This window comes from Flavobacterium humi (assembly GCF_004745595.1).
Classification (GTDB): domain Bacteria; phylum Bacteroidota; class Bacteroidia; order Flavobacteriales; family Flavobacteriaceae; genus Flavobacterium; species Flavobacterium humi.
The window spans coordinates 288358-346028 of the sequence record NZ_SRLH01000003.1 but is presented as its reverse complement, the minus strand read 5'-3'; the positions used below and the strand labels follow the sequence as shown (position 1 = coordinate 346028).

At 41.4% G+C, this 57671-nt stretch carries 48 protein-coding genes (2 of these 48 only partly in view); 18 read left to right on the top strand and 30 right to left on the bottom strand.

Going from position 1 to position 57671, the window contains the following annotated elements; translation table 11 throughout:
- The 5 genes from E4635_RS06860 to E4635_RS06840 all read left to right on the top strand — a co-directional run.
- Positions 1-4818 carry the 3' end of a T9SS type B sorting domain-containing protein gene (locus E4635_RS06860; protein WP_135525888.1) on the top strand. The gene continues 9171 nt to the left of window position 1, outside the view, so 4818 of the gene's 13989 nt are visible here — the last part of the coding sequence; its start codon lies off the left edge, out of view; it ends in the stop codon at positions 4816-4818.
- Between the two features lie 15 nt (positions 4819-4833).
- Positions 4834-5820 (top strand): PorP/SprF family type IX secretion system membrane protein, encoded by a 987-nt coding sequence (locus E4635_RS06855; RefSeq protein WP_135525887.1) that lies wholly within the window; start codon positions 4834-4836, stop codon positions 5818-5820.
- 23 nt (positions 5821-5843) lie between these two features.
- A complete protein-coding gene (locus tag E4635_RS06850) occupies positions 5844-7031 on the top strand; it encodes a phosphoglycerate kinase (RefSeq protein ID WP_135525886.1) in 1188 nt (395 codons plus the stop codon).
- 104 nt (positions 7032-7135) lie between these two features.
- A complete protein-coding gene (locus E4635_RS06845; RefSeq protein ID WP_135525885.1) occupies positions 7136-9145 on the top strand; it encodes a LysM peptidoglycan-binding domain-containing protein in 2010 nt (669 codons plus the stop codon).
- A gap of 55 nt (positions 9146-9200) precedes the next feature.
- Positions 9201-9647, top strand: coding sequence for a GNAT family N-acetyltransferase (locus E4635_RS06840; protein ID WP_135525884.1), 447 nt, complete (start codon positions 9201-9203; stop codon positions 9645-9647).
- Here E4635_RS06840 and E4635_RS06835 read toward each other — a convergent pair.
- The 5 genes from E4635_RS06835 to E4635_RS06815 all read right to left on the bottom strand — a co-directional run bounded on the left by E4635_RS06835 (position 9644) and on the right by E4635_RS06815 (position 15167).
- A complete protein-coding gene (locus E4635_RS06835) occupies positions 9644-10462 on the bottom strand; it encodes an OmpA family protein (protein ID WP_135525883.1) in 819 nt (272 codons plus the stop codon). The two genes, E4635_RS06840 and E4635_RS06835, sit on opposite strands and share 4 nt — an antisense overlap.
- Positions 10462-12099 (bottom strand): S41 family peptidase, encoded by a 1638-nt coding sequence (locus tag E4635_RS06830; RefSeq protein ID WP_135525882.1) that lies wholly within the window; start codon positions 12097-12099, stop codon positions 10462-10464. Before E4635_RS06830 ends, E4635_RS06835 begins: the two co-directional genes overlap by 1 nt.
- Before the next feature lie 64 nt (positions 12100-12163).
- Complete coding sequence (gene mtgA, locus E4635_RS06825; protein WP_135525881.1) at positions 12164-12913, bottom strand: monofunctional biosynthetic peptidoglycan transglycosylase; 750 nt, start codon at positions 12911-12913, stop codon at positions 12164-12166.
- Complete coding sequence (locus tag E4635_RS06820; protein ID WP_135525880.1) at positions 12913-14025, bottom strand: NAD(P)/FAD-dependent oxidoreductase; 1113 nt, start codon at positions 14023-14025, stop codon at positions 12913-12915. The genes mtgA and E4635_RS06820 overlap by 1 nt, the downstream gene beginning before the upstream one ends.
- Entirely contained in the window at positions 14022-15167 is a 1146-nt protein-coding gene (locus tag E4635_RS06815) for a sensor histidine kinase (RefSeq protein ID WP_135525879.1), read from the bottom strand. Before E4635_RS06815 ends, E4635_RS06820 begins: the two co-directional genes overlap by 4 nt.
- 174 nt (positions 15168-15341) lie before the next feature.
- Here E4635_RS06815 and E4635_RS06810 point away from each other — a divergent pair, with 174 nt between their 5' ends.
- The 4 genes from E4635_RS06810 to aat all read left to right on the top strand — a co-directional run bounded on the left by E4635_RS06810 (position 15342) and on the right by aat (position 18265).
- Entirely contained in the window at positions 15342-16220 is an 879-nt protein-coding gene (locus E4635_RS06810; RefSeq protein ID WP_135525878.1) for an SH3 domain-containing protein, read from the top strand.
- A 54-nt stretch (positions 16221-16274) separates the two neighbouring features.
- Positions 16275-17147 (top strand): flavin reductase family protein, encoded by an 873-nt coding sequence (locus E4635_RS06805; RefSeq protein WP_135525877.1) that lies wholly within the window; start codon positions 16275-16277, stop codon positions 17145-17147.
- Between the two features lie 7 nt (positions 17148-17154).
- Positions 17155-17526: a DUF3127 domain-containing protein gene (locus E4635_RS06800; protein WP_135525876.1), complete on the top strand. Its 372-nt coding sequence runs from the start codon at positions 17155-17157 to the stop codon at positions 17524-17526.
- Positions 17527-17629: 103 nt separating this feature from the next.
- Complete coding sequence (gene aat / locus E4635_RS06795) at positions 17630-18265, top strand: leucyl/phenylalanyl-tRNA--protein transferase (RefSeq protein ID WP_135525875.1); 636 nt, start codon at positions 17630-17632, stop codon at positions 18263-18265.
- A gap of 14 nt (positions 18266-18279) precedes the next feature.
- Here aat and E4635_RS06790 read toward each other — a convergent pair whose 3' ends face one another.
- A complete protein-coding gene (locus E4635_RS06790) occupies positions 18280-18834 on the bottom strand; it encodes a DNA-3-methyladenine glycosylase I (RefSeq protein ID WP_135525874.1) in 555 nt (184 codons plus the stop codon).
- Between the two features lie 92 nt (positions 18835-18926).
- Between E4635_RS06790 and E4635_RS06785 the strand changes: the two genes are divergently transcribed.
- Positions 18927-19556: a thioredoxin family protein gene (locus tag E4635_RS06785; protein ID WP_135525873.1), complete on the top strand. Its 630-nt coding sequence runs from the start codon at positions 18927-18929 to the stop codon at positions 19554-19556.
- On the opposite strand, the gene truB is transcribed toward E4635_RS06785, so the two are convergent.
- Genes truB through E4635_RS06765 form a run of 4 tightly spaced genes read right to left on the bottom strand, consistent with a single transcriptional unit; the run spans position 19507 to position 22230 of the window.
- A complete protein-coding gene (gene truB / locus E4635_RS06780) occupies positions 19507-20220 on the bottom strand; it encodes a tRNA pseudouridine(55) synthase TruB (protein WP_135525872.1) in 714 nt (237 codons plus the stop codon). The genes E4635_RS06785 and truB overlap by 50 nt on opposite strands.
- A gap of 6 nt (positions 20221-20226) precedes the next feature.
- On the bottom strand, positions 20227-21036 hold the full coding sequence (locus tag E4635_RS06775; protein WP_135525871.1) for an undecaprenyl-diphosphate phosphatase: 810 nt from the start codon (positions 21034-21036) through the stop codon (positions 20227-20229).
- 23 nt (positions 21037-21059) lie between these two features.
- On the bottom strand, positions 21060-21302 hold the full coding sequence (locus E4635_RS06770) for a DUF3098 domain-containing protein (protein WP_135525870.1): 243 nt from the start codon (positions 21300-21302) through the stop codon (positions 21060-21062).
- Positions 21303-21354: 52 nt separating this feature from the next.
- Complete coding sequence (locus E4635_RS06765; protein ID WP_135525869.1) at positions 21355-22230, bottom strand: cell division protein FtsX; 876 nt, start codon at positions 22228-22230, stop codon at positions 21355-21357.
- A gap of 196 nt (positions 22231-22426) precedes the next feature.
- Between E4635_RS06765 and leuS the strand changes: the two genes are divergently transcribed.
- Entirely contained in the window at positions 22427-25285 is a 2859-nt protein-coding gene (gene leuS, locus E4635_RS06760) for a leucine--tRNA ligase (protein ID WP_135525868.1), read from the top strand.
- 164 nt (positions 25286-25449) lie between these two features.
- On the top strand, positions 25450-26130 hold the full coding sequence (locus E4635_RS06755; protein WP_135525867.1) for a zinc metallopeptidase: 681 nt from the start codon (positions 25450-25452) through the stop codon (positions 26128-26130).
- Between the two features lie 186 nt (positions 26131-26316).
- On the opposite strand, the gene E4635_RS06750 is transcribed toward E4635_RS06755, so the two are convergent.
- Positions 26317-26787, bottom strand: coding sequence for an Lrp/AsnC family transcriptional regulator (locus E4635_RS06750; protein WP_135525866.1), 471 nt, complete (start codon positions 26785-26787; stop codon positions 26317-26319).
- Between the two features lie 158 nt (positions 26788-26945).
- Between E4635_RS06750 and E4635_RS06745 the strand changes: the two genes are divergently transcribed.
- Positions 26946-27560, top strand: a complete 615-nt coding sequence (locus tag E4635_RS06745; protein WP_135525865.1) for a hypothetical protein — start codon at positions 26946-26948, stop codon at positions 27558-27560.
- Between the two features lie 57 nt (positions 27561-27617).
- Here the strand turns inward: E4635_RS06745 and E4635_RS06740 are convergent, their stop codons facing one another.
- Entirely contained in the window at positions 27618-28970 is a 1353-nt protein-coding gene (locus E4635_RS06740) for a saccharopine dehydrogenase family protein (RefSeq protein WP_135525864.1), read from the bottom strand.
- Between the two features lie 112 nt (positions 28971-29082).
- Here E4635_RS06740 and E4635_RS06735 point away from each other — a divergent pair, with 112 nt between their 5' ends.
- Positions 29083-29469: a DUF423 domain-containing protein gene (locus E4635_RS06735; RefSeq protein WP_135525863.1), complete on the top strand. Its 387-nt coding sequence runs from the start codon at positions 29083-29085 to the stop codon at positions 29467-29469.
- 70 nt (positions 29470-29539) lie between these two features.
- Positions 29540-31165 (top strand): phosphoenolpyruvate carboxykinase (ATP), encoded by a 1626-nt coding sequence (gene pckA / locus E4635_RS06730; protein WP_135525862.1) that lies wholly within the window; start codon positions 29540-29542, stop codon positions 31163-31165.
- A gap of 48 nt (positions 31166-31213) precedes the next feature.
- Here pckA and rnpA read toward each other — a convergent pair whose 3' ends face one another.
- Complete coding sequence (gene rnpA, locus E4635_RS06725; RefSeq protein ID WP_135525861.1) at positions 31214-31594, bottom strand: ribonuclease P protein component; 381 nt, start codon at positions 31592-31594, stop codon at positions 31214-31216.
- A 520-nt stretch (positions 31595-32114) separates the two neighbouring features.
- On the opposite strand from rnpA, the gene E4635_RS06720 reads away from it, so the two are divergent.
- Positions 32115-34136, top strand: a complete 2022-nt coding sequence (locus tag E4635_RS06720; protein WP_135525860.1) for a M1 family aminopeptidase — start codon at positions 32115-32117, stop codon at positions 34134-34136.
- 169 nt (positions 34137-34305) lie between these two features.
- Positions 34306-34764, top strand: coding sequence for a hypothetical protein (locus E4635_RS06715; RefSeq protein ID WP_135525859.1), 459 nt, complete (start codon positions 34306-34308; stop codon positions 34762-34764).
- A gap of 77 nt (positions 34765-34841) precedes the next feature.
- Here E4635_RS06715 and E4635_RS06710 read toward each other — a convergent pair whose 3' ends face one another.
- The 6 genes from E4635_RS06710 to E4635_RS06685 form a co-directional block, all read right to left on the bottom strand.
- On the bottom strand, positions 34842-35879 hold the full coding sequence (locus E4635_RS06710) for a patatin-like phospholipase family protein (RefSeq protein WP_135525858.1): 1038 nt from the start codon (positions 35877-35879) through the stop codon (positions 34842-34844).
- Positions 35872-36366: a M15 family metallopeptidase gene (locus E4635_RS06705; RefSeq protein ID WP_135526021.1), complete on the bottom strand. Its 495-nt coding sequence runs from the start codon at positions 36364-36366 to the stop codon at positions 35872-35874. The genes E4635_RS06710 and E4635_RS06705 overlap by 8 nt, the downstream gene beginning before the upstream one ends.
- A gap of 175 nt (positions 36367-36541) precedes the next feature.
- Entirely contained in the window at positions 36542-36820 is a 279-nt protein-coding gene (locus tag E4635_RS06700; RefSeq protein ID WP_135525857.1) for a hypothetical protein, read from the bottom strand.
- 1 nt (position 36821) lies between these two features.
- The gene (locus tag E4635_RS06695) at positions 36822-38975 is read right to left on the bottom strand and encodes a zincin-like metallopeptidase toxin domain-containing protein (protein WP_135525856.1); all 2154 of its coding nucleotides are present in this window, start codon (positions 38973-38975) and stop codon (positions 36822-36824) included.
- 64 nt (positions 38976-39039) lie between these two features.
- A complete protein-coding gene (locus tag E4635_RS06690; protein ID WP_135525855.1) occupies positions 39040-42678 on the bottom strand; it encodes a hypothetical protein in 3639 nt (1212 codons plus the stop codon).
- Positions 42679-42771: 93 nt separating this feature from the next.
- Positions 42772-46386: a hypothetical protein gene (locus E4635_RS06685; protein WP_135525854.1), complete on the bottom strand. Its 3615-nt coding sequence runs from the start codon at positions 46384-46386 to the stop codon at positions 42772-42774.
- Positions 46387-46820: 434 nt separating this feature from the next.
- On the opposite strand from E4635_RS06685, the gene E4635_RS06680 reads away from it, so the two are divergent.
- A complete protein-coding gene (locus E4635_RS06680) occupies positions 46821-47519 on the top strand; it encodes a S24 family peptidase (protein ID WP_135525853.1) in 699 nt (232 codons plus the stop codon).
- A gap of 53 nt (positions 47520-47572) precedes the next feature.
- On the opposite strand, the gene E4635_RS06675 is transcribed toward E4635_RS06680, so the two are convergent.
- From E4635_RS06675 to E4635_RS06625, 11 genes are all read right to left on the bottom strand, one after another.
- Positions 47573-48028, bottom strand: coding sequence for a DUF1440 domain-containing protein (locus E4635_RS06675; RefSeq protein ID WP_135525852.1), 456 nt, complete (start codon positions 48026-48028; stop codon positions 47573-47575).
- Between the two features lie 114 nt (positions 48029-48142).
- Positions 48143-48769 carry a HEAT repeat domain-containing protein gene (locus E4635_RS06670; RefSeq protein ID WP_135525851.1) on the bottom strand — a complete coding sequence of 209 codons (627 nt, stop codon included), beginning with the start codon at positions 48767-48769 and terminating at the stop codon, positions 48143-48145.
- Between the two features lie 88 nt (positions 48770-48857).
- The gene (locus E4635_RS06665) at positions 48858-49160 is read right to left on the bottom strand and encodes a Dabb family protein (protein ID WP_135525850.1); all 303 of its coding nucleotides are present in this window, start codon (positions 49158-49160) and stop codon (positions 48858-48860) included.
- The gene (locus tag E4635_RS06660) at positions 49157-49663 is read right to left on the bottom strand and encodes a hypothetical protein (RefSeq protein ID WP_135525849.1); all 507 of its coding nucleotides are present in this window, start codon (positions 49661-49663) and stop codon (positions 49157-49159) included. Before E4635_RS06660 ends, E4635_RS06665 begins: the two co-directional genes overlap by 4 nt.
- A gap of 13 nt (positions 49664-49676) precedes the next feature.
- Entirely contained in the window at positions 49677-51140 is a 1464-nt protein-coding gene (locus tag E4635_RS06655) for a T6SS effector amidase Tae4 family protein (protein WP_135525848.1), read from the bottom strand.
- A 548-nt stretch (positions 51141-51688) separates the two neighbouring features.
- Entirely contained in the window at positions 51689-52246 is a 558-nt protein-coding gene (locus tag E4635_RS06650; RefSeq protein WP_135525847.1) for a hypothetical protein, read from the bottom strand.
- An 82-nt stretch (positions 52247-52328) separates the two neighbouring features.
- Positions 52329-53420, bottom strand: a complete 1092-nt coding sequence (locus E4635_RS06645; protein WP_135525846.1) for a hypothetical protein — start codon at positions 53418-53420, stop codon at positions 52329-52331.
- A gap of 54 nt (positions 53421-53474) precedes the next feature.
- Positions 53475-54278 carry an AraC family transcriptional regulator gene (locus tag E4635_RS06640; RefSeq protein WP_135525845.1) on the bottom strand — a complete coding sequence of 268 codons (804 nt, stop codon included), beginning with the start codon at positions 54276-54278 and terminating at the stop codon, positions 53475-53477.
- A gap of 48 nt (positions 54279-54326) precedes the next feature.
- Positions 54327-55067: a transglutaminase domain-containing protein gene (locus tag E4635_RS06635; RefSeq protein WP_169630213.1), complete on the bottom strand. Its 741-nt coding sequence runs from the start codon at positions 55065-55067 to the stop codon at positions 54327-54329.
- Between the two features lie 202 nt (positions 55068-55269).
- Positions 55270-57147 carry a M1 family metallopeptidase gene (locus tag E4635_RS06630; protein ID WP_135525843.1) on the bottom strand — a complete coding sequence of 626 codons (1878 nt, stop codon included), beginning with the start codon at positions 57145-57147 and terminating at the stop codon, positions 55270-55272.
- 81 nt (positions 57148-57228) lie between these two features.
- A protein-coding gene (locus E4635_RS06625) for a S8 family peptidase (protein WP_135525842.1) crosses the window boundary here: on the bottom strand, positions 57229-57671 show its end. 1165 nt of this gene lie beyond the right edge of the window; the window shows 443 of its 1608 coding nt (coding positions 1166-1608); its start codon lies off the right edge, out of view; it ends in the stop codon at positions 57229-57231.

Below are 57671 nucleotides of genomic sequence, written 5' to 3'. Positions count from 1 at the left end.
GGTGCTGGCGGAACACCAGGTTACACGTACAGTATTGATAATACGAATTATTTTGCTTCCAATACTTTTAACGTGATTGATACTGGAGCAATTCAGAATATCACAGTTTATGTTCAGGATGCTAACGGATGTAAGGATACGGAAGTAGTGGTTGTGAATCCATTGCCAGCATTTGTTTCGGCAACTGTAGTTCAGGATGTTGCAATGACTTGTAACAACCCAGAACAGGTTCATATTGACGTTGTGGGCGGTTCCGGAAACTTCACATACCAACAATTGCCTTCAGGAGCACCACAAGTATCTAATGTATTTTCTTTAGCCACTCCGGGAACGTATTTCTTCCAGGTGAATGATGTGACTACAGGATGTTATATTGCAACTGCAGGGTATGTTGTAGCGCCTGTTAATACTATTGATGTTGTAGCATCGCCTTCAGCGGCAGTTACGTGTTCAGGTTTGAGCAACGGAGCGATCAGCATTGATGTGACAGGTTATAACGGAACGTATTCTTACAATGTGATTAATAGCGCAAATGTTATTGTTCTTTCAGGCATTGGAAACACACCAGTTAACCCAATGATAATTTCAGGATTGCCTGCAGGTGACTATACAATTGAAGTGACTGAAACTATGCCGCCTTTCTGTGTTAAAGTATCGAATGTGGTAAGTGTTAGTTCTCCAAGCGCGGTTGCTTTGGCTATAATTTCAAATGTCAATGCAAACTGTAATACAGGAGCTCAGGTTACCGTATTGGGTTCAGGAGGAACACCAGCGTATACGTATGCTTTTGTTCAGGATGGAGCATTGCCAGTATTAGCGGATTATACAGCTTCGAATTCAGCGGTATTAAACCCAGCTACCAATACACAATGGGATGTATATGTTAAGGATGCGAATGGTTGTTTCACTTTCATAGATGTAACAATCGCGACCGATCCTACACCTACGGTAACACTTCCGACTTTTGCAACGGATCAGTGTACATCAGCTGGAACAAGTTTTACATTTACAGCTACCGGTACAGGAGTTGCACCATTAACGTATTCTATCGGAGGTGTGTTCCAATCAAGCCCAACGTTTGTTGTGAGCGCTTCAGGAACATACACGGTAACTATAAAAGACGGCAATGGTTGTACGGCTACGGCAAGTATCGTAATCTACCAGCCGATAGGAATTACTCCGGCGATTACAGCTTTGACAAGTTGTGCTAACAATGACGGACAAATTACGGTTACAGCCAATGGTGGTTCAGGTACTTATTCTTATGCGATCAATCCTAATCTTGGAACGTTGGCAGGAAATGTATTTAGCAACCTTCCTTCAGGAATGTATACTATCACAGTGACAGATGTAACAACAACGTGTACCAAAGATGTATCTGTGACACTTGATGCGGCTACCCCGGTAACGTTTAGTTCAGCTGCTACGCCTGTAACTTGCTTTGGCGGAAGCGATGGAACGATTACTGTAAGCCTATTGGCCGGAAATAATAATCCGAACTATACTTACCAAATTAGCGGACCTGTAAATGCAGGACCTCAATCATCGAATGTCTTCTCAGGATTGCCTACAGGATCTTATACTATCCAGGTTAATTCAGGAAGAGGATGTTCTGCGACTGATCTTGTAACAGTTAACCAGCCAGCAGTTGTTACTGTTCCGGCGGCTACTGTTGCCCAGTTTGGTTGTAATGCTGGAACTAACGCTACTAATTTCGCAACCATTACGGTTTCAGGAGTTACAGGCGGTTCCGGAACTTATACTAATTATGAATTCATTTTAGGTGGTACGACAGTTCAATCCGGAGCTAGTAACGTTTATACGGCTACTAACTTGGCAGGCGGTACTTATACCATCAATGTATACGACAATAACGGATGCGTCGGATCAACAACTGCGGTTATCAATCCTTTTGTTTCAATTTCGAATCCGGTTATCAATGTAACGAGCCCTATCACTTGTACTACTCCTGAAAACATTACAGTGAGTGTTACAACAACAGGAGGTGCTGCAGTGCTAACATATACTATCAATTCAATACCAGCAGGTGCGTTCACTCAAACGAATAACACAGGGGTATTCAACGGATTGCCAATCGGGGATTATTCTATCACGGTGACGAATCCAATAACGAATTGTAGTGTTGAAGTGATCCATTATGTTTTCGATCCGAATACATTCATTTTAAATGTTAGCCCAAAAACTGATGTGACTTGTGTTGGAGGTAACGATGGAAGTGTAAATCTTACCATTGTAGACAGCGACCTGACCCCAACTAATGATGCAGGACCGTTTACTTACGTTCTTACAAATACTACTACCGGACAGATAATCAACGGTACCAGCGCAACGGCCGGGCCGCAACTGATTTCCGGATTAGCAGCAGGAGTATATACAGCGACAGTTACATTAACCAACAGCCCTAATTGTACGGTTAGCAATAACTTTACAATTGACGAACCAGCTGTGGCATTAGCTTTGGCAATTACATCTACTCCAATTACTTGTATTGCAGGTAATAATGATGGTAGTATCACAGCACTTGGTAGTGACGGTTGGGGAGGCCCTTATCAGTACCAATTGGTAGGGCCAGTAAATGTTGCTTATTCAGCAAATAATGTATTCAATAACTTGACTCCAGGTAATTATGTTGTGAATGTTAGGGATATAAGAGGATGTGTGGCTACAGGAAATGTGGTATTGGCTATCCCAACACCAATTAACGCCGTAGTGGCGGCAGGAGCAACTCCTATCGCATGTTTCGGTGATCATACGGCAACTATTTCCATCTCATATCCTACGGGTGGCCAGGGAAGTAATTATACTTACATCCTCAATACGACAAATCCACCAAGCGCTTCAGGACCTAACATTATTCCTGTTGGAGGTGTGGTTATCACTGGATTGGGAGCAGGAACATACAGTGTGACCATTAGAGATGGCTTCGACTGTAGTTTTACTTCAGCGAATGTTGTAATCAATCAGCCGGCAATCGTGGGCGCTACGTTATCAGTTACTACAACTCCAACATGTACCGGAGATACTGTATTAACGTTAACGGCTACTGGCGGAACGGCACCTTACACGTATAGTGCTGATAATGTAACGTACAGTGTGGCCACATTCAATCCATCGGTTGCGATTAATTTACCGGCAGGAACAACAGGTGTTTTCCATTATTATATTAAAGATGCTAACGGATGTTTAAGCGCTGTTTCTAATGACGTTCAAATCAATCCTTTAACACCTCTGAATATTACAGTGGTTACGGAAACGGATATCCTTTGCGGAGGTAGCAATACAGGTTCTATTTCTGTTACGGCTCAAGGAGGATTAGGCAACTATATCTTTACATTGCTTGACGGATCAGGAAATCCTGTGGCGGGAGCTGCACAACCAACTCCAGGTAATTTCATCAACCTTGCGGCAGGTAATTATCTGATAAGAGTGAACAGCGGGGATTGCGTTTACACGACACCAGCTGTGATAAGCATCACTGAGCCAACACCATTTACAGTAGTACCGACAACGATACCTGTTAAATGTAACGGTGGAAACGATGGTGGTGTGAACTTGGTTATCGCTGGTGGAACAGGAACTATCCAATATGCCATTTCACCGAATTTAGATCAGTTCATCACGATCCAGAATCCTTATGCGGCAGGCGGATTTAATGTTCCGAACTTGACGGCAGGTAATTATACAGTGATTGTTCAGGACCAAAACGGATGCTTTATCCAATTTAACAACTTAGGAATTGTTGAACCTCCTATCTTGACATCTGCAATTACTGCTCCTATCGATGAGGATTGTGCGGAAGACGATAACGGATCACTTACAGTAAGTAACATCGGTGGCGGAACCGCTCCGTATACAATCACTTACAGCGTGATGTATCCTGGAGCAACAACACCAGTTGCAGGTCCTGTTATCCCATTGGCAGCTGGAGTAACCGCTTATACATTCACAGGCCTTAACGGTGGGGTTTATACCACTATCGTTACAGATGCCAACGGATGTAAATCAGAGCAACAGGAAGTTATCGGTAGCGGAGTTTCTTACGATCCTCATGCAGAAGTGACTTTCCCATGTGTGAATAACCTACCGGCTGTAAATGTTGTAGTATACAACTTGAGCAACCCTCCATCAAATGCATTTAATCCGTTAACAGATTACCTGTTCTCGCTTGATGTGGATGATGTAAATGTTGCTCAGGCAAGTAATGTGTTTACTTCAGCGGCATATCCAACCTTGCTGACTCCTGGTAACCATATTATTTATGTGTACCATCCGACAGCTTGTAATAAAGAGACCCAACAGTTTACCATTACTGCTTCTGATGTTGATCCGTTGACATTAGTCTTGACTCAAGGAGGCCTTAATGAAATTGTGGCTACAGCGACAGGTGGTTCAGGAGGATATACGTATACCTTTAACGGTTACAACAACGGAACGGATAATACCTTCGTGTACGAGCAAACAGGAAACTATACCGTTACTGTTACTGACAGCACAGGTTGTAGTGTGACACTAACCCAGCCGTTTACATTCATTCCGATTTTCATCCCGAATGTGTTTACACCGAACGGAAATGGCGGAAATGATGTTTGGGGCCCAACCAATACTTCAAACTACAAAAACCTAGTAACCCAAATCTATGACAGATATGGAAGAAAAGTAGCAGAGTTGAAAGAAGGCTATTTCTGGGATGGTAAATATGAAGGTAAGGAATTGCCATCAGGAGATTACTGGTATGTTGTTAAAGTGGACGGTAATAATGATAAAGAGTATGTGGGTCACTTCACATTGTATAGATAATTTAATTCAAAGAGTATGATTTCTTCCCCAAATAGAATAGTAAATAAAGGAAAACTCCTTATTGCGGTACTTTTGTTATCGTTTACAAAGAATGTTGCACAGGAACTTAATGTTCCTGTTGCGACCCAGTACTTGGCTGACAACCCATTTGTTTTATCGCCTACTTATGCAGGTATCGGTGATAATTTCAGGATCAGGGCCAACGGATTTGCACAATGGGTCGGTATTAAAGACTCTCCAAGGAACCAGGCTTTGTACGCTGATTTCAGGATCGCGGACCAATCTGGTGTAGGAGCATCTTTCTATAATGATAAAAACGGATTTACAAGGCAAACAGGAGCTAAACTATCCTTTGCGCACCATATCATTTTAGATTATTATTCCAAACAGTATTTGTCTTTCGGTATCTCTTTCAATATCAATAATTTCAGGATTGATACCGAAAACTTCAATATTGTCGATCCAAGTATAACAAACGACCGGTTTACATCCAACAATAACTTCGATGTGGGTCTTTTGTACCGTAGGAAAGCCTTTTTCTTCAGTGTAAATGCTAGCAACATCCTGAACAAGGACACGAAGAAGTTTTATATGGCGGAACCGAATTTGCTTAGGAACTACCAGATTTTTACCGGTTATACGTACAAAAGCGACCGAGATAGCAGGGTAGAAATCGAACCTTCTGCCTACTTCCAGTATTTTCAGAGTGACGGCCGTTCCAGTACAGATTTGAATGCCAAAATACGATATTATGACAATCAGAGAACCGGATATTTCTGGTTAGGAGCGACTTACAGGTTCTTGAATGACCAGCCTTTGAAACCCCTTACCTTAGGGCCAATGATCGGTATCAAAAAGCAAGGGTTTTATGTAGGGTATTCGTATCAGCTGACACTTAACGAATTGGCCAATTATAACTCAGGGACACACATGATTACCATAGGGCTTGATTTCTTACAGAAAGCCAGTAACTGTCCTTGTACACAAAAAGAAGTAGATTAAAAAAGAATAAAGATATAAGCCGGATGAAAACAGTTTCAGATTTTAATTTCAATACCAAAAAAGCTTTAATCAGGGTTGATTTCAATGTACCGTTAGACGAACAGTTTAATGTAACCGATGCCACTCGTATCGAAGCGGCAAAACCTACCATCGATAAAATCCTTGCCGATGGCGGAAGCGTTATCCTGATGTCGCACCTGGGAAGGCCGAAAGGATTCCAGGACGAATTCTCGCTGCGCCATATTGTAGCTAAATGCTCTGAAGTTTTGGGCGTTCCTGTTCAGTTTGCTGCAGATTGCATTGGAGAGGTTGCCGAGAAAGCAGCTGCAAACCTTCAACCGGGCCAGGTATTGTTATTGGAGAACCTTCGTTTTTATAAAGAAGAGGAAGCTGGTGATGCTGATTTTGCCAAAAAATTAGCCGGATTGGGAGATATTTATGTGAACGATGCCTTCGGTACGGCGCATAGAGCCCATGCTTCAACAACGATTATTGCCCAGTTTTTTGATGGGAACAAATGTTTTGGCACCCTTTTGGCAAAAGAAATCGAAAGCCTGAACAAAGTCTTGAATAATAGTGAAAAACCTGTTACGGCTGTTTTGGGCGGAAGCAAAGTATCTTCAAAAATTACGGTTATCGAAAATATCCTCGATAAAGTGGACCACATGATTATTGGCGGCGGTATGACGTTTACTTTTATAAAGGCACTGGGCGGTACAATTGGCAATTCCATTTGTGAAGACGACAAACTTGAACTGGCCCTTGAGATTTTGCGTGCTGCCAAAGAGAAGAACGTACAGATCCATTTGCCTGTTGATGTGGTAGCAGCCAATGCTTTTTCCAATGACGCGCAAACACAGGTAATTGATGTGGATAAAATACCAGACGGCTGGCAAGGCCTTGATGTGGGGCCAAAATCCCTCGAAACGATACAAAAGGTTATTTTGGAATCCAAAACGATTCTTTGGAATGGCCCGCTAGGTGTTTTTGAGATGTCAAATTTTGCCAACGGAACAATTGAATTAGGAAACTTTATTGCCGAAGCGACCCGTAACGGGGCATTTTCACTTGTTGGCGGAGGCGATAGTGTAGCCGCCGTAAAACAGTTTGGTTTTGAACCGAAAATGAGCTACGTTTCTACTGGTGGCGGGGCAATGCTGGAGATGTTAGAAGGAAGGACCTTACCTGGTATAGCAGCGGTAATAAGTTAAAAATCAAAAAATTAACAATTTTTTTTGTTTTTTTACGTTGTAACCTTTTATGTTTGCAAAAATTTTCAACTAGTTGAATTTTAATAAGTTACAAAATATACAGTATGATAAAAAAGTTTTTTGCCCTAAACCTACTCCTACTTTTACCTACTTTTACTGCCCTTGCACAGGATAGCTTTCAAGCTGAAGCCACTGCAAAACCTACGGTAAAACTATCATTTCTTGATTCGCTTAAAAGCACTTATGTAGCTGACGAAATGACTTCTTGCGTTGACAGCCTTGCTTTAAAGGAACTAACAAACCAGGAAGTTTTTGATGAGCTTTATGCAGACATCAAAAATATTGACCTAGACCAAAAGGTGGATTACGAATTGCCAACCGACCTTTTTAAGGAAAGATTGCGATTACTTGACGAAAAATCACCGTTTAATATTGAGTATAACCCTGGGTTGGAAAACTTGGTGAAAGCCTTTTTGAAGAACCGCAAACACTCCATGGAAAGGCTTATGGGAATTTCCCAATACTATTTCCCGATGTTTGAAGAGGCAATGGCAAAATACAATGTGCCTTTGGAAATCAAATACCTTGCCTTGGTGGAATCTGCCTTAAACCCAAAAGCGGTTTCAAGAGTTGGGGCAACCGGACTATGGCAGTTTATGTACGAAACGGGCAAACAATACAAACTGAATATCAATTCTTACGTAGACGAACGCAGCGATGTGCTCAAAGCATCGGATGCCGCTGCAAGGTACATGATGAATATGTACAAGATCTTCGGTGACTGGGAGCTTGTCCTGGCGTCTTATAATTCCGGTGCCGGAAATGTTGCCAAAGCGATCCGCCGTTCCGGAGGCCAGCAAAATTACTGGAACATCAAAAAGAACCTTCCACGTGAAACACAAGGCTACGTTCCTGCTTTTTATGCTTATATGTATATTTTCGAATACCACAAAGAGCACGGGATTGTTCCTGAAAAAGCCATCGTAAACCATTTCGCTACCGATACGATTGCCATTAAAAAGAAAATGTCGTTCAAACAGATTTCGGATTTATTGAATATTTCCGAGGAGCAACTGGAATTTTTGAATCCTTCCTACAAAATGAAAGTGGTTCCTTATGTGACCAACCAGACACATTTCCTACGCCTGCCAAAAGACAAAGTGGCCATCTTTACTTCAAATGAAGATAAAATGTATGCTTATATCAATTATGAGGAAAGCAGAAGGGAAAAACCGTTTACACCGAAAGCAAAAGCAAGAATCATAAAGGATACTATTTCAGGCAATACTGCGGAAGAAGCCATAGCCGAAGGAAATACGGTTATGAAAAAGGTTTCGAAAACAAAATTCCACACGGTTAGGCGTGGTGATAACTTAAGCGACATCGCCGAAAAATATGACGTTGCCCTTTCCGACATCAAAAAATGGAACAAGTTAAGAGGGAACAATGTGCAGGCAGGGAAGCGATTAAAAATTATGACTTCGGAAAGAATTGCAGTTGTTGAAAAAACCAAAAAACAGCCGGCAACCGAAATCGCAAAAGCGGACAAACCGGAAACAGCGGCTGAAAAAGAAAGCGCACTTACCGAATATACCGTTAAAAGCGGCGACAACCTGATCAAAATTGCGAAAGAGAACAAATTGTATGTTGCAGACCTGAAAAAGTGGAACAACCTGAAAGACAACAATGTTAAATTAGGCGATAAGATCCGATTGACTGCTCCGGAAGAACCGGTTGCCAATGAAGCCGTAGCTTCTACGGAAGATAAAAACCAGACTATTTTCTACAAAGTGAAAAGCGGTGATAACCTGTCGCTGATTGCAGATAAGAATAACGTGAGCATTGCCGACCTGAAAGAATGGAACAACCTTTCCAATTCTAAAGTTAAAGTAGGAGAGAAGCTGAAAATCCAAAAAACGACTGAAACTCCTGTTGCTGAAGTTTCCAAAAAGAAAAGCAAATACCAGGAACAGAAATCATACATTGTTCAAAAAGGAGATTCCTTGTACAGTATTTCACAAATGCACCACACGACCGTTGCCGATATCAAAAAACTGAATGATATCAATGATGAGAATATCAAACCGGGAATGGAATTAAAGATTAAAGGATAAAGAAAGGGAATCATTTGATTCCCTTTTTTGTTACTTTTGTATAAATGATTCAATTATGCCGTTAGAATTCAAAATAAGGCCTTTTACGGAACTTTCAGGACAAGAAGTATATGATATACTAAAATTGCGCAGCGAAGTCTTTATCGTGGAGCAAAACTGCATTTATCAGGATATTGACAGCAAAGACCAAAAAGCATTGCATGTCCTGGCGTATTATGAAAATGAATTGGCAGCCTACTGCCGGTTGTTCGATGCCGGGTACTATTTTGAGGAAGCTTCCATCGGAAGGGTAATCGTAGCGGCCAAATTCCGGGAAAACAAATGGGGCCATGACCTGATGCGGGAAGCGATCAAAGGCATCCTGGAGCATTTCGGCAAGAGCCAAATCACTATTTCGGCACAATTATACCTTAAGAAATTCTACGAAAGCCATGGTTTTGTAGCCACTTCCGAAACCTATCTGGAAGATGACATACCGCACATCCGGATGAAACGCGGCTAAATACTAGTGATCACAAGTTCCACCCGCCGGTCGTATTCGGGTTCTTTCCCCAAAGGCTGGCTGTTCCCATACCCTTTGTAAGTCATGCGCAGCTTGTCTATTTTTTTGGTAACGAAAAATTTATAAACGGCCTGGGCACGATTGGAGGAAAGCTGCCTTTTTTTGGTATCGCGGTCTATGGCTTCTTTTTGATATGGCGGCGTGCAACAAACATGGCCCTGGATTTCAAATTTCAGGTTTTTATACTTCAGAAGGGCTTTAGCCATTTTTTCCAGATCGTTTTTAGCCTTGATATTGATTTTGCTGCTCCCTTTTTCAAAAAGGACATCTGCCAGGAATATCCGGTCCCCGACGATATGCTTTTTCTGGATTTCGTTAAACATGCCCGGAAGCACTATTTTGGGTAAGGGTTTCATGTTGACCACAACATCGACCCTGCGGTTTTTAGAACGGACTTCAGGTAGGTTTTCCAGTATATCGTCGTCTATAAGTACACGGCCCTTGCCTTCAATGGTAACAATAATCTTGCTTTTGATACCGCTTGAAACCAATTTGTTCTTAATGGTATTGGCCCTGTTGTTAGAGAGTTTGAAGTTGTAAGCGTCTTTTCCCCTGTCATCGCAATAACCGAAAATCTGTATTGATTCTACCCTTGTGGAATCCACATTTTTAATAAACGAGACAACAGCATTGCCTTGTTTTTCATCCAGATGGTATTTGTCAAACTCGAAATACACCGAATTGACGACTTCTTCCTGGGCCGAAACTGCTGAGAAAGAGAAAAGTAAGAATAAGATTTTCCAATACTTATTCATTATTTTTTAAGTATTTGGTTGTATTCTGTTGTGTTGGACAATAATTGCGAAGCTTTTTTTATTTCCGAATTGTTTTTGGTGTAAAAAAGGTACAATCCTTCTTTGTATTGAAAGCGTTTGATGATCTCATCCCGCAGTAAATTAAGGATTTCCGTTTTGTTTTTATCCATTTCCAATTCTTCCGCTTTTTGCAAAGAAGCTAATAAGTTGTCATACTGTACTTTTATCGTGGCGTCTATTTTTTCCTTTTTGGCCTGTTGCATGGTTTCTTTAAGGGCCAATTCCGTTTTCGTGTCAAACGAGAAATTCTGAGTTTTTAGAAAATTCTTGAAAGCAGCGAATTCTGCATCGCCCAATACCGGTATCTTATCTCCTAATGACGGGTTTTTGTAATAATAAGCCGTCGCGTAATTGAAGATGGCATCGTTTTTCTCCAAGGCTTCTATAATGCTGGTGGTTTTGGTTTCTTCCAGTTCAATATCCGGCTGGATCCCGCCTCCGTCATACACAGTACGGCCTTTTCTGGTTTTGAAAGCATTGTAATTTTTAGATTCGGTACGGATAGCTTTCCCGTTTGCATCTTTTTTGGAATAATCCAAAGCCTGTATACATCTTCCCGAAGGTGTATAATACCTCGATATGGTCACCTTCAGCTGTGTCCCGTACGAAAGGTCCAACGGGCGCTGCACCAATCCTTTTCCGAAACTCCTGCTGCCGATAATTACCGCACGGTCCAAGTCCTGTAAGGCTCCTGCTACGATCTCACTCGCGGAAGCACTTTTTCCGTCTACTATAATTGCCAATGGAATTTCAGTATCTATAGGATTCCTGGACGTTTTGTAAGTGTTGTTGTGCTTGGCGATATGTGATTTTGTAGTTACGATGGTTTCGTTATTCGGGACAAAAAGGTTGCAGATATTGACCGCTTCTCCTAAAAGCCCGCCGGGATTGCCCCGAAGGTCCAAAATAATCTGTGTGGCACCTTGTTCTTTTAATTTTTCCAAAGCCTGTTTGGTTTCTGTTGACGCTTTGGCATTGAACTGGGACAAAACAATATAACCGGTTTTATCGTCTATTTTCCCGAAATAAGGAACAGCGTTCAATTCGACCTCATCCAAAATAAGCTGTGTCGATTTCAATTCGCCCTGGCGCTTGTATTTAATATCGATTTTAGCATTTTTGCTTCCTTTCAGAAGCTGTGAGGCATCTTCTTTAAAATCAATCAGGTTGACATCGCCAATCTGGATAATTTCATCACCAGCCTTAAGCCCTGCCTTGTCTGCAGGATAATTTTTGTAGGCTTCACGGACAATGAGTTTCCCTTCTTTACGGTTGATCATGGCACCAATTCCAGTGTATTCGCCGGTATTGTTGATCTTGAATTTTGCCACATCCTGTTCGTTAAAATAAACCGTGTAAGGATCCAGGTCCGCGAGCATGCTTTTAATGGATTTGTCCATCAATTCCGCCGGATTGGTTTCGTCTACATAATTCATATTGACGGTTTTGAATAACGTGGTGAAAATTTCGATCTGTTTGGCTATTTCGAAAAAATCTTCCTTAAAACTGACACCTGCAAAGAGGAAGGCACTTGCTAAAAAGGTGAGTATATATTTTTTTTGGATGAAACGTTTCATGATTTCCCTAATTAAGAATGAGTCTCTAAATTACTGCGTATTTTACTAACTCTGTGTTAAATTTTTAATATTCTAATTTTCCTACCTGCCGCATGACACGCAAGGTTTTGCTTTTCCTTCTTTCTACATACGAAGAAGAGTTGGTTGCTTTGTATTTCCTCGGATTGGGCAAAATGGCCGCTATAGAAGCCGCTTCGTATTTGGTCAGGTTTTTGGCGCTTTTATGGAACCAATATTTCGATGCTGCTTCCGCACCGTATACGCCATCTCCCATTTCGATGCTGTTCAGGTAGACTTCCATGATGCGTTCCTTTCCCCAGATCAATTCGATCAGGACGGTAAAATAGGCCTCAAGCCCTTTCCTGACGTAACTTCTTCCCTGCCACAAGAAAACATTTTTGGCGGTTTGTTGCGAAATGGTACTGCCTCCTTTGAGTTTTTTCCCTTTCTGATTGCTGCTGAAGGCTTTTTGCATTGCCCCGAAATCGAAGCCGTTATGTTTGAGGAAATTACCGTCTTCACTGGCTACGACCGCTTTTTGGAGGTTCATCGAAATATCTTCCAGCGGCACCCAGTCATGGCTGCAGACCATGTCTTTCCCATCGGAATTATGCTCAAAAGCCCGAACCGCCATAAGTGGGGTGAAAGGGACCGGGACAAATTTGAACAATACCACAAAAAACAGGGAAAGCCCGAGAAACCAAAGCATGGTTTTGAGGAGGAAACGTTTTACTTTGCTCCCAAAACTGGTATTTTCTTTTTTTGCAGCCGTTTTTGCAGCCGGCTTCGCTTTTGTTGTCTTTTTCGTTGCCATTATACTAAATCCGCTAATTCCTGTCCGATTAAACTTCCTATTGCCACACCCATTCCACCGAGCCTTACGCCGCAATATACATTTTCAGACAATTGTTCTACGATGGGTTTTTTATGGGAACCCAAGCCCATGATACCACTCCACCTGTGGGCGATGGTGTATTCCTGATTTGGTAAGATTACGGTGGAAAGCAATTCTTCCAATTTGTTTTGAATGCGTTGCGTTTGTCCAAATTCAGTGGTGGTTTCCCCTTCAAAATCCAAGTTCCGGCCTCCGCCAAAGAGTATCCTGTCCCCAATATTCCGGAAATAATAATATCCCTTGTCCAAATGGAAAGTACCCTTGATGTCCAGGTTTGGGATCGGTTCGGTAATCAAAACCTGTGCCCTGGCCGGTTTTACAGCATGTTTGGTTAGTTCGCCGGCAAATCCGTTGGTGGCAAAAAGCAGTTTTTGGGTCGTAAAACCATAATCGTTTACGGAAATTTCAACACCGTTAGGACCGTCATGGAATCCGTTTACCGTTTGGTTGTTCAGGATCAGGATATTTTGGGCATGCACTTCTTTTAGCAATGCCTGCATCATGTTCCCGGTATCGATCTGGGCTTCAAAAGGATTGAAAATAGTATACTCCTGGATGTTGCCAAAACCAAAGCGGTCTACATTTTTCTCAAACACCTCTGTTTTGAATAAGGGTTTTAGGATATCATTGATGAAAGGCATTTTTTGCAGGCATTCGTTATACGTGCTTTCGTCTTCTTTCAAAAATAATTCATATCCGCCGTAAGGCTTGAAATCTATGGCCTGGTCGCCCAGGTTTTTGCGCAGCAGCTGCAATCCCTGCCAACGCTTTTGGATAAGCTGTATCACTTCTTCCTCCGAATGGGATTTGAGGTCATCGATAATTTCGGATAAACTTCCAAAACAGGCAAAACCTGCGTTTTTCGTACTGGCACCTTCGGGCAACATGCCTTTTTCGAGTACCAGGATTTTGCTTTGCGGAAAACGTTCGCGTAGGCGCAGGGCTGTGTGAAGGCCAACGATTCCGCTTCCTACAACAGTATAGTCTACATTTGTAAACCAGTTTTTGAGCTCCCAGTAGCTTAAATTCATCTCTTAAAAGTTATTTGAATGGTCGTTCCTTTGTTGATTTCGGAGTGTAAGACTTTGATGCGTCCTTTGTGGTATTCTTCCACGATTCTTTTGGTTAACGAAAGCCCTAGTCCCCAACCCCTTTTTTTGGTAGTGAAACCAGGCTCAAAGATAGTCCTAAATTGGTTTTTGGGAATTCCTTTTCCGTTATCGGTGATGTTTATTTTGGCAATTCTCCCGTCATCTTCAATAGTGATGGCAATTGTCCCTCTTCCGCGCATGGCGTCGATGGCATTTTTAATGAGGTTCTCGACCGCCCAGCCGTGTAGTGTCGGATTGATCAAAATGGGAATGTTGTGTTTGGGCGCTTTGAAGGTAAAAATCACTTGTTTCGAAAAACGGGACTGTAGGTATTCGTAAGCACTTTGTGTTTCGCTAATCAGGTCCCGCAATTCCAGGCTGGGTTCGGAACCTATTTTTGAAAAACGGTCGGTAATGTTTTGCAGTCGGTGGATGTCTTTTTCGATTTCGGTAACAGTGGTTTCATCTACATTGTCGGCTTTCATGATTTCGACCCAGCCGATAAGCGAAGAAAGCGGCGTCCCGATCTGGTGTGCGGTTTCCTTTGCCATCCCTGCCCAAAGTTTGTTTTGGGTACCCATTTTTGTGGATTTGTAATAGTTGTATACCAAAGCCCCGAAGAGGAAAATAACCATGACCAGCGCGATCGGGTAGTATTTCAATTTGCTCAGCAAAGGCGAATTGGCATAATATAGGTACCGGACATTCCCTTTGTCAATTTCAAATTCGATCCTGTTGTTTGATTTTTTGAAGCTCTGCAGCAGGTTTTTAAATTTTGTGGAATCCTTAATGATCTCATCGTCAATGTTATTGCTGCCCAAAACCGCGTCGTTTTTATCGGTCAGGATGATAGGAATGGTGGTATTGTTTGAAATGATCTGGAGCGGAAGGTCCACATCGGCATTATCGCCTGCGGTGTGCAATGATTTTTGAGCGGTAGCCCAAACTTCCATTTTTATTCTTTCCTCGTTTTTGAAAATCTGGAAAAAAATATAGGTATTCCATAAAATCACGACAATGATCAGGAATGAAATTGACATCAGGACCCATCGGGTAACGTTTCTTTTGGTAGAAAATTGCATAGGTTTTCTTGAGTGGATAAATATACTAAAAAGACATCAGATGCTTTTCAATACGAACTCAAAAAAAGAAATTTCCTTACGGAACACTTAAAATGGGCAACATTCCAAAACAAGGCCAGGGAAACTCAAGGCAATTGGAAAGGAAAAGATATCTTTGGCATAAAAACGATCCAAATGAGAAATTATTTTTCTTTCCTGCTGATACTCTCTTCTTTTTTTTCGTATTCGCAGGAAGAAATGAACCACAGCGGCTATTGGAACCAATATGAGAATGTGAAGGCAATGATAGGCGCCAAAAACTGTTACATCCGAAGCGAGGCTTCTGCCGGCAGCACATTGCTCGATTCGCTCCAATTGGGCAAACCCGTAACTATTCTGAACCGGACCGAAAACACCTTGAAGATCAAGGGGATTAATGTTTCCTGGGCCGAAATCCAGTATGAAGATGCCGCTGGGAAAGTAAAATCGGGATTTGTCTGGCAAGGTTTCCTGGCATTGGATTATGTAAAAACCAAGCAGTATGTTTTTTTGACCACAATAGATAAAATTGAAAAAAAGCAAATCGAAGGCTACGAATCCGAATATTGCTCCATCACCGTCAAGGTTTTAGATTCGGGAAATCAATTGCTGGAGCAAAAAACATTTGCCAGGAGCCTCAACGAAAGCCGTTTTTTCCAGAACAAGCTCATCGGAAGCCTCGGTCTGTCCAATCTGGAAGATATTTACCGCATTAGTTTCAGTGGGGAAGCCTGCGGGATTCCAACCTTTTATTTCTATTTCGGATGGACGGGCAAGGAGTTACTCTCTTTACCTGAAAAGGAAGAAGTAGGCGATGCCGGAGTATATTACCATTCGGAGCAGTTTATTTTCCCAAAAGAGAAAAACGGCCAGCCCGGATTGATATTCAAAGAAGTGGAAGAAGCCGAAAACACAGACGAATCCGGCGAAATATTTGACGTAACCACCTGGAAAGAAACCTATGCCTGGGATGGCCGCAAAGCGGTTTTCAAGAAAAAAGGACAGCCTAAAAAATACAGGAAAAAATTAAATTAAAACCTTCAATTCAAAACCATCGGATTTCTTATTTTTGTTCCAAATAAAAAAATCATGTTAAGCATTTCTCCAAAAGACATTACCACACCGCAAATGCAGGCGTATCTGCAGGGAGCTATTGGGCCAAGGCCGATTGCTTTTGCCAGTACTGTAGATGCGAACGGGAAACCGAATTTATCGCCTTTCAGTTTTTTCAATGTGTTTAGCGCCAATCCGCCGATCCTGATTTTTTCGCCGGCAAGGAGAGTCCGCGGGAATACGACCAAGCATACGCTGGAAAACGCGAAAATCACCCGAGAAGTGGTTATTAATGTGGTAAACTACGCTATTGTACAGCAGGCTTCGTTGTCCAGTACGGAATATGCCGAAGGAATCAACGAATTTGTAAAATCGGGCTTAACACCCATCCCTTCGCATATCGTAAAACCATACCGCGTGGCCGAATCACCGGTTCAGTTTGAATGCAAAGTGAACGAAATCATCGAATTAGGACAAGAAGGTGGTGCCGGGAACCTGATCATCTGCGAAGTGGTCAAGATCCATATTGATGAAGCCATCCTGGACGAAACCGGAACAATTGACCAGCACAAGATTGACTTGGTTGCCCGTATGGGCGGAAACTGGTATTCGCGTGCCAACCAAGGGCTGTTTGAAGTGCCGAAACCGCTGACCACGCTTGGCATCGGTGTAGACAGCATACCGGAATTCATCAAAAAAAGCGAAGTGTTCGACGGAAATGACCTGGGCATGTTAGGAAATATCGAAGCATTGCCAAGTGAGGAAGAAATTGCTATATTTGTGCAGGAAAATTTTGCCGTGAAAGGAGTTTTAAGTTCCGATGATGAGCAAAAAGTGCATTTGAAAGCAAAAGAATATTTAAATAATCAAGACGTACTTTCGGCATGGAAAGTATTGTTGGCTAAATAAACAGAAGATGGAAGTTACAGGAAGAATTAAGGTGGTTAACCCTACACAGGACGTTAGTGCATCATTCAAGAAAAGAGAAGTGGTAATCACTACAGATGAGCAATATCCGCAACACATTATGATTGAATTCACCCAGGCAAAAGTAGACGATCTGAACAGCTACCAAGTTGGGGAACAAGTGAAGGTTTCGATCAATTTAAGAGGCCGCGAATGGGTAAATCCGCAAGGGGAAACCAAATATTTCAATTCTATCCAGGGATGGAGAATAGAAAGAGTACAAGCACAGGCTTCAGCACCTTCACCGGCGATGCCTTCTGCTGAAACTTTCGAGCCTGCCACTAATTTTAAAGAAGAAGAACACGACGATTTACCTTTCTAAAAAAGGAAACCGGGAAAAACAAAAGTCAGAAGTAATCGTATTTCTGGCTTTTTTGTTAGGAGTAATTTGTTTTTTCCGATAGATAAATGAAATCAGTATTATTATGCATTTTTTGACCGAAGCGCTAACTTTTCCACCGGTACAGGAATCTTCACCCGAAGGTTTGCTGGCCATTGGCGGCGATTTATCTGTGGAAAGGATTGTATTGGCCTATCAAAACGGCATTTTTCCATGGTTTGAAGATGGCGATCCCATTTTGTGGTGGTCCCCGTTAGAGCGGATGGTGCTGTTCCCGGAAGAGTTTAAAGTCTCCAAAAGCATGCGCAATATCATGAACAGGGGCATTTTTAAGGTAACTTTCAATACGGTTTTCAGGGAAGTCATGCTGCATTGCCAAACGGTTAAGCGCGAAGGGCAGTACGGCACCTGGATTTCAGATGAAATGATTGAGGCCTATTGCCAACTGCACCATATGGGCAAAGCCATGTCGGTGGAAGTTTGGCAGAATAACGAACTGGTTGGCGGCTTGTACGGTGTGGACATGCATCCTGTTTTTTGCGGGGAAAGCATGTTTTCCAGAGTAAGCAATGCGTCAAAGGTTGCTTTTATCGCTTTGGTCAATTACATCCAGGAAAAGGATTATACGCTGCTGGACTGCCAGATTTATAACGATCATCTGCAAAGCCTGGGCTGCCGGGAAATCCCGAGGGAAGTATTTATGTCTTTTCTTAAAAGCTGATGATCAACAAAAACCTACTGCCTTGTCCAGCATTCTTCTATATGGTCATTGATCATCCCGGTGGCCTGCATATGGGCATACACAACGGTAGAACCGACAAATTTGAATCCGCGTTTTTTCAAGTCCTTGCTTAAAGCATCCGAAATAGCTGTGGTCGCCTGGACTTCTTTAAGGCTTTTCGGATTGTTATCAATAGGTTTTCCATCTACAAAACCCCAGATATAGTTGGAAAAAGTGCCGAATTCTTTCTGGACTTCCAAAAAAGCAATCGCATTGGTTACCGCTGCCTTTATTTTTAGGCCATTGCGGATAATGCCTTCGTTTTGCTTCAATTCTTCCATCTTTGCTTCAGAATATTTGGCGATCTTACGGTAATCGAACTGGTCGAAAGCCTTCCGGAAGTTTTCCCTTTTGGCCAAAACAGTATACCAGCTTAATCCGGCCTGGAATGTTTCCAGGGTCAGGAATTCAAAAATCTTTTGGTCTTCATATACCGGGATGCCCCATTCTTCATCATGGTATTTTCGGTACAAATCGTCTTTTTCACACCAGGCACATCTGATTTTCATGTTTGAGAGTATTGTTTGGTATCCAAATTTAAACAAGAAATTTTAAAAATAACCTAGATTAAAATGTAATTTTGTACTTTAATCCGAGTGAGATGAAAACCACTACAACCATCACAAGCAGCTTTTTGTCGAGCATTACATATGCAGAATACAGAAATAAAGTAACGAAATTGCTTTTGCAAGGAAAATCAACCGGGGACGAACAATCCGATGATTTGTTGAATTACAGCAAACTCAATGAAACCAGGATGAACAGGCTGGATAAAACCATCCATGTAGGGAAATCGAACGAACAAGCCTTAAATGCGCTTCATAATGATTATTACTGGCTGGTTTTGGCAGAAGGCTGGTGTGGCGATGCAGCGCAATTACTGCCTATTTTCAATAAAATGGCCAACGCTACCCATAAAATCGAACTTAAAATCCTCTTTCGGGACGAAAACGAAGCCCTGATGAATATGTTCCTGACCAACGGAAGCAGGTCTATCCCGAAACTGATCGTCCTGGAAAAGAAAACCATGCAACTCAAAGGAAGCTGGGGACCTAGGCCAGAAGGTGCTACGAATCTCATCAAAAGCTATAAGCAACAATATGGCGTGGTGGATGAAACGGCTAAAACCGAACTGCAGTTATGGTATTTGCATGACAAGGGATTGAGCACGCAAAAAGAGCTTATTGCCCTGATGCAGCATTTGGAGCAATTGAATCTTCAAACAAAGTAGCCTCAATGGCATCTTTTACATCGTAATCGCCAATTCTTGTCCGGCGTAAAGCGGTTAAGTGTGCTCCGGAATGTAGTGCTAATCCAAAATCATACGCCAGCGAACGGATATAGGTTCCTTTGCTGCACACTACCCTAAAGTCAATTTCCGGAAGCGCAACGCGTGTAATTTCAAATTCGTGAATGGTTGTTTTGCGGGCGGCAATTTCCACTTCTTCTCCGGCACGCGCGTGTTCGTACAAACGTTTTCCGTCTTTTTTGATAGCCGAAAAAACAGGTGGTTTCTGATCGATTTCGCCCAAAAACTGTTCTGTTGTTTTGTAGATGAGTTCCGGAGTGATGTGTTCTGTTGGGAAAAAAGCATCGGCCTCCGTTTCCAGGTCATAAGAAGGAGTAGTAGCCCCAACATGGAAAGTCCCGGTATATTCTTTGGCCTGGCCCTGGATTTCAGAAATGATCTTGGTGAATTTCCCAGTGCATACAATCAGTAAGCCTGTAGCCAGCGGATCTAAGGTCCCGGCATGCCCGATTTTGAATTTCTTGGGAAGGCCAAGTTTGCTTTTCAGCACATATTTCAGTTTGTTCACCGCTTGGAACGAACTCCATTTCAAGGGTTTGTCAATGAGTAAAACTTGTCCGTTTAAATAATCTTCAGGAGTAAGCAAAGTGTTTTATTTTAAGTAAATGAAGTATAACAGCAGGAAGGAACCTACAATGATTCGATACCATCCCCAAGGCCTGAAACCATATTGTTTGATCATTCCGATGAAAAATTTTATGGCAAGTAACGCTACGATAAAGGCGACAACATTCCCAATGAGGAACATTTTGATGTTTCCCTCCGATTTTAGAATCAGTTCATATCCTTTTAATTGGGACGTTTCGTAGGTTTTTAAAAATACCGAATAGCACGTTGCGGCTAACATGGTTGGCACTGCCAGGAAGAAAGAGAATTCTGCTGCTGCCTGTCTTGACAATCCTTGCTGCATCCCGCCGATAATTGATGCTGCGGAACGGCTGGTCCCGGGCATCATGGCCAAACATTGCCAGAAACCGATGGCAACCGCTTTTTTTACAGGAATGTCTTCTTCTTTTACGATTGTCGGGTTTTTAAAATAATTGTCAATAAAAAGCAGTACAATACCGCCAAGGATCAGGACAACTGCAATAGGGATGGGATCGCCCAGTACGGCTTCGATCTTATCGTCAAATAATTTCCCCAAAACAAGCGCAGGAACTACCGCGCAGGCCAATTTGATGAAAAAATTGATTTTGGTAAAGTTGAAAAACTTCCTCCAGTACAACATCACAACCGCCAAAATGGCCCCAAACTGGATGGAAACCTGGAATAATTTGACAAAATCATCGTTTTGTATCCCAAAATAGGAACTGGCGAAAATCATATGCCCGGTAGAAGAAACCGGCAGGTATTCGGTCAATCCTTCAATAATCGCGATGATTATGGCTTGTAGTGTATCCATCTGGATGAGTTAAATCGTGTAAATTAATGGCTTTTTTTCGGGCTTTTCAGGATAGAATAAACGGTAATCCCAAAACCGATCAGTACTACTGTTGGTGCCAAACGGATTCTTCGGAAACTGAAAATATCTTCATTGAAAACATTCGGATCCTGGCTTCCACCGCCTGACATCAGGATAAACCCTATAGCAATCACGGCAATACCTATCAGAAGGATTTTATAATTTACTTTTTCAAAAAGAAATTCTTGTTGTGCTTTGTTTTCCATGTTGTCTGTTTTTACAATCAACGCCGATGCTTAACCGCATCAACCGTTATATTTAATATAAATCGTCGGTTCTTAAATTTAAAAAACGCTGCGTGGCAAAATACGTACTCAGCAAAGTGATCAAAACCCCTGCGGCAAAAACCCCGAGCAGGATAGCGCCAATGATGAGTTTATCGTTCAGGATGCCCAAAGTAGGATAGGAAGAGTCCACATAATACAATACACCCAATAAGGAAACTATTGCTAATCCGGCACCGATCATGCCTAATTTTACACTTCTCCAGATAAAAGGCTTTCGGATAAAAGCTTTGGTGGCTCCTACCATTTGCATTGTTTTGATGATAAAACGGTTGGCATAAATGGAAAGGCGCATCGAGCTGTTAATCAGCAAAACCGCAATTACCGCCAGGAACCCACTTACCACAAGGATCCAGAAACTCACTTCTTTGATATTATCGTTTACCAGGCTGACCATTTTCTTGTCATAACCCACATCGGCAATCATTGGGTTTTCGCGTAGCTTTCTTTCGATTTTTTCTACGCTGTCGGCTACTACATAATTGGCTTTCAGGTGAATGTCATACGAATTGAAAAGCGGGTTGGTCCCTAAAAACTTCATAAAATCTTCACCAATATCCGCACTGTGTATTTTAGCCGCTTCTTCTTTGGAAACGTATTTGTAGCTTTTGGCATATTTGGCGGTTTTGAGCTCTTCCGCAAATTTTGTCAGTGTCGAATCCTGGGCTTCGTTTTTGAAGAAAACGGTCATCGCAATCCCTTCTTTGAAGTCGTCTGCCAATTTTTTCGAATTTACAATAAAAAGACCCAATATCCCCAGTAAAAACAATACCAGAAATACACTCACCACCACCGAAAAATAAGACGTAATCAGTCTGCGTTTTTGAAATTTATCAAAAGAAGAACTCATAGGAACAAAATTATTGGGTAAAAATAACAAAGTATTTCTTTATTTAAAGTTAATAACGTCCAAAGTTTCCTGTTTCTTATAATAAATGTAAATTTGCCACAGATTTTTGAGTTGACAGTGAGCGCTTAACAGCAGGAAGCATTTTCGCTTTTTATCCGTACCGCAAAGCTGCAACCCGTAAACCCTATACTAGAAAATGAAATACAATCCGAACGAAATCGAAGCCAATTGGCAGCAATATTGGGCTGAAAACCAGACTTTCGCCGCTGAAAACAATTCAGTCACCCAAGGCGGAGCCGAACTGAGCGAAGCCAAACCTAAATATTATGTTTTGGACATGTTTCCGTATCCGTCAGGAGCGGGTTTGCACGTTGGGCATCCGCTGGGCTATATCGCTTCAGATATTGTAGCGCGGTACAAAAGGCACCAGGGCTTCAACGTCCTGCATCCGCAAGGATATGATTCTTTCGGTTTGCCGGCAGAACAATATGCCATCCAAACCGGCCAGCATCCGGATACGACCACAAAAGAAAACATCGCCCGTTACCGTGAGCAATTGGACAAAATCGGTTTTTCTTTTGACTGGAGCCGCGAAGTACGCACTTCAAATGCGGATTATTACAAGCACACGCAATGGATTTTTATCCAATTGTTCAATTCCTGGTATAACAAAAATACAGATAAGGCTGAAGATATCGCTTCTTTGGTTTCCCTTTTCGAAACCGAAGGCAATGCCAATGTAAATGCGGTTTGTGATGATAATATCGTTGCTTTTTCGGCTTCGCAATGGAACGCTTTTTCCAAAGAAGAACAGGAAAGAATCCTATTGCAATACCGATTGACCTATTTGGCGGAGACCGAAGTGAACTGGTGCCCGGCTTTGGGAACGGTATTGGCCAATGACGAAATTGTCAATGGCGTTTCAGAAAGAGGAGGCCATCCGGTTATCCGTAAGAAAATGACCCAATGGAGCATGCGGATTTCCGCCTATGCCGAAAGATTGCTACAAGGACTCGATACGATTGACTGGAGCGAAAGCATCAAGGAATCGCAACGCAACTGGATTGGTAAATCAGTAGGCGCTTCGGTAACGTTCAACCTGAAAGGGCATAACGATGCAATAGAAGTATTTACAACACGTCCTGATACTATTTTCGGGGTAACTTTTATGACTTTGGCCCCGGAACACGAATTGGTGGCCAAAATCACTACGCCAGAGCAAAAGCAAGCTGTGGAAAATTATATCGAGGCAACTGCCAAACGTTCCGAAAGAGAGCGAATGGCTGATGTAAAGACCATTTCAGGAGTATTTACCGGCGCTTATGCCGAACATCCGTTTACCAAAGAACCTATTCCGGTCTGGATCGGGGATTATGTTTTGGCCGGATACGGAACCGGTGCTGTCATGGCCGTGCCTTGCGGTGATGAAAGGGATTATGCGTTTGCGAATTTCTTCAAAGGACAGGATGGCATGCAGGAGATCAAGAATATTTTTGAAGGAATCGATATTTCCGAAAAAGCCTTTGACGACAAAAACACAACCATCATAGCCAATTCAGATTTCTTGAACGGCTTGAATTATAAAGAAGCCACTAAAAAAATCATTGCCGAACTTGAAGCGATCGGGCAAGGAAAAGGCAAAACCAATTACCGCTTGCGTGATGCGGTTTTTTCCCGTCAAAGATACTGGGGAGAGCCATTCCCGGTCTATTATGTGAAAGGTTTGCCACAAATGATCGAAGCAAAACATTTGCCGATCGTATTGCCGGAAGTCGAAAAATACCTGCCAACAGAAGACGGCCAGCCACCTTTAGGAAACGCTACCGATTGGGCCTGGAACACAACAACAAACGAAGTAGTCAGCAATGACCTCATCGATAATGTAACGGTTTTTCCATTAGAATTGAATACGATGCCGGGCTGGGCGGGAAGTTCCTGGTACTGGATGCGTTATATGGATGCCCATAATGACACCGAATTCGCCTCTGCGGAAGCGCTACAATATTGGGAAAACGTTGACTTGTACATCGGCGGAAGCGAACACGCCACAGGCCATTTGCTGTATTCCCGTTTTTGGAACAAATTCCTGAAAGACAGAGGGTATGCTCCAACTGAAGAGCCGTTTAAGAAACTGATCAACCAGGGAATGATTTTGGGGATGAGTGCTATTGTTTATAGGGTTTCTGGGACTAAAAAATATGTTTCAAAAAATCTGAAGTCGGAATATGAGACTGAAGAAATTAGAGTTGACGTTAATTTTGTCAATTCTTCTGATGAAATAGATTTAGAGAAACTTAGAAATTGGATTCCGGAATTTAAAGATGCCGAATTCATTTTGGAGAACGGCAAATACATCGTTGGGCGTGAAGTTGAAAAAATGTCTAAAAGATGGTATAACGTAGTAAACCCGGACGATATTTGTAACGAATACGGCGCCGATACGCTGCGATTGTACGAAATGTTCCTCGGGCCGCTCGAACAGGCAAAACCTTGGAATACAGCCGGAATTACAGGGGTTTTCGGGTTCCTGAAAAAATTATGGCGTTTGTATTTTGACGATAATGGTTTGATTGTAACCGATAACGAACCGTCAAAAGACAGCCTGAAAACCTTACACAAAACCATCAAGAAAGTAGCGGACGATATCGAGAATTTCTCTTTCAATACTTCCGTGTCGCAGTTTATGATTTGTGTGAATGAGCTTTCAACCCAGAATTGTCACGAAAGAGCGATTTTAGAGCCATTAGCGATTATTCTTTCCCCGTATGCACCGCATATTGCCGAAGAATTATGGAAACAATTGGGTCATGAAGGATCCATTTCAAAAGTGCCGTTCCCGGTATTCGAGGCGCAGCATTTGGTAGAAAGCGACAAGGAATATCCGGTTTCCTTCAATGGGAAAACACGTTTCACCATCAATTTGCCACTCGACCTGACACCGGCGCAAATTGAGGAAATCGTAATGAAGGATGAAAGGACAATAATACAACTGGCGGGCAACCAGCCTAAAAAAGTGATTATCGTTCCTGGAAAAATCATCAATCTGGTAGGATAATTTTCCTACTTTTCAAATAAGAATATAAAATCCCGGGTTTCAGTATCCGGGATTTTTTTGTTTAAACAACACAAGCACGAGTGCCAATCTGTCATTTTTTTAAAATGGCGCGTAAATTGCGGGATATTTTATAACTTTAAACGTCAAATTTAAAACAAGGAAATATGGGAATGGGTTATTTAATATTGGCCGGGGCAATTATGCTGGCCAGCTGGTTGGTAAGTGCAAGGCTGAAAAGCAAATTTGAACATTATTCCAGGCTGCAATTGCAAAATGGCATGTCGGGAAAAGAAATCGCCGAAAAAATGCTTGCCGATAATGGCATCCGGGACGTGCAGGTCATCTCCACACCGGGCCAGTTGACAGATCATTACAATCCGGCAAACAAAACCGTTAATTTAAGCGAAGCCGTTTATAATCAAAGAAATGCAGCTGCTGCTGCCGTAGCGGCACACGAATGCGGGCACGCCGTACAACATGCCGTAGGATACGAGTGGCTGACCATGCGTTCCAAGCTTGTGCCTTTTGTCAGTGTGGCTTCCAATTACATGCAGTGGATTCTGCTGGCTGGGATATTGACCATCAGGATTTTCCCGGGTTTATTGCTAATCGGGATTTTGGTTTTTGCGGCCACAACCTTATTTTCAATCATTACTTTACCGGTCGAATACGATGCCAGCAACAGGGCTTTGGCGTGGCTGGAGAACAAGCACATGCTCAACCAGGCGGAGCAAGCCGGTGCCAAAGACGCACTCAAATGGGCGGCCAGGACGTATGTGGTAGCCGCTTTAGGATCTATCGCGACACTCATGTATTACATCTCGATTTACAATAACAGGAGATAAAAAGTAGAATAAAATAGAATCCGTTTCGAAAGAAGCGGATTTTTTTTTTTGAGCAGGAAGCCCGCTTTTCAGTTCTTCATACTTCCCGCTCTCGCCTTTATCCCGCTCCGTTGCACTCCGCGGGGATACCGGCTCCATCGGGGCTAAAAAGACGTCAGGCTGTCCATCAAATCATAAGCAGTCCTGTTACAATTGTATCTGCCGTTCAATCTGTTGGTCCAGCGAAATAAAGGTTTCGGTCCTGGAAACACCTTCAATAGCCTGGATTTTAGTGTTGAGCAAATTCATCAGGTGTTCATTATCCCTGCAGATTATCTTAATCAGGATAGACCAATTTCCGGTAGTATAATGACATTCCAAAACTTCCGGTATTTTTTTCAATTCCCGGACCGCTTCCGGATTCCGGGCAGCCTTATCTAGGTAAATTCCTACAAAAGCCATGGTGCTGTACCCTAAAACCTTATTATTAACAATAAATTTTGAGCCCGAAATTACCTTGGCTTCTTCGAGCTTTCGCAGCCGCTGATGTATTGCTGCGCCTGAGATTCCAATTTTATTGGCAATCTGCAGGATCGGTTTTCGGGCATCTTCCATCAGGTAGCGCAGAATCTCTTTATCGATGCCGTCTATTTCAATTTGTAATTGGTTTACTTTCATTTGAGGTGAATTTGGAACATAAATATACGCTTTTCTGATAAATAGAAACAAAAACCAAGAATTAATAAGAAAAATTCTAAAATTTTGAATAAACAATAATTTTATTAGCTTAGCGTTTCATTATCAACCTACTATGTTTAACCCTCAAATCTCTAAAAATGAAAAGCAATGCAATCCAAAGGTTGCAGATGGCGGTATTACTGCTATTTGCCATGACCGCTTCCCCCGCGCAGGAATCAGCACTTTCCAAAAACAAAATTGCAGGACAGTTTGACTATATCCTGGATAAATCCGAAAGCTACAGGGATCTGAAAATAGTCAAGACAAAATGGATCCAGAACCTCAAACAAAGCATAACCCAGTCTTACGGAGCAGTCGAGAGCCAGTTGCTGGAAACCAAGACAATTGCCAGCCGGCAGGAAGCAGAAATTGCACAGCTGCAATCCGAACTTAAAAAAACGAGCGCTTCCCTTTCCGAATATACAAATTCGGGGCCTACCGTTACTTTTTTGGGCATAACCTTCAACCAATACGTTTTTGCCACACTTTTCAGTATTATTTTTTTCGGTTCTTTAATGTCTTTTGCCTTTTTTGCCATACGATTCAACAAAGCGAATGCCATTACCCGGCACGCCAAAAGCGTTTTGTCCGAATTGGAGGAAGAATACCAGGAATACAAGCGCAGGGCCATAGAACGCGAACAGAAAGTAAGCCGGCAGCTGCAGGACGAAATCAACAAGCAGAAACAATTCACGGAAATGAAAGTGTCCTAACATAAAAAAAGCCCTGTCTCCATAGAAACAGGGCTTTTACAATTAATGGTGTAAGTATTAATTATAGCCTTTGTAAGGGACTTCCTTTTCATGGAAAATCACTCCGTATTGCTCCAATTCCTTCAAAATAGGTTCGTATACTTCCTTTTTGATAGGCAATTGTACGCCAGGGGTTTTTATATTTCCGTTTAAGATCTGCAGGGTCGCCATGGCAACAGGCAGGCCTACGGTTTTGGCCATTGCCGTATAGGTTTGGTCGTCACCGATGCAGACCATCGTAGAATCAATTTGTTTTCTTTCTCCGTTAAGCTCGTACCCGAACTTGTGGTACATCACGATCATGTCTTTGTCTTCGGGTTGCAATGACCAACTGTCTGTTAGTATTTTTTCAAGGATCTGGGCCGGTGTGGCATTTTTGAGGCCTATGGTTTTATTTGGGTTGAATAAATCCAATTCGACTAATTTATCCCACATGACATCATCCTGGTCGATTTTCAGTTGATGGCGTAGTTTGATTTCCACAGAATCCGTAGCGTGGTATGGCAAAAACAAATTCACAAAACCTCTGTAGCTCATGTTTTCGGAATCGTCAATGATGTAGGTGTCGTCGGTCATTCCCAGCTGGACAAACATGTCCCATGCTTTGGAATACCCTACCCGGCGGATAGTTCCCCTGAAAACGGTCAGGGCATCGTCCAATCCGTATACGCTTCGGTATTTTAAGGAATCCCTGTTGGCATAGCCTTCAAAACGCCCGTATCCTTCTACTTCCAAAAATTCGGTCCTGCGGAATAATTTGTGGTACGGAATGTATTTGTAAGTGCCTTCCTGGATGAATTTCGCAGCACCGCCTTGCCCGGCCAGGACAACATTCCTAGGCGCCCACGTGAATTTGTAATTCCAAAGGTTGTTATCGGATTCCGGAGCGACCAATCCGCCGCAAAAGGATTCAAACAGGATGATTTTCCCACCCAAATGCCTTATTTCGTCGAGGATCTTCATGGCACTCATATGGTCGATTCCCGGATCAAGCCCCACTTCGTTCATGAACACCAGGTTGTTTTCTTTGGCGGCAGCGTCCAAATCCTGCATCGCGTCACTGATGTACGAAGCGGTCACCATGTGTTTCTTGAAAGCAATGCAATCTTTTGCAACTTCAAGGTGCATGTGGGCCGGCAACATCGAAATCACGATATCGGCTTTGCGTATTTCTTCCCCGCGCTGTTCCTGATTGTGGATGTCCAGGGCGATTGCGGTAGCATTTTTATGGTTTTTGGTTTTCCTTTGGGCCAATTCCAAAGACAAATCCCCGATAGTCAGGTGCAGGTTTTCGCTTTCGGATTTTTCCAAAAGGTATTTTATAAGTGATGAGGCCGAACGCCCGGCTCCAATAATCAATACATTTCTCATGTTGTTTTTATAAAAAATCACACAAATGTAGTAAAATGTTATATTTTATTGCAGAAATGTTTTTAAAGTTCTAAAATCCTGCATCATGTAGTATCTTTGGCTAAAAACATTGATGGAAAAGAAAATCATACTTACAGCATTGTGCTTCGGTTTTGTGTCGATAGTTTTGGGCGCTTTCGGAGCGCATGCTTTAAAGAAAATACTCGATGCAGATCAGCTGTCTTCCTTTGAAGTAGGCGTGAGGTATATGATGTACCACGCTTTGTTCCTGCTGTTCGTCGGGACAACACAGCTGCTGTTGCCGGAGCAGAAAACGATTGTTTATTATCTGACGGTGCTTGGGACGCTGTTTTTTTCGGTCTCTATTTTCCTACTTTCGACAAGCAAAGCCACGGGGATGAGTTTTAAATATCTTGGCCCGGTGACTCCTATTGGCGGGTTATTGCTAATTATCTCGTGGTCAATGGTTTTTTACTATGTAATCACAAAAAAGGCATAATCTGTGAAGCATTTAAAATAAATTTATACTTTTGCCCTTATAGTAGTACACAACACATCTAAATTATTTTATGGAAGCATACACCCCAGCTACGAAATCGATTTCGTTAGAAAAATACGGAATTAAAGACGTTAAAGAAATTGTATATAATCCGTCATTCGATTTATTATATCAGGAAGAATTGAAGCCTTCTTTGCAAGGTTTCGAAAAAGGCCAGTTAACCGAGCTTGGTGCGGTAAACGTAATGACAGGCGAATTTACAGGCCGTTCCCCTAAAGACAAGTACATTGTAAAAGACGCGGTAACAGAAAACACTATCTGGTGGACTTCTGACAAGGCTGTAAACGACAACAAACCCATTTCACAGGATACCTGGAATGCCCTAAAAGAAACGACAGTTAAAGAATTGTCCGGAAAAAGGCTTTTTGTGGTAGATACTTTCTGCGGAGCCAACGAAAACACAAGGCTGAAAGTACGTTTTATCGTTGAGGTGGCCTGGCAGGCGCATTTTGTGAAAAACATGTTCATCCGTCCGACCGATGCCGAATTGGCCACTTACGGAGAGCCAGATTTTGTGGTGATGAACGGATCCAAAACAAGCTTTAAAGACTATGCGGCACACGGATTGAATTCCGATGTATATATCGCGTTCAATTTGACCGAGAAAATCCAATTGATCGGAGGAACATGGTACGGCGGTGAAATGAAAAAAGGGTTGTTCTCTATGATGAACTATTACCTTCCGTTACAAGGAATGGCATCCATGCACTGTTCTGCCAATAAAGGGAAAGACGGTGATGTTGCTGTTTTCTTCGGATTATCCGGTACAGGGAAAACCACTTTGTCTACAGATCCTAAACGTGAACTTATCGGTGATGACGAGCACGGATGGGACAACGATGGTGTTTTCAACTTTGAAGGCGGATGCTATGCCAAAACCATCGACTTAAGCAAAGAAAACGAGCCGGATATCTTCAATGCGATCCGTAAAGACGCTTTATTGGAAAACGTTACTGTAGATGCAGACGGTAAAATAGATTTCAAAGACGGTTCGGTAACCCAAAACACAAGGGTTTCTTATCCGATCAACCATATTGACAATATTGTAAGGCCGGTATCCAAAGCAGGACATGCCACAAAGGTTATTTTCCTGACAGCAGATGCTTTTGGTGTAATGCCACCGGTATCCAAACTGACTCCCGAGCAAACCAAATATTTTTTCTTATCCGGATTTACTGCAAAACTGGCAGGGACAGAGCGCGGCGTTACTAAACCGGAGCCTACGTTCTCCGCTTGTTTCGGTAAAGCGTTCTTATGCCTTCACCCAACGAAATACGGTGAGGAATTGGTAAAGAAAATGGAAGAACATAACGCTACTGCTTACATGGTAAACACAGGATGGAACGGTACCGGGAAACGTATTTCGATAAAAGATACCCGTGCGATCATTGACAGGATCCTTGACGGTTCTTTGGAAAATGCAGATACCCAAATCGTACCTATTTTCAACCTGGAAATACCTACGGCACTAGAAGGGGTGAATACTGAAATATTGGATCCGAGGAATACCTATGCTGATGCTGCCGAATGGACTGCAAAAGCGGAAGACCTTGCCGGAAGATTTATCCAGAATTTTGTTCAGTATACCGATAATGAAGAAGGAAAAAACCTGGTAAAAGCTGGGCCTCAATTATAAGACTTATTAATTCAAAAATAGAAAGAGTTGCGAAAGCAGCTCTTTTTTTTATGGCGTATGTTCGAGGCTTTGGATGAATTTTTCGAAGAGCTGTATGGTCTTTTCGTTGATTTCCTGGTAGCTTAGGCGGTCCTTGGTCTGATAGAAAAACATAAAAACATAAGGCTCTCCCATCTTGTCCAGCAGCAGATGCTTGTTCAGGCGGTAGGTTTCGCGCAGCACCCTTTTGAAATAATTGCGGTCTACGGCTTTTTTGAAGTACTTTTTAGAAACGGAAACCCCCATTTTGATCCTTTCCCCTTTTTCAAGGGACATTGGGGCGTATACTAACCTCAACGGATATTTGGATACGGATTTGCCTTCGGAAAAAAGGAAATCGATACTGGTTTTGCTCTTGAGCTTTTCGTGTTTTGGGTAGGTGTTCTTCATTTCGGGGGTAAAGATACGAAGTTGGAGGTCGAAATGAAAATGAAGTTGGGTTTCGCTTTTGAATGGGGTTTGCACTATGCATATTGCAATTGGAATGCTTTTTTGGCCGCAGATTGAAATGCTTTGCATGGATTGTTGAGACGGGGATATTTGGGCTGTATTTTATTTTGAATGTACTTCAGAAGCACTTTAACGGCATTTGTATGGCGCTTTAGCATACTATATCCATACTATATCCATACTACATCCATACTACATCCTGCACTTTAAGCACACTTTGATAGAATTTTAATAGGACTTTGACCGCAGGAAATTACGGCATAATCCCGGCTAGCTTCCTAATTATATAAAATACTATATTACAATGGGTTATGTTTCTATAAAGTTTGTAAGTTTTGTGCTGTTTTTGCCTATAAACCACTGAAAAACAGAAAATTCCGATAAAAATATTTTGTAAGAATATTCAGAATAAACTTTTTTGGTTTACTTTTATCGCTAACAACCTTAAAACCAATTTAGTATGAATGCATTTAAACAAGCAAGCCTCCTGTTCGTGATGGCAGGAGCCTCCTTTATGTCGGCGCGAGCCCAAACTTCGGGGACAAGCGGGTCCGGTGCCAACATTGATGTGAAGCACCACAATGTGTATTGGCGGATCAATCCTGATTCGACCAAATACATCCGGGGCACGGTAACGACCAAATTCCTGACCAAAACAGCTAACGTTAGTACTATTACTTTCGATTTGAACAAAACCTCTTTTAACAATACCGGATTGGTCGTGAAGTACCATGGGGCTACTGTTTCCAAATCGTTTCCGTCCAGCGGGAATGTCAATTTGCTGACTATTACCTTACCGGCTCCTTTGGCCAACAATGTATTGGATTCTGTAACGATTTCCTACAGGGGTGTGCCGCCGGCCGCAAGCGGGGAAGCTTTGGGATACCAAAAAACGTCTTTTAACGGCAGCAATTACATCTACACACTCTCCGAATCGTACGAAGACAAAGACTGGTGGCCGTGCAAGGCGGACATGCAGGACAAAGTGGAAACAATGGATATTACGGTAAGTACGCCTTCGGCTTTTAAAGTGGCCACACAAGGAAAATTGTTCAAGACCGTTGTGAGCGGGAGCAGTACCAAATATACCTATAGGCACCAGTATCCGGTGGCGTCTTACCTGGTGAGTATCTGCGTGGCTAAATTTACCGAATTCAACAGGACTCCGGTGACGATTGGCACCACAAGCGTACCGGTTATCTATCAGTTGTTCAACAGGAGTTCCTATACCTCGATACTCAATGCCCTGGATTTCTGTAAATTGGAACTGCAGTTGTTTACGTCCAAGTTTGGGGATTATCCTTTTAAGAATGAAAAATTCGGGGTGTATGAATTTGGCTTTGCCGGAGGAATGGAACATCAAACCAACATCGGCTTGAGTTCCGGAGGACTGACCAGCTGGTCTACTATTGCCCATGAAGTGGCCCACCAATGGTTTGGCGATGCTGTTACGTGCAAAACCTGGAACAGTTTGTGGCTCAACGAAGGGTTTGCTTCCTACATGGAAGTGCTTGCGGCAGAACAAATCCCGTCTTTGGGGCAAAGTGCTTTGTCGAGAAGGAGTTCGATGAAGAGTTCGGCCAGGACCACAACAGTGCCGGTTTACATTGCCAATGTAAGCAATTCGAATACCGTCTGGACTGGTGCGAACACTACTGCGGTGTATGATCGCGGCGGAATGATCGTGTCGATGCTAAGAACGGTTTCCGGGGATACCAAATTCTTTGAAGCCACCCGGAATTATATTGCCGATCCTAACCTGGCGTATCAATCTGCCAATACGGATAATTTGAGGCAGCATTTTGAGACAGCGCTTGGAGGAGCTAACCTCAGCGGTTTTTTTGCCGATTGGGTCAATGGCGTGGGAACACCGAGTTATAGCGTGGAATGGAATAATGTAGGGACAAACATTACTTTGAAACTAACCCAGACCAGAAGCAGCAATTCGAATGTGGCGTATTTCAGGATGCCGGTAGCGATCAGGGTTAAAAGCGCCTCAGGATCGGTCCAGAATATTGTTTTGTATGACAACGCCGGGAATTTGTCTGTTGCCGGAAACGGAACAATAGGAGCCGGGACCGGGACCAATAAAATTACCGTTAGTTTGCCTTTTACCCCGAGTACCGTCCAGTTTGACCCGGACAATGTAACGATAGCTACTGGGACTGTTACTTTTAATTCGGCACTTACACAGAGGCCTTCCGCGGATACCGCTGCTGCGAAGGAGATGGATGCTGTTTTCAGCACAGTTGTTTACCCGAATCCGAGTACCAGTGAATTTAACGCCCACTTTGTGTCCTTGGACCAAACGACACCGGTGGTGATGGATATCGTGAACGAACTGGGACAGATTGTGGCCCATAAGGAAAAAATGGCGCCTACTGAAGCCATTTCCTTCGGAAGCGATTTGCCGGGTGGGATTTATATTGTGCATTTCAGCCAGGGAACCCAGCAGTTTTCGGCTAGAATCATCAAGCAGTAAAAAATAGCCGGTACAAAAGGCGGTAATCATTGCGGTTACCGCCTTTTTTATCGGTATGGAAAGTTTTGAAATTTGCCGTAAACCTCTTATTATTACTATATTGGCACTTTTTTTGTGATAAAATCCGTAACTTTAAAGAATAAAATGTATTACTTGAATTACGAGAAAGATGAAAAAACGATATAGCGCAGGGTTGCTCCTGATGATGGTTTTGGTGGGCTTTTTGGCTTCCTGCGACAGAAGCATCAACCGTTTCCAGGAAAAACAACAGGTAACAGATGTGGAAAAAGCACGTATGGACCGGGTGATTGCCATTGATGATTCTATTGGTAAAATCCGGAACAAGGAATGCAAAAAACTTCCGTTAAGCCAGACCATTACGAATTATACAGGAAAAATGAAACAGATTGACCTGGAGGGATGCCCGAAGGAATTTTCCAAATCGTTTAACGAACATATCCGTTCGTGGGAAAATTTAACGCAGGTGACCGACAAATACCCGGATATGCGCGGGGAAATGCACGATTTGTTCAAGAAACTGGAGAAAAGCCAGGATTCGGCAGTGTTTAAAAAACTGAAAAACGATGTCTGGGATACCTGGGATGTGATTGAAATCAAGTCGAAGTAAGGAGGAACTGCCCTATTCCCGATAGGATTGAAATGAAAATACGATATAAAACTGCCTTTGTCACAAAAGGCAGTTTTTTATTTGTGCTTGACCAGTTTTTTGGCAATTTCGTCCAAAGATTCGCGGTTTTCATCCACATACAGCAAGCCGGCCTGGATGAGTTCGAAAATGTTCTTCCGGGTGGTATCATCCATTTCCGGGGACGCATTTTTCAAATCGGGCATGATGCGGTAATAGTTCTTTTGGTTCCTCGGGCCTAAGGTTTCGTACATTTTAGTGAGCAGGTAATCAACTGTTTCGGCATTGGCGGTCAGTAAAATATCAATTAGCGGGCTGATCCATTTGATTTTCCCGGCATTCTCAAACTCTTTAAACGAATAGGGTTTTAGAACCTGTCCTGTCCCGATGGAAATGATAATCATGTCGTTAACACTTGGGTAATCGATTTTTTCCGGATCGTTGAGTTCTTTGCTAAAGGCAATCTTCCGGGCTTCCGCGTAAGCGCAAAGGGCAGGGTTGTTGGCATACACGCCGCCATCAATAAGTGTGAATTCCTGCTGGTAGAGCGATTTGATTTTGGCCGGTTCGAAATAGGTCGGGGCTGCGCTGGTGGCCCGGCAGACATCCTTGACGTAAAAATTCTCCAAAGGGGAATCGGCTTCATGGCTGCAGAAAAACTTCGCCTTGCGTGAATTGATGTCATACGACGTGATCAGGCAGGGTTTTACGAGGTCTTTCAGTTCCAGGGTGCCGAATACCTCACTGAGTTGTTTTTCGAGGCTCTTTTGGGAGATTTTTTCGTTGAACAATCCAAAAGGGTTGAGTACCTGGTTCCAGAAGGAAACGTTGAAAATCGTGTCTCCTTTTTTGGCATAGAGGTCCAGGGCGGTTTCCACCGAAAATTTGGAACGTTTGGAATTGTCGGGATACAAAACCAGAGCAGCCAGGATCCCGCCGGTACTGCTTCCGGCCACCAGGTCGAAATAATCCCCGAGCTTGGCATCGGGATGATCCAGCTTTTGCAATTGCTCTTCGATGTATTTGAGGATGACACAGGAGATGATACCCCGGATCCCTCCGCCATCAAGGCTTAATATTCTTATTTTTTTAGGCATCGTATTGTTTTTTCAGGATACAGTATCCGTTAGTGTCTTGTTTTAGGGTGATGAGGTCTCGCCAATTGTTGCGGCCCCGTTTGTCGAAATGTGAGAGGTCCTTGAATTCTTTCCAGTTCCCGCCCCATTCCCAACCAAATTTCGCAAAAATTTTCACACATTCGTACCAGTCTGCGATTTTGTCGTTGTCCCAGTCCCGGGCGGTGTCCCAGGAAGCTGTTTTACCGTCAATAATGAGGCAGATGTCTACGGCGAATCCGTAATTGTGGATGGATTCGCCCGGTTTTGCGTTGGTGAGCTTCCTGCCGGGCTTTGTCCTTCCCTGCGCATAGAGGATTTCCTGCTCCTTGAAAGAGCGGAATCCTTGGGTGATCCGGACTTTGGCCCTGCCTTTGAGGGCGAAGTTGCAGACTTGGATAATCTGGCTGGCTTCCAAACGTACGGAAGGATGCAGGGTTGAGATTTGGGTTAACGTGTATTTGTCCATGATTATATTCATATATTAATAGTACAAATATAAAGAAAATAATCTTATAAAACAAATATATTAGATGAAAATAATCTAACAAATATAATGTTGTAGATAAAAGAAACCCCAACTATTTGTTGGGGTTTTGAGGTTGTTAGACGCGAATTACAAATCCGCGCTATCGGGACAAAATTTATTCTTCCCATTCTTCTGCATAGCCATGAGGAGTTGTTGTAAATAAAATCTCTCCAGTTTCAGCATCTACAGTAATAAAATGAAGAATAGGATCTGTATATCCTTCTAGTTTACAAGTTACCGTGAATATATCCTTTTTTTGCTCTTCAAATTTGCCATAGTTAATATATTTTTGTTCTTCAAAATTGACTCTATCAGAAACTACTTCAATATATTCTCTATTTTTTTTCGAGATATACTTTTTAACGTTTTCTATTGCCTGCTCCTTTGTAATCATCTTATTTTAGTTTTAAAATTTTATCAATATTTATTTCTTGTCTTTTCTTTGGAAAACTATCAAGATTCAGCGGCAAAACTTCTTTTAATGGATTTCCAATATTGTCTGTTAAACGAGCTTCATAATAATGGAAGTTAATATAATCTTCAGCGTGTTTAAGCTCTTTTTTATTCAAGTATTCAGAGTATCTTACCATTTTGTCATAGACATATTTTTCTCTTTCAACTAAAGGTTTTTTTAGAAATGCTTTTTTTCCAATTTTTTGGCAATCTCTGAAATGCATTAATTCGTGAAAGGCTTCATATAAGGTTGCTTTTTCTCTTAGTACAAGTTTCATTGTTTCCCCATTAGTAATAAACATTGCGGCTTGATGAGGATGTAATTTTACTATATTACCTGAAGGGTAAAAATATTCAGTCACTTCAATAATTCCATCTCCTTTGCCAATTTGTAAATCAACATTGTGAGTTGTTAAAAAAGCTTTAATTTTTTGAATATCAATTTCCTCTAATACTTGTCCGAGATATTTGCCTCTGTTTATTAAGGAAACTCCATCAAAAGCCTCATCCAAAACCTTCCCTTCCTCCTGAACGATATCATCAGTCTTGTTTTTGAGCAAATTCTCTAAAAACTGCTTAAATCCCTTCCATCCATTTTTACAGGCCTGAACAAATTTAGTAATTAAAACTTTAAAAAGCTGTAAAATATCTATGGCACCCATCGTAGCTGTAGAGATGACCTCCCGGGCTACCAGGCGAAGCATCGCGGTCACTTTTTCGGCTAGGTTTGCCGCTTCGGCAACTGCAGTTGCACCTCCTGTAAAATAGGCCAGGATTACTCCCAGAATGACTTCAAAAACAAATGAACCCGTAAAATAAGCATAATCATATTTTGTAAGACCTTTTGTTTTGTCGCCAAAAATACCTAGGATGTCTTTGATTTTATCCAGGCTGAAATCATTAATCAGGCTTCGTATCCCACTAAAAAAATCAGCAGCTTTTTCACTAATCAAATCAAAAAAGTCTTCAATGAATTCTAATTTGCCTTGTAATTCTTTTTGGAATTCGCCAGTGATTATTTTGTAGCTGTTTTTTTCTAACAACCAACCAATGGCACTTAGCAGTGTTTGCACTGTTGACAGTAAGCCATTTGCAACGCCCATAAGCAATGCTTTAAAAAGCAAAAAGGCTTCTCCGGCAAAATCAGCCATTTTGGTGACCCCTTCTTTAAAGATGCTCAACATTCCCTGGATTGTGCCGTATATTTTTTTTAAGAAAAGCACCCAAGGTTGAGGCAAGCTGCCTTTTATGAAGTTTTTTATTTGCGAAAGCGCCGTCTCAAAACTATTGGATATAAAATTCTCAATGGCATCAGGCATTAAATAATCGGTTCCTTTTTTTGCTGCATCCAGTGCGTTTTTTATAGCTTCAGAAAGCATTGGCTTGTTTTGCGGGATATAGTCCTTTTCGGTAAATTTGATTCCTTCAAGCCAACCGGTTATTCCATTTACAACAGTTGAAATAGTATTATTGTACCATTCATAGATGTCTTTTATGGTTTTGGTGGATGAACTGTTTGCATAGAGTTCATTGGACATGATGGATTTTACTTTGCTTTCTTCTATGTCAACAGAAAATATTTTTGTCAATATTGAGAAGTTGTCAGTTACCTCGTCGTTAAAAGTTTTAATGATTTTAGAGACAGTGCTGTTTTTCCTATGGGAAGCAATTGGCACAGTTTTGCCACTTATCAAGTCATTTAGCAAATCTTTATATTTGCTACCATATTTCACTAAGACAAAAGTCCCGAATAAGTTTGATTTATTTGGATTGTTTTTTTCACAGAAGAAAATGATGTCTCTTTCTTTTACAGTTGTTTTGTTATAGGCATTTATAATTTCATACCCATTGTCATACATTTTTACATCTATAGTATAAGAGAAGTTGTTTTCGAAAACAGTGATAGGATCATCAGTTTTAATCAACGTCCCATCGTTAGGTCTTAATAATTCTGCAAAAGGGCTTTTATAATAATTCTGGTTTGGCAATCCGCCAGTAAATCCTAATGGATTTGCACCCATCGGAAACAAACTCCCCAACAAACCCTTATCCTGCTCGTCATCGAAAACGACGGGCATTCCGTTATATGTGCTCATACAATTTGTTTTTTAAAGAATCCCCGCCTGCCAAGACAGGGATTCTATGGTTATATAATTTTGATTATGGTTCTACCGGAGGCGTTGTGTTATCCACTCCTTCGAGTTTTACAGCCTCATATTTCTTGAAAGGATTGGTAGAGATTTGTTCTCCGTTGCCATCAAGCACCGGTTCCCCGTCGGAGTCAAAGAGCTTGTAATCAGCACAATCCTCATCACATGGTAAAGCCTGGTCTACTTCCAGACCGATGCTTCCGGCCTGGATGACAGTCAAGGACGTTGGTACGCGGCTTTCCCAGGTTTCTTCGACTTCACCTTCAGTTTCGCGCAATTCCTCTACGATGGATACGAATAACGGATCGTCGATGGTTGGGACCTGTCCGCCGTTCCATACTTGTCCTGTGGCCATATACCAGTTTACGGCTTCTTCAAAGCCAGGACGAGCCGTTACGACTACCCTTGCCATACCGCTTTGCAAAAAGGCACGGAATGTTGGGTCATCAGATTCTGAGATGTTATACAGGTCAGACCATTTGCCTTTGTCGGCCCAATAGAACGGATATAAGTTGTAACTCATTAAGTTCCATTCGAATGCCTGTTCGAAGAATTTGACCTTGGCGGCATATTCTTCCAATAACGGATTGTCGTAATCTACCTGTACGGTGTCTACGGATTTGTTTTTAATCAGGTTAATTTCACCCAACGCTGCGTGGCTTGCTAAATACTCGATGCAGTTTTTGCGGAGCACGGTATTTTCAATCTGGCGATAGAATAACGGATTGGTTTTTACTTTGTCCATTTGCTGTGCTTTTAGCTCCGCAATTTTGGCATTGTATTTTTCCAATTCGGTTTCATAAGCTTTGATAATGGATTGGAACGTCTCAATTTGCCACTGTTCAAAAAACTCAGGTGTCCTTTCCAGAATGATTGTCACATTCAATCCCAACGAATACTGGCCGTATGATGTTGCTGTGACAGGAATGTTCTTATCGGTTGAGATTAATCTTTGCTGTTCCAGGGTTCCTCGTTTGGGAATCTCCCTTCCGGCGTCGATACCGTCTCTATAATAATCGAAAATCAGATTGCCGACAGTTGCCGCAGCACCACAGTTATGCGTATTAGGAGCACTGATCATTGATTTTCCTGTAGCAAATACTTTGGCATCCACTGCCTTATAGCCTTCAGGAACTGTAACAGAAGCTTTTTCGGCCCAGACTTTTTCCCCATCCAACCCCATTCCGGAGAATGAAAATTCTTTTCCTATACTACTGTCTTTGGCAGGAGGGGATAACACATCTGCATTATACACTGCAGCCCAATGCTGGTAATTGGTTTCAAGAACATTTTTATGCGAGGCAAGGGCAAGATCTCCACCGGCTATCCTAGGATCAATAGGTTTTGCTATTTTTTCAAAACCCAATTCCTCTTTTTTGGATGAAACGGCATAATTATGGAAAGCCGCCGGTTCGGGAATCATAAACTCATACATCAGCCTTTTACCGTAATTAATGATTTTGTTTTTGTAGATTTTGTCTACCCAACGGTACACTCCGGAAACATGCTGGTTGTTTTTCCTGTTGTCGAATCCGTGTTTGTTGTTTTCTTCGAATTCCTCGATGATTTTGGAAATACGTTCCTCTTTTACTTTCTGCACTACGCGGTCCAAGGCCCTTTCGGTTACTTCCTTGGCGTGTGTTACCGCCTGGTTGTCTGATTCTTCCGAAGAAGTATTGTTGGCAAAATCTGCACCGGCGGAAATGTTTCCTGTACCCCAGCTTTGATTCGCCGATACATGTGCCCCGAAAGAGGTGTCCTCATTCAGAATAGAGCTCATTTCCTGGTTCATCTCAAAACGGTCGGTCGAGGTCGAGTCTGTTAATTTCTCTTTTTCTTGCTCATTACTTGTCGTGGTTGTATCTTCTGTGCGTCGTAACCTGCGGGTTGCTTTTTCTTTGTATTCGCTTGCCATGACGTTTTCGATATGGGAAACCTCTCCCGGCACGTAGCAGCACACTTCCTGTTCCACTTTGCGGTAATCTGCAATTCCGATGCGTTTGATCCCAAAACCTGAAGGAATGTATTTGATTAGGCTTCCGTCTTCTGGAGCATCTGGAATATCCGTTGGGAGTTCTGGATCTAATTCAATTGCTATAATTTCATAAGTCCCTTTTCCAGACATAACAGAAATGTGTGAACCATCATTAATTGACGTATCAGGATCAAGGGTAAAAGGAGAAGAGGAAATGGTGAATTCACCAGCTAAATTGATCTTCCTTCCATCGCTTGCGGCAAGCATGCCTTCAATGGAACAGCTTGAAGGAGGCCACAAAGCAATTTCATCTAACAAAATCTTGACTGCCAGTTTGTTATTTATGATTGAGTCTGAAAATGAAGTTTGCTGAATGCCTGTTCCATTTTGAAGATTGGTTAATTGATAATTTGCGCTGATAATATCCATTCCAGCCGCGGCACCACTGAAGAGCATTGTAATTGGGGACCATGTACCTATACGTGTTGCGCCTATGGTAAAGATATTACCGCCTGTATTGTTTACAGGTGTTTCCGGTAATATAATACCGCTGGTACTTATCATTTTTTGCGTTACATCAGTGTTTTTGAAGATTTTTTTGGTGCCCAAGGCGATTTGTTTTTCCAAATGGCTGATGACTTCATCAAAGGTTGCATAACCATGTTCACCCGCAAGGGAAATTACCAAGTTAAAAGTATCGGTTGATGTGTTTTCTTCCACAAAATCATTTTCCAATTCGAATCCATTCATAGAAGAAACAAACGGCGGAATAACCAGATCTACATATTCCAGCACAGTTTTTTCCATATTGGTTATCGGGTCGATGATTGTTTTTTCAGCTGTTTCGGCATTGGCATACAGGTCTGCCAGCATTTCTTCATAGTCACGAATTTCGCTTTCCAGGACAGCTGCGTAATTTCGTTTATAAATTTGCTTTGCTTTTTTCAGTTCTTCTATAATCGACTTGTATTTTTGGACTAAATCAGCGGATAAAATCAAGTCTAGTTCCTTGTCCAGTTCTTTCGTATTTAATGGCAAAGCGGCAAGAGCTTGTTTCATCGCTTCTTTTTTAGGCGTCATATCCTGTTTTTCAAACAGTTCTTTTGGGATGATGACTCTGGCTTGTGCGAGTTTTCTGTGATCTTTCTCTGTGGTGATATCCTCTCTGCGTTCTAGAAAGAAATCGGCAACCAAAACTGAGAGAATCAGGTCCCTCAAATAGGGGGATTTAGAAGTGATAATCTGATAAAAAAGATTGTCCCATAATTTGAAACGCTTTTCCATAGTGGCAATGGGACTAACGAATTCTCCATTAGAACCAAGTCTTTCTAAGATGTCAGCTTCTGTTAGAGAAGAGCGATTGGAAGTTAGCCAGACAGCAAATCGATAAAGACTGTCAGGAATAAGGGCTTCGCTGCCGATGTACAAATCTTGGGTTTTTTTGATTGAGCTGCCAGTTCCAAAAGTTGTTGCTGCATCTGCCAAGGATTTTGCTTTTGTTTTTCCTGCCGGAATGGTTTTCGCAGCATCTAAGAAAACACTTGTGCCGGTAATGCCTGTTTCTGAAGGATGTTTTATAAAATTGAAATACTGCTCGACTGTTGCTTGTTCAAGTAGTTTCGGAGCCCGCATCGTCACGAAGCGGAATAATGTGTTTTTGATTTCTGTACTCATTGTTTAAATTATTTAAAGGGTTGCAAGTATTGTTATGTATTTTCTTTTTTTAAAACCCCTGCCGCATGAGGCAGGGATTTTAGAGTTAGGTATTTAAGATTCTACAGGAGGTTCTTCGTCTCCCGGATTGTAAATAGGAGGTGTTTGTTCCCCTTCGTCCGGGACATTGTCTACACCTTGCAATTTGACATCATTGGAATGTGTAAACGGATTGGTTGAAATTTGGTTTCCGTTGCCATCTAATACCGGCTGCCCATCTGAATCAAACAGTTTGTAATCGGCACAATCTTCGTCGCAAGGCAGAGCCTGAACTACTTCAAGCCCGGCACTTCCTGCCTGGATAATGGTTAAGGAAGTTGGCACACGGCTTTCCCATGTTTCTTCTACTTCGCCTTCGGTTTCACGCAATTCCTCTACAATTGATACAAATAAAGGATCGTCCATAGTGGGTACCTGTCCGCCATTCCATACCTGTCCTGTGGCCATGTACCAGTTTACTGCTTCTTCAAAGCCAGGTCGTGCCGTTACGATAACTCTTGCCATACCACTTTGTAAAAAGGCACGGAAAATTGGGTCGTCTGTTTCTGAGACATTGTATAAATCAGCCCATTTCTTTTTATCAGCCCAATAGAATGGGTAGAAATTGTAGCTCATCAGATTCCATTCAAATGCCTGTTCAAAGAATTTGACTTTGGCGGCATAGGTTTCCAGCTTAGGGTCGTCATAATTTACATGCATGTCTTTGATATCCCCATTAGCTAACAATGATTCTTTTCCTAAAGTGTCGTGACTTGCCAGGTATTCAATGCAGTTTTTACGCAAAACCATGTTTTCAATCTGACGGTAGAAAAGCGGATTTGTCCTTACTTTTTCTTCCTGCATTGCTTTGAGCTGTTCTAATTTGGCATTGTATTTGTCCAATTCCGCTTCATAAGCATCCATAATGGCATTGAATGTTTCCAGTTGCCACTGTAGTTTCGCTTCGTTGGTCAGCTGGCATTTTATATCTACACTTCCATTACCTGAATGATGTCCCAAAGCGGAATATGAGAAAGGTATTATTCCTTTAAAAGGTGAAAGTGGGGCATAAGCATTGAGGGGCATTCGGTTACCACCCAAAAGTACTGCGATACCAAAGCCTGGTTCAGGTGACCAATACCAGGTTGCCAAGGCTCCTACTGCCGCATAATTTTCAGGAATCCTTATGTCTTCACTTCCTGATGCAACTTCGTCAAATTCCCCGCCATTTATCTCGCCGGTTGTGAAAGAAAATGCCTTTCCGACATGGACAAAATCTTCAGGTTTTGAAGTGATTTCCACATTATAATGCGAAACCCAAAAACTATATTTCGAATTGAAAGTGTTATCCAATCTTAATTGAGAGTCACCGGGACTTCTAGGATCCAGGGGCTTTGTCAGTAATTCGAATCCAGGGTCTTGTTTTCTTGAAGCAATGGCCACATTATGAAACACAGCCGGTTCCGGGATCATGAATTCGTACATGAGGCGCTTTCCGTAATTGATCACCTTATTCCTATAGATTTTGTCTACCCAACGGTAAACACCAGAAACATGCTGGGTGTTTTTTCTATTGTCATAGCCATGTTTGCTGTTTTCCTCAAACTCTTCGATGATTTTGGAAACACGTTCCTCTTTTACTTTTTGCACGACACGGTCCAAAGCCCTTTCGGTTACTTCTTTGGCATGTGTAACTGCCTGGCTGTTGGATTCTTCAGAAGAAGTATTGCTGGCGAAGTCTGCACCGGCATTTATGCTTCCTCCTGTCCATTTTTGTTCAACAGACACATTGACTCCTATATGGGTGTCTTCTGCCAGTACGGAACTTATTTCCTGATTCATTTCGAAACGGTCTGTTGAGGTGGAGTCGGTTAGCTTCTCGATCTCCTGTTCCTTGGTTGATGTCGTGGTGTCTTCAGTACGCCTTAACCTGCGTGTTGCTTTTTCCTTGTACTCGCTGGCCATAATATTTTCGATATGGGAAACTTCACCCGGAACATAGCAACAGACTTCCTGCTCCACTTTACGGTAATCAGCAATTCCCAATCTCTTGATACCGAAACCAGAAGGAATGTATTGAATTACAGCGCCATTGTCAGTAGGATTTTCTACATCATCCGGTAATTCCAATGGGTCTGGAATCACGATTGATTTCATTTCATAAGTTCCTTTCCCTCTTAAAAAGTAAGTAAGGACACCACCGTCAATTATTTTGCCTGGAATTACAGAAAAAGGACTTTCCGTAAGGACCAGATTCCCGCTGAAATGGATTTTTCTTCCATCACTTAAAGTGAAAATACCTTTCAGCACCATATTGTCCCGATTGAACAGGTTGACCCCTGTCCCGAATATCTTAACCGAAAGTTTGTTGTTTGTCGTTGTGTCAATAAAAGAAGTCCCTATTACTTCCGTCTCATCATCAAAAGTCAACGAATAATTTGCTGCAATTATATCCAGGCCTACTGCTTCGCCGCTAAACATAAGATTTAGGGGAATGGTTCCCGAGGTATAGTTTGCCGCCACGGCAAAAACATTTGCTGTAACAATGCTGCTGGATGTGGTTGCCGGAAGGATGACACCATTGGAACTGATGACAGTTTGGTTTGATTCCGTATTGTTGAATACGTGTTGTGAACCTTCGGCAATTTGTGTTTCGTAATGGTTGATTACTTCGTCAAAAGTATCGTATCCGTTTACATCCACTATTCCTGAAATTAACGATGTGGTTTTGTCAGAAACTTTACCTGTAAGGCTCAATCCATCCAATTCCGGGTTTTTTTGAAACTCGAAAGGAGGAACAACCAAATCAACATACTCCGTTACGGATCTTTCAAGATTGATGGTTGGATTTGTATACGTTTTTGTTACTTTCTCTGCATTGGCATATAGAACGGCAAGCGTTGCCTCATACTCTTTCTTTGCCAAATCATAAGCTTTCTGATTTGCCTTGTTGTAGTTGTTTTGTGCTTTTTTTAATTCATCAACAATAGATTTGTAGGATTCGATTTTATCTTTGCACAGTATCAAGTCCAGTTCTTTATCCAATTCTTTAGTATCCAAAGGCAAAGCATCGAAAGCTTCTTTTAATAATGCTCTTTTAGCAGAAACATCTTCTTTTTCAAAGAGGATTTTTGGGATAATGACCCTGGCTTGTGCGAGTTTTTGGCAAGCTTCATCCGTATCTGGAATCATGGTGTAATTATTGATAAAAAAATCTGCCACCAAAAGAGAAAGGATGGTTTCCCTGATATAAGGGGATTTGGAAGTGATAATCTGGTAAAAAAGGTTTTCCCAAAGAGTATTGATATGTGCTTCGTTTTCAATAGCATCAATGCCGCCGAATTCTATTTTGCTGACAACTTCTGCATATTTTACTTTTGTACGGTTGGCGGTTAGCCAAACAGCAAAGTCGTAAAACTTTTTTGAGACTAATCCTGATGTGTGCAATTGTTCTCTTTTGGTTACCGGAGAAGCAAAACCCGTGGCTGTTTCTGACAAAACCAATGCTTTTGTCTTTCCTGCCGGGATGCTGGAGATAGCCTCCAGGAAATCACTGGTGATTTCTCCGGTATAATCAGGATTGGAGAATGGATGTTTAACGAAATTAATATCAACGGTTTCTTTTTCCAAAAGTTCCGGAGCCCGCATCGTTACGAAGCGGAATAATGTGTTTTTGATTTCTGTACTCATTTTAATTTGATTTAATAAAGGTTTATACTAATTGTAAGCGCTTACGGTTTTTGTGTGATTATAATCTTTCTTGTTGGGATGTAAATACACCAAATACTATATAAAAACTATTATTTATTAGTAACATTTATAATTTATAAGACTATTATCTTATAATCACAATGCAAATATAGACGAAAATAATCTACAACGCAATTATTTTAATAGAAAATTTTCATTTATTTTATATTTGACTGATATCTAGTAAGTTCTTAATTATTGGCAAGGCTTGTCTTTTTTTATTTATGATAATCAATGAATTCGATTACAGATATTGCGGTATTATTTTCATCTATTTAAGCATAAATGATGCTGTTTGTGAGATTTTATTGCTTTTTGTGCTGGAATGATAGATTATTTTCATAAGTTTGCCTTGTAATTCCAATAGATTAATTATGGTTTCGGAAAGAATAGGATTGTATATAGACAAAAAAGGGATTAGCTATTATGCTTTTGAGAACAGCATAAACGCCAGCAGGGGTGCTATTTCCAAAGCGGTGAAGGAGAATAAAAGCATCGGGTCTTCGATGCTGGAGCAGATTATGGCGGTTTATACCGACCTGAACCCGGTTTGGCTCCTGACAGGACAAGGGGAAATGTTTGTAGGGAATGAAGAAATGCTGTTGAATAAAAATATCGAAACCTATCAGCTCAAGACAGACAATGCCATGGAAATGCAGCAGATACCGTTGTACGATATCGAAGCGGTGGCCGGACTCGTGCCTTTGTTCCAGGATTCGAAATCGCAGGAACCGATAGACCATATTTCCATTCCGCACCTGCCTAAATGCGACGGGGCGGTTTATGTAACGGGAGACAGCATGTACCCGTTGTTAAAAAGCGGAGACATTGTTTTGTATAAAGAAATCCACGATTTGAAAAATGAGATTTTCTGGGGCGAAATGTATCTTTTGAGCATCGATATGAGCGGAGAGGAATATATTACCGTAAAATACATCCAGAAATCGGAACAGCACGGTTTTGTCAGGCTGGTGAGCCAAAACAAACACCACCAGGACAAAGATGTGGAACTGGGCAAGATAAAAGCATTGGCACTGGTAAAAGCCAGCATCAGGATTAATGCTATGCATTGATGGAAAAGGCTCTTTAAAATAAAGAGCCTTTTTTATTGAAATTAATAGATTCGTTATTGTTTTTCTTCCTGGTAAAAACGCTTGGATTGATACGCAATAGGAATGCCAATGCACACAATCAGGATAAACACGGATACGGAAGCACGGACAAAATCGAAAGGAGGAGGCGTAATACGGCTCATCGGAATGACCAACCGGGTAGTAACCAACCAGGCTACCACAGCAATTAAAATAGCATTGACCGTCAGGCTGAATTTAAAAAATGGTATTTTCGGATAAAGCCAATAGAAAACAGCCGTGCAGGCGAAGGCAATCACGAAATGGAATAATAGGCCAAACAGCATCATGCTTGCACCTCCAGAAAAAGCCGTGTCCCCGAAAATACCGCTGGCAATATACTGCAGCACTTTGCCGGGAGTTACATGAGCTGATAAATAAGCATTGAGACAGGCAGCCAAAATGTCGAGCGTACCGACAAAAAGAGTCGTTTGGAGTATTGATTTCCACATAGTTGATGGTTGTTTCAGTGTTGAAAAAGTACCTTAAATATACAATAATATTCAATCGGAAGGAAAAACGCTACATTTTTATCCGCCACAATAAAAAAATTACGGTTTTGCCGGTTACTTGTTGGCTTTTTTGATGACTTTCTCAACCCGGATCCTTTTGGATTCTTTTTCAATATCCGAAAGACGGGAGATTAATGTAGCTATAAAAAGTGTTTTGTTTTGATTGTCAATAATAGGCAAGGCCATTTCGGCATACATCGGTAGCTGGTTGGTCGGGCTCTTCAGCAATCTTTCGTTAAGCAGGGAAAAAGCATCTTCGGCATATTCTTGTACCGCACAAAGTTTTACCAATATCCGGACGCAATGGTCATTGGTCACAACCGAACCACTGTCTGCTACGGCGATTATTTTGGCCAATGCCTGGTACATTACCGTTGGGTTTTCGTCTGTAATAGCACTGAGGGCAGTCATGGCTCCCCATTGCAGGCGGTTGTTGCTACTCTCAAGCAAAGCTGTTAATTGCGGATGGAAACCGGCAATGAGTTTTGGCTTGACTTCCGCAATTTCATACAAGGTTTTGATGCAATCCGACTGGATGCCCTTATTTTTATGCTGAAGGTTTTCGACCAATTCCAAAATGGCTTTCTTATCTTCGGTCTGGGCAATTTGCCTTGCCAATTCCTGATTCGGGACTTCATCGCGCCGGCCCAATGATGTGGCCAATTTTTCCAGTATGCTCATAATAAAACGAAGGTTTCAGATTGTAACAAAGGCTAATTACCCGAAAAATAAAGAAAATACCAGAGATGTCAAATACTGTTTTTGAATACTAATATTCATAATCAACACAAAAGCGTTCTTCCCGGATGGTAAAGACCCAATTCCCAATCGCTTCGTGTTCGGGATGCTTTTGGTAACTGAAATAATCTTCCATCGATTTGAAATAGGAGTGAAGCACAATGTCAAAATTCGAATATTCGTTTTCAATATTCATCCCGACACGCAATTCGATAATTTCAGGCAGGATTTCTTGGAGGCCTTCAAGGCGTTCTTTCATCAATTGGGCATTCTCCGCTTTTGATTTTCCGTTTGCGGTTTCTTTGAGTTTCCACATGACAATGTGATGGATCATAGCGATTGTTTTAATAATTTGCAGATGTTTTTAGTACTGATATCTTGATAAAGATTTTTAATTTTACTTATCTCCGTCAAATTGTTTTTATCATAAACGATTTTCCAGGTTTTATCTGCTTCATTATAGTATTCCTTATATTGGATTTGTAGTGTTGAAAGTTTTTTGGACATTCTTGTTTCGTCGATTTTGTTTAATCCTTTTTCGAGGATTTGATTGAAATAAGGGTTAGTATTTCCTCCCTCAATAGAAAGAATATAGAAATCAGTGTATTCGATTTTATGATTTTTATAGCATTCCTGAATGTTTTTGTCTACCTTATAAAAGTCCTTTTTAGCACATACAAATAATTTTAGAGGTTTGGATTTGCTGTGTTTTCCATAACTTAAGAGAGTAAGACCATAGTTTTTGCCATCTACTGTAATGGTGTCAGATGTGACCTCCAATTGGGCATACAGCTGTGTGGAGAAAAATAGAATAAGGAAAAGCAGTAAGTGTTTCATAATTATATTAAGATTAGTTTAATTCCCAAACATCAATATATAAGATTGGTCCTTCAAAATGACAGTTGTTCAGACAAGTAACATCATTAAACAATAAATCACAATGGCCAGTTGACCAAACAGGATTACTTGATACCATTGAAAATATTCCTTTAATACCTGAAAGTATCATAGGATTGTTAAGTATTTGGTTTTGAGTGTAATTATGATGATTGATGTTTGTTGGACCAACTCCCGTATAGGTGTTAGTACCAAATGTTTTTCTCATCCAAGTATTCATGTCTCCGGCAAAAGTAAAATAATACTTGCCATCATCTCCGATTTTTGTTCCAGGAACATTCGGTATTGTAACTCCAGAATAATTTAAAGCTCTTGACATACGTATTGCACAGGTATTCATATTAAGCCTCTTAGCTGCTATTTTATTATAGACTGTCAATATTTGCCCGCCAATTTGCGTACATAATTGTTGTGCAGAGGTTGAACTTGATGGATAAGCACTATAAAAAGTATCAAAACTAGGAAGTGTTTGCTGTGGAAAAGTTAAACTTGGGTTATTCCAATATGCGGTATTTCTTGTTTCATCGCTTTCAGATCCTACTGCTGTATTGGAAAACCAATTTTTGTATTGCTTAAATGTTATTGTAGGATGAAGCATGATATAATTTATGGCCTGTTTTGCAAAACTTCTTTTACTTCCAGAGAATCCTTCAGTTGTAAAAAAAGCGAATAATTCAACACTAGTAATTGGATTTGCAGACAACCATGTTTTTTGCTCGGTTGTCAATGCGTTTGTAAAACCCGCATATAATTCCAGTGCCTCTTCTTCCGAAAGGATTGCTACGGTAGAATTTGTACCTGAAGTTCCTACAGTAGTAACTCCGCCATTAATATTAGTTATGTTAGTAGTTTCTCCTCCGCCATTGCTTCCTGAACAGTAATGATATGTATAAGATGATGGATGAGTACATGGTGCTGAATGTTCGTGACAAGTACATTCTACAATAAAAGTCACGGCATAACATTCCATTCTATCCATTGGGTTATCCAATACAAAAACTTCCTTATTGATTGGCACCAGAAGCTTGTTTCTATAATCAAATGTAATCAAACATGAAGAAATCACATTATTTCTATTTTCTATCAGCAATTTATAAATAAATTCTGTTTCATTCAAGTTTGATTTCCTTGCCTTAATGGTATAAGATTTATAATTTTCTTCTCCCTTGAATTCTTTAATAGAATCAAGTTCAAACTTAAAACCACCTTGTATTCTATTGGAAGCAATTTCATTCTTAGCGTTTTGAAGTTTTTGGATAATTTTCGGAGCGGATTCTATTTTAGATTTTAATTCATCAAAAGTAATCGTGTGTATGTTTTGATTTTGATTTTCTGTTGTTTGGGAATCTTTAGTACAGCAAATAAAAGTTGAAAGGATAAGAGTTAAAAATAATTGCAAAGGGATTTTGATTTTCATGGGATATTCTAATTGTAAAATTTTGATAATGATTTTATTTTTAGTTGCTTTTTCTCAAAAAATAGCCTTAACAACCTTGATGTGAACAATATTGTAGAAAATGATAGACTAAGATTATTGTGACGAAAGTAATGATTTTTCTGTCAAATTCCAGAGGAGTAATTTTTGTTTTATCAGAAAGAAACGACTTTGGACAAAACATAAAATTCAAACTTTTTATAATTCAGGTTTTCAAAATATTATGATTGTTATATATTTATCAATTTATGTGCCACAATAATAGCCACTATTTTTAATAAATTTTTATACCTCTGGTATTTCCTACAATGCCTTGTGCTTTTTTCAAGGAGTTTGGCTGCGGCTTTGTTTATTTTCAAAGTCTTTTTTAGGACACATAAATAACTTTAAGGGTTTGGATTTACTATATTTTCCATTACATAAGAGGGTTAAATATTTTCATAGTCAAAAGAAAATTAGTATTGTACGATGTCAATTGCATATATTTTGTTTCAAATCAATTTAACAATTCACAAATGCTATTGGAGACATTAATCGCAGGCATTCGTTTCCCTGACACTAGGATGATTAAAAGTAAGCTCTTTGTGTAAAATATACATTTTAGGAAAGAATCTACTGGTTTTTTTATCCCTGAAAAGAGTATCTCCCTTGATTCTGAACGTTTCTTCTACAGAAACTTTTGAGGCTGTAGCAAAATCGGTAGCTTTTCTTTTATGGATGGAAGAACAGTAAATGCTCAGTTTTGCTTTTTTTTGTGAAAAGTAAAAAGAAGTAAAGGGATTCAGCCATTTTACAATATTGGGATTGGTAAGCTGATCCGGTTCTCCTTCATTATAAGTGTATTTCCCAGACATCTGGACAGTCCCGTTTGGATGGAATTTCATAAGATATACGGTAATTTCACTTTTGAAACTCTTATCCAAAGACGGCAAAGTGTCTTTCGCAACGTACAAACCGGTATAGTTTATGGATCCATTGTCTTGTTGAAACGTCCTGTCTTCCGGGATGCAAAAACCGACAGCCAAAATGAAAACAAATCCAACTACTAAACAAAGAGAAAATCGATGGTATTGCATAAAATAGGGCATGTCTTTAAGGGTTATGGTTTTGCACAATTGCTAAATAGAAAACGCAACAGGAATCATCTTCCGCAAATATAACAAAACCGTATTATTTAATAAACTTTTCCACCTCCGGGATTTGCTGCAGTGCCTTTGTGTTTTGTTCCAGGAGTTTGGCCGAAGCTTTGTTTATTTTCCGCACTGGGATGGCTTTCCATTTTTCCAGGTCTTTTTCAAATTCGTTGTGGAAGAAAACCCGGGACAAATCCCGGATGACGCAAAAAGCAGCGATGGAATGCCCGTTTTCACTGTCATAATTAGCGTTATTGATGAAGAATTGTATTCGTTTAAAGAGCCCTTCTTCCGAATAAAGCGACAATTCGGTTAGTTTCCCGCGGTATTCCAGATCGGCTGAACCCACGCCTTTCAGTTTCGGGAATAATTTGTAATCCGCAAAATGGCGCCCTTCATGGCCAAGGTAGCTTACCTTGAAGGTTTCAGAGGTTGTATCATAAGATTTCCGAACACAAAACAAAGCCTCTTTGGTGGCCCAGCCTGCAGGATGGTAACGGCCTAATGTGGCATATTCGCTCCAACCCAACGTAATGAAATCGTCCATAAAATAAATCTTGACCGGCGTTTGTTTTCCTTCGTAACGGAGTTTGTAAACGGTATCTTTTTCGGTTTTCCAAACCAGCAAATCATAGAGGCCTCCGGTTTTTCCAAAGCCTGTAGTATGATAGCCCAGGCTGGTGATGTATTTTTTTTGGTATACATCAATACTGTCTTCGTTCAGGGTTAGGTTTTGAGCTGGTGGGAAATTCGTTTTCAGGAAATGAGTTACATTTCGCATAATCAGCGTATCGTTGTTGTCTTTCCGGTTTGAGAAGGACATTCGCCAGTAATCCCTGTAAATCAATAGTAAATCATCTATTTTTGATTTCCGGGAACTTAGGAAATCGCTTTGGTCTGCTGTGAATTTGAAACGGTTTTCAAAGGCGGTTTTGAATTTCAGGTCTTTTTGTGATGCTTTCCGCGACGGAGCCATTTCCAGCAAAGGCAAGGCAGCTATAGGATTTCCATCCAAACCCAAAGCATAAATCTTGGTGTAATCCAGTTTGATGCTGTCGTTGGCCTGGTTTTGTGCTGTTATTCCTAAAGCGGAACATAAAAGCAAGAGGGTGAGTGTGAAGGTTTTCATAGCGGTAGTTTTCTACAAAATTATTCGGACCTGATGAATAAAAATTGTATGAGATTAACTTTTTAACGCCTGGCGGAATTGGTATGGGGAAACGCCGTACTTGTTTTTGAAGGCATGGATGAAATGTGCATCGTCAAAAAAACCGTTGCCAAATCCTATTTCGGTAATGGATGATTGGGTGTTTAAAAGAAGGTGCATGGCGTTTTTGAGCTTCATTTCCAACTGGTATTCGCTCACGGTCATACCTGTTTTTTTCTTGAAAGTGCCCGAAAGGTATACCGGATGCACAAAAATCCTTTCGGAAAGGGAAGACAACGAATGAAAAACGGCCAGTTCCTCTTCCAATATCGTTTTGACCTTTGCAATCCAGGGCTGGCGGCCGGCAATAGGAATGTCCTGGTTGATCTGGAAAAGCCATTCATAAATCAATTCGGTATTGTTTTCCGGCACAACCTGATGGTTTACAAATTGGTGTACCAAGGTATAAAACGGGGCAAAAAGGCCGGTTTTATAATTCTTGAATCCTGCGGGCAACCGGAATTTGAAATCGAGGGTTTTGGCCCAGTCTTTTTTGAATTCTATATTAAAACAGGTGCCGCCGTTTTCCGTAAAAGCATTGCTGTGGTTGTATTCTTTGGGGCGGAAGATGATATTTCCGGCTTCGATGCCGCTTTGTTCTGTTTTGGTTTTTTCCAGATAAGTGCCTCGGGTCAGGATGCTGATATAATCGTTTTCGTGGTAATGTTCCGAAATGCTGAAACCCGGCTCATAGCGCTGCAGGCTAAATTTGAAAGCGTCATCTTCCTGAGCCAGTGTGTTTTTTCCGAAATATTCACCTTCTTTGAGTTGGAGTGTCATGTTTTAAAAGTAATGAAAATACTTTTTGATTACCGATTCTAATTATTTTTATATGCTCTTTTTTGTTTTAGGAGCTGTTTTGGCTTGTTTCATCCGTTGCTTATAAGTGGCATACGCATCATCATCCGTCAGGTTATAAAATAGCCTGAGCCTTTTTTCTTCCCATTCCTTTCCGTCAAAAACAGTGCTGCTAACCGGTTTTTCCATTAATTGCCAGGCATGGTCGTTTGGGAAATGCTCGATGATCATAAATTCGGGATCGGCCAAAAAATATTTTAAATCAAGATGTTTTTTGAATTTCCCGGTGTCATCCAGGTATCCGGAACCCCAGGTAGTATCGATAAGTTCCCATTTCCCGTTGATTTTTACGGCATTCCAGGCATGGCCGGCTCCATTAGGCCCCATATTGTAATACCGCGCCGTACCTTCAATGATAAGGCATTCTATCTGTGCAGCATTACACAATTCTAACAGCAGTTGCGAATATCCGGCACAGACTGATTTTTTGTTCTTCAGGGTTTTGGCCACAGTCACATCCTCTTCCATAATGGTTCCTTTTTTGAAAAGTACGGTATCGTATGCAATATTTTGGGCTATCCAATAAAAGAAAGTTTCCACCGTTTTGGCTTCCGATTTTATAGGACCGGAACTCAAGTAGCGCGCCAGGAGTTTGACATCAGTGGTTTTCGGGGCCTTGAGTGCGTGTGCATACAAGGTATTGTCTACCGGGGTTTGGGCAAATACAGAAAGGTTCAAAAGAATAAGAAACGCGGCATACATCCTTTTCATGGAAATCATTTTTTGAATTTCGTAAATATATCGTGAAAGAAGGTATTTACAATATTCCTTTAGAAAAGATTAAGAAATTTAAATGGAGTAAGGGGTTGGATTTCAGTAATAAAGGAGGGAATGTTGGTTGCAATTGAAGAAAACCAACAAAAAAGGATCATCTATCAAGACAATCCTTTTTTATAATTTGTTTTATGTGGAATTATTTCTTCTCGAAAACATTATTGGTTCGGTTCACATCGGCCATCAATTCCATCGGGTCAAGGGCAATGGCTTTGATCGCTCCTTTTTCTTTATTGATAGTGAATTCAAACGTAGGGTAAGCCCAGTCCCATCCGTCCAGGACGGTGCGTTGTACGTTCGGGAACGGATTTTCTTTTGTCCAGCGCATCAGCGTTAAAGGAATATAAAAAGTCTCGGCGCTGCCATCTTCATATACCACTATGATATCCAAAGGCATCGGCATGCGGCCTATGCGCTCCAGGGTAACTTTTGTTGTTTTGCCGTTTTCCATTACCGATCTAATGCCGTAATCAATGGTGTTGGTGGTTTTGGTCCAGTCGTTGAGGTACCAGTCCAGGTTTGCACCCGAAATTTTTTCAGCCGTATGTTTGATGTCGTTTGGCGTCGGATGTGTAAACTTATAATCGTTATAATAACGTTTGAGAGTTTTCATGAAATTGTCATGTCCTATAAGGTATTCCAATTGTGTCAGGAAAAGGTTTCCTTTGCTGTAGGCATCGGTGCTGTAGCTTTTGTTTTCGTCATAACGGTCCGAATGGATAGTTTGCGGTTGTTCTTTCCCGGATTTTACCAAATTGAAATAACCCGTATAGGAATCCTCATGCGGATTGGCCAGTTTTTTCTCGGCAATCTCGTTTAGGCCATAGTTTTCCAGCCAGGTAGTAAAACCTTCGTCCATCCAGCTGTTTTTGCTTTCGTTGGAAGCCAGTACGTGCTGGAACCAGGAATGTGCCATTTCGTGTGCGGTAACGCCAACTAAACCTTCCGGAGTGCCTTCTCCAACAATCAAAGTACACATGGCGTATTCCATGCCGCCATCGCCTCCTTGAATTACCGAATATTGTTTGTACGGATACTGGCCGACCGTTTTGTTGTAGATGGACATCAATTGTGCGGTTTTCGGCTGCAGGTTTTTCCAGTTGTCGATGATTTTCGGGTTGTTTTTGTATAGGAAATGCAGCATGACGCCATTTTCGGCAAGCAGTTTGTCATGGATGTAATTTTTGTCGGCTGCCCAGGTAAAGTCATGCACGTTTGGCGCTATAAAATGCCAGGTCAGGGTTTTGGTTTTCTTTGGAAGTTTGACCACAACCCCTTCATCCTGATAATTATAGCCTATTTCATTCGCGTTCTGCAAATAACCGCTCCCGCCTAAAACATAGTCTTTATCAATGGTGATGTTTACATCGAAATTACCCCATACACCATGGAATTCACGGGCAATGTACGGATCGGCCTGCCAGCCTTCGTAATCGTATTCGGCCATTTTAGGATACCATTGCGCCATAGAAAGTTCTACGCCTTCTTTATTGTTTCTTCCCGAGCGGCGTATTTGTACCGGGACCTGTCCGTCAAAATCAAGGGTAAAAGTTGTGGAAGCTCCAGGCAACAAGGCTTTCGCCAAAGTAACTTCGAGTATTGTGCTGACCACTTTGTTTTCCAGGGCCACGCCATCTTGTTTCAGGTTTGAGATTTTCAGGTAACCGATTTCGTTCGGTTTTAATGCCGAAATACGGCTTTGCTTTACATCTTTTCCATCCACTTTTACTTTGGTTACCATCCTTCCGTCCGGATCGGCAATGGTTTTGAGCCTTGCATCCATAGGGCTATTAGGCTGGAACGCATTATTGAACAGATGGTAATATACCCGGTGGAGCGTATCTGGGGAATTGTTGGTGTAGACCAAGGTTTGTGTCCCTTTGTACTGGTAGTTTTTCACATCCATGGTTACATTCATCTTGTAATCTGCATGCTGTTGCCAATACCCGGGATTTGGGTTTTTTTGTGCCAGCACAGCCGAAGAAACCAATAAGGAAAGAAATAAAAGTTTTTTCATTGTGTTGTTCTCTTTTAAAAGAAAACCTGCAACGCTAATGGCATTGCAGGATATTCATGATTGTATTTGTGTATTTTGAATTTATTTTTTAGCTAGCTTTTCGGCTAAAATCAAAGCATTGTAAGCATTTACGATTTTACCGGTTTTGGAAATGGCAGCCAATGTAGTTTGTGTTTTGCCTTCCGAACCCGCCAGGTTGATAGGAGTGGTCAATTCGGTTCCGGAATCCATAAGGATGTGTTTTACTTGCGAAGCGGTCAGGCTAGGATAGTAAGAACGGATCAAGGCAGCTACACCGGCAACATTTGGGGAAGCCATTGAGGTTCCCTGCAGGTATTCGTAGGTATTGTTTGGCGTGGTAGCGTAAATTTTTACACCAGGAGCAAAAACATCTACATTTTCTTTTCCGTAGTTGGAAAAATCAGCCATCAGGCCTGGTCCGTACTCATAATTCAAAGCACCGATAGTGATTACGTTGTCTGCATACTCCGGGTTTTTGCCGTCAGCATCGTTAGGGAAATTCG

What these genes read in the sequence shown, in the direction of transcription:
- E4635_RS06855 (WP_135525887.1), top strand. Translation starts at nt 4,834, where the DNA reads ATGATTTCTTCCCCAAATAGAATAGTAAATAAAGGAAAACTCCTTATT.
- E4635_RS06850 (WP_135525886.1), top strand. Translation starts at nt 5,844, where the DNA reads ATGAAAACAGTTTCAGATTTTAATTTCAATACCAAAAAAGCTTTAATC.
- E4635_RS06845 (WP_135525885.1), top strand. Translation starts at nt 7,136, where the DNA reads ATGATAAAAAAGTTTTTTGCCCTAAACCTACTCCTACTTTTACCTACT.
- E4635_RS06840 (WP_135525884.1), top strand. Translation starts at nt 9,201, where the DNA reads ATGCCGTTAGAATTCAAAATAAGGCCTTTTACGGAACTTTCAGGACAA.
- E4635_RS06835 (WP_135525883.1), bottom strand. Translation starts at nt 10,462, where the DNA reads ATGAATAAGTATTGGAAAATCTTATTCTTACTTTTCTCTTTCTCAGCA.
- E4635_RS06830 (WP_135525882.1), bottom strand. Translation starts at nt 12,099, where the DNA reads ATGAAACGTTTCATCCAAAAAAAATATATACTCACCTTTTTAGCAAGT.
- mtgA (WP_135525881.1), bottom strand. Translation starts at nt 12,913, where the DNA reads ATGGCAACGAAAAAGACAACAAAAGCGAAGCCGGCTGCAAAAACGGCT.
- E4635_RS06820 (WP_135525880.1), bottom strand. Translation starts at nt 14,025, where the DNA reads ATGAATTTAAGCTACTGGGAGCTCAAAAACTGGTTTACAAATGTAGAC.
- E4635_RS06815 (WP_135525879.1), bottom strand. Translation starts at nt 15,167, where the DNA reads ATGCAATTTTCTACCAAAAGAAACGTTACCCGATGGGTCCTGATGTCA.
- E4635_RS06810 (WP_135525878.1), top strand. Translation starts at nt 15,342, where the DNA reads ATGAGAAATTATTTTTCTTTCCTGCTGATACTCTCTTCTTTTTTTTCG.
- E4635_RS06805 (WP_135525877.1), top strand. Translation starts at nt 16,275, where the DNA reads ATGTTAAGCATTTCTCCAAAAGACATTACCACACCGCAAATGCAGGCG.
- E4635_RS06800 (WP_135525876.1), top strand. Translation starts at nt 17,155, where the DNA reads ATGGAAGTTACAGGAAGAATTAAGGTGGTTAACCCTACACAGGACGTT.
- aat (WP_135525875.1), top strand. Translation starts at nt 17,630, where the DNA reads ATGCATTTTTTGACCGAAGCGCTAACTTTTCCACCGGTACAGGAATCT.
- E4635_RS06790 (WP_135525874.1), bottom strand. Translation starts at nt 18,834, where the DNA reads ATGAAAATCAGATGTGCCTGGTGTGAAAAAGACGATTTGTACCGAAAA.
- E4635_RS06785 (WP_135525873.1), top strand. Translation starts at nt 18,927, where the DNA reads ATGAAAACCACTACAACCATCACAAGCAGCTTTTTGTCGAGCATTACA.
- E4635_RS06775 (WP_135525871.1), bottom strand. Translation starts at nt 21,036, where the DNA reads ATGGATACACTACAAGCCATAATCATCGCGATTATTGAAGGATTGACC.
- E4635_RS06770 (WP_135525870.1), bottom strand. Translation starts at nt 21,302, where the DNA reads ATGGAAAACAAAGCACAACAAGAATTTCTTTTTGAAAAAGTAAATTAT.
- E4635_RS06765 (WP_135525869.1), bottom strand. Translation starts at nt 22,230, where the DNA reads ATGAGTTCTTCTTTTGATAAATTTCAAAAACGCAGACTGATTACGTCT.
- leuS (WP_135525868.1), top strand. Translation starts at nt 22,427, where the DNA reads ATGAAATACAATCCGAACGAAATCGAAGCCAATTGGCAGCAATATTGG.
- E4635_RS06755 (WP_135525867.1), top strand. Translation starts at nt 25,450, where the DNA reads ATGGGAATGGGTTATTTAATATTGGCCGGGGCAATTATGCTGGCCAGC.
- E4635_RS06750 (WP_135525866.1), bottom strand. Translation starts at nt 26,787, where the DNA reads ATGAAAGTAAACCAATTACAAATTGAAATAGACGGCATCGATAAAGAG.
- E4635_RS06745 (WP_135525865.1), top strand. Translation starts at nt 26,946, where the DNA reads ATGAAAAGCAATGCAATCCAAAGGTTGCAGATGGCGGTATTACTGCTA.
- E4635_RS06740 (WP_135525864.1), bottom strand. Translation starts at nt 28,970, where the DNA reads ATGAGAAATGTATTGATTATTGGAGCCGGGCGTTCGGCCTCATCACTT.
- E4635_RS06735 (WP_135525863.1), top strand. Translation starts at nt 29,083, where the DNA reads ATGGAAAAGAAAATCATACTTACAGCATTGTGCTTCGGTTTTGTGTCG.
- pckA (WP_135525862.1), top strand. Translation starts at nt 29,540, where the DNA reads ATGGAAGCATACACCCCAGCTACGAAATCGATTTCGTTAGAAAAATAC.
- rnpA (WP_135525861.1), bottom strand. Translation starts at nt 31,594, where the DNA reads ATGAAGAACACCTACCCAAAACACGAAAAGCTCAAGAGCAAAACCAGT.
- E4635_RS06720 (WP_135525860.1), top strand. Translation starts at nt 32,115, where the DNA reads ATGAATGCATTTAAACAAGCAAGCCTCCTGTTCGTGATGGCAGGAGCC.
- E4635_RS06715 (WP_135525859.1), top strand. Translation starts at nt 34,306, where the DNA reads ATGAAAAAACGATATAGCGCAGGGTTGCTCCTGATGATGGTTTTGGTG.
- E4635_RS06710 (WP_135525858.1), bottom strand. Translation starts at nt 35,879, where the DNA reads ATGCCTAAAAAAATAAGAATATTAAGCCTTGATGGCGGAGGGATCCGG.
- E4635_RS06705 (WP_135526021.1), bottom strand. Translation starts at nt 36,366, where the DNA reads ATGGACAAATACACGTTAACCCAAATCTCAACCCTGCATCCTTCCGTA.
- E4635_RS06700 (WP_135525857.1), bottom strand. Translation starts at nt 36,820, where the DNA reads ATGATTACAAAGGAGCAGGCAATAGAAAACGTTAAAAAGTATATCTCG.
- E4635_RS06695 (WP_135525856.1), bottom strand. Translation starts at nt 38,975, where the DNA reads ATGAGCACATATAACGGAATGCCCGTCGTTTTCGATGACGAGCAGGAT.
- E4635_RS06690 (WP_135525855.1), bottom strand. Translation starts at nt 42,678, where the DNA reads ATGAGTACAGAAATCAAAAACACATTATTCCGCTTCGTGACGATGCGG.
- E4635_RS06685 (WP_135525854.1), bottom strand. Translation starts at nt 46,386, where the DNA reads ATGAGTACAGAAATCAAAAACACATTATTCCGCTTCGTAACGATGCGG.
- E4635_RS06680 (WP_135525853.1), top strand. Translation starts at nt 46,821, where the DNA reads ATGGTTTCGGAAAGAATAGGATTGTATATAGACAAAAAAGGGATTAGC.
- E4635_RS06675 (WP_135525852.1), bottom strand. Translation starts at nt 48,028, where the DNA reads ATGTGGAAATCAATACTCCAAACGACTCTTTTTGTCGGTACGCTCGAC.
- E4635_RS06670 (WP_135525851.1), bottom strand. Translation starts at nt 48,769, where the DNA reads ATGAGCATACTGGAAAAATTGGCCACATCATTGGGCCGGCGCGATGAA.
- E4635_RS06665 (WP_135525850.1), bottom strand. Translation starts at nt 49,160, where the DNA reads ATGATCCATCACATTGTCATGTGGAAACTCAAAGAAACCGCAAACGGA.
- E4635_RS06660 (WP_135525849.1), bottom strand. Translation starts at nt 49,663, where the DNA reads ATGAAACACTTACTGCTTTTCCTTATTCTATTTTTCTCCACACAGCTG.
- E4635_RS06655 (WP_135525848.1), bottom strand. Translation starts at nt 51,140, where the DNA reads ATGAAAATCAAAATCCCTTTGCAATTATTTTTAACTCTTATCCTTTCA.
- E4635_RS06650 (WP_135525847.1), bottom strand. Translation starts at nt 52,246, where the DNA reads ATGCCCTATTTTATGCAATACCATCGATTTTCTCTTTGTTTAGTAGTT.
- E4635_RS06645 (WP_135525846.1), bottom strand. Translation starts at nt 53,420, where the DNA reads ATGAAAACCTTCACACTCACCCTCTTGCTTTTATGTTCCGCTTTAGGA.
- E4635_RS06640 (WP_135525845.1), bottom strand. Translation starts at nt 54,278, where the DNA reads ATGACACTCCAACTCAAAGAAGGTGAATATTTCGGAAAAAACACACTG.
- E4635_RS06635 (WP_169630213.1), bottom strand. Translation starts at nt 55,067, where the DNA reads ATGAAAAGGATGTATGCCGCGTTTCTTATTCTTTTGAACCTTTCTGTA.
- E4635_RS06630 (WP_135525843.1), bottom strand. Translation starts at nt 57,147, where the DNA reads ATGAAAAAACTTTTATTTCTTTCCTTATTGGTTTCTTCGGCTGTGCTG.